Here is a 57,550-nt window from a genome sequence, read left to right as displayed (position 1 = left end):
GGAGACCGATTCGCGCTGCTCGAAAGTGTCGGCCGGGCCGAGCATCGGGTCGCCGTCGAGGAGCGGTTCGGGCAGCCAGGCGCCGACGCTGCGTTCGCGGCGGGCGTGCGCCGAGCGGAGCCGGTCGAGGCACAGGTTGGTGACGACCTTGGTCAGCCACGCCTCCGGCACCGTGATCCGCCGCCGGTCGGCGGCCTGCCGGCGCAGGAACGCGTCCTGCACGGCGTCCTCGGCGTCGGTGGCGGAGCCCGGCAGCCGGTACGCCAGCGAGGCCAGCCGGTCCCGGCTCGCCTCGAAGCGATCAGTGGCGGTGCCGTCCACGCGGATCGCCCTGCGAGACGGCTACGCGGCCGCCTTGTCGGCGTGCGCGGCCGTCTGCCCGGCGGACGCATCCGGCGCGGGGACCAGGCGAAGCTTGCGCCTCGGCAGTCCGAAGGTCGGGTGCGCGCCGGCCCACAGCGACATCCGGAGGATGCCCGCCTTGATCCGCGCGGCCTTCCGTCCACCCGTGTACTTCGGCTTCGCCTGCCCTTGGTCGTCGACCCTCTGCAGGATCCCGTCCCGCCGCCCGAGGCTGATGTGGTTGCCCGGGTAGTCCAGCTTGGTGTTCGCGATCGCGCGGCCGGTCAGGCGTCCCACGATCGCGGCCACGGCCTGCATGCCGGTGTAGCCGGCCGAGGCGCAGGACATGGGCAGCGGCCGGCCGTTGTCGCCGATGGCGTAGGCGCTGTCACCGACGGCGTAGACGTTCGGGTACGACGTCGACCGCATGGTGCGATCGACGACGATCCGGCCGTTCCCGGTGACCTCCAGCCCGCCGGCGGCGGCGATGGGGTCGACCGCGAACCCGGCCGTCCACACGGTCGCGTCGGACGCCAGGGCGGTGCCGTCGGCGCACACCACCCGCGTCGCTTCGACGGCTTCGACGACGGTGTGCTCCAGGACGGTGACGCCCAGCCGGTCGCAGGCCCGGCGCAGGTGGCCGCGAGCCCCGGCGGACAGCCGGGCGCCCAGCTCGCCGCGGGCGACCAGCGCCACCGACACGCCGGGCCGGGACTCGGCGATCTCGGTGGCGGCCTCGATACCGGTCAGCCCGTCGCCGACGACCACCACGTTCGGGCTTTCACCCCGCCCGCCCAGGCCGTCCAGGCTGTCCAGGCGCTCGCGCAGGCGCAGCGCCGACGGCCGGGCGGCGACATCGAAGGCGTACTCGGCCGCACCGGGGACGCCGTGGTCGTCGCCGTGGCTGCCCAGCGCGTACAGGAGCGTGTCGTAGCCGAGCTCGCCGCCGCCGTCGGCATCGGCCACGGCGACGACCCGGCGCTCGGGGTCGACCGCGGTGACCCGGGCCACGCGCAGCCGTATCCCCGTGCCCGCGAACACGTCGGCGAGCGGTGGAGCCTCGATCGCCTGCCCGGCCGCGAGCTGGTGCAGCCGCAGCCGCTGGACGAAGTCCGGCACGGCGTTCACCACGGTGATCTCGGCGTCCGCCGGGGACAGTCGGCGGGCCAGGACCCCGGCCGTGTAACACCCGGCGTAGCCGGCGCCGAGGACGACGATGCGGTGCTTCATGTGATGCTCCCGTCGGTTCGCTTGCCTTCCGGTGACGTGAGCGGAACAGCGCGCCGATTCCTGACAGGAACCGAATGTGATGTGGACCACAGTGCTTCATCGTCAGGCCATGGCGAGGCCGGCGCGGGGGCCGGGTGTCCGGCGAGGATGGCGGAGGCCCCTCGCGTGGTCCAGGATGTTCGGATGGTCACGCTGGAGACTCCCCGTTTGATCCTGCGTCGCTGGCGCGAGGAAGACGTCGCGCCCATGGCTGCCATCAACGCCGACCCCGAGGTCATGCGGTGGATCCGGGACGGCAGCGTCCGCGACGAACAGCAGACTCGCGGCGGGATCCGGGCATGGGAGAGCGAGTGGGAGTCGCGGGGCTTCGGCCTGTTCGCCGTGGAGATCCGGTCCACTGGCGAGCTGGCCGGGTTCACCGGCCTCTCGGTGCCCGACTTCTTGCCGGAGGTACTGCCGGCGGTCGAGGTCGGCTGGCGGCTGGGGCGTTCCCACTGGGGGCAGGGCCTGGCCACCGAGGCCGCCGCGGCCGCTGTGCGGTTCGGGTTCGAAGAGCGGGGGCTGGAGCGGATCGTCAGCATCGCTCAGGTGGGCAACGACGCCTCCGAACGGATCATGACCAAGCTGGGGATGCGTCCGGTCCGTGAGACCGTCAATCCCACCGGCGGTCGGCGTGTACGGGTGTTCGAGTTGTCGTCGGACCAGTACGCCACAAGCACTCGTTGACGGACGACGGGGAGGGGCGCCGGCCCAAGGCCGGCGCCCCTCACTTCAGTCTGCCGCTCGGGGAGCGTCAGCTGCAGCCGCTCGTCGAGCCGCAGCCCTCGCAGATGTAGCAGGAACCGGCGCGCTGCATCTTGGTGCCGCAGGAGAAGCAGAGCGGGGCGTCGGCCTGGATGCCCAGCTGCATCTCCACCAGTTCGGCGCTGGTGTGGGCCTGCTTAGGGGCGGGCTCGGCGGACTCGGCCTCGACCTTCGGGGCCGCGACGGCCTTCAGCTCCTGGGCGCGCGGCGCCGACTGGGCCAGGCCCTCGACATCGACCTCGTCGTCGTCGAGGGACTGCTCGTAGGAACCGGTCTCCAGGTGCCGCTGGCGCTCCTCGGCGGAGTGGATGCCGAGCGCGGAGCGGGTCTCGAAGGGCAGGAAGTCCAGCGCCAGGCGGCGGAAGATGTAGTCCACGATGGACTGCGCCATCCGCACGTCCGGGTCGTCCGTCATGCCGGCCGGCTCGAAGCGCATGTTGGTGAACTTCGAGACGTACGTCTCCAGCGGCACGCCGTACTGGAGGCCGACCGAGACCGCGATGGAGAAGGCGTCCATCATGCCCGCGAGGGTCGAACCCTGCTTGGACATCTTCAGGAAGACCTCGCCCAGGCCGTCGTCCGGGTAGGAGTTGGCGGTCATGTAGCCCTCGGCGCCGCCGACGGTGAACGACGTGGTGATGCCGGGACGACCCTTCGGGAGGCGCTTGCGGACCGGGCGGTACTCGACGACCTTCTCGACCGCGGTACGGATCGTGCCCTCGGTCTTCTCCGCGATCTCGGCCTTCTCGTCCTCCTTCTTCTTGGCGGAGAGCGGCTGGCCGACCTTGCAGTTGTCGCGGTAGATCGCGAGCGCCTTGACGCCGAGCTTCCAGGCCTCGTAGTAGATCTCCTCGACCTCCTCGACGGTCGCCGTCTCCGGCATGTTGACCGTCTTGGAGATGGCGCCGGAGATCCACGGCTGGATCGCGGCCATCATGCGGACGTGGCCCATCGGGGAGATGGCCCGCTCGCCCATGGCGCAGTCGAACACCTCGTAGTGCTCCTGCTTGAGACCGGGCGCGTCGATCACGTTGCCGTTCTCGGCGATGTGGGCGACGACCGCCTCGATCTGCTCCTCCTGGTAGCCCAGGCGGCGCAGGGCCTGCGGCACGGTGCCGTTGACGATCTGCATCGAGCCGCCGCCGACGAGCTTCTTGAACTTCACGAGCGCGAGGTCGGGCTCGACGCCGGTGGTGTCGCAGGACATCGCCAGACCGATGGTGCCGGTCGGGGCGAGCACGGACGCCTGGGAGTTGCGGAAGCCGTTCTTCTCGCCGAGGCGGATCACGTCCTGCCAGGCCTCCGTGGCGGCGGCCCACACCGAGGTGTCCAGGTCGTCCATGCGGACGGCCTTGCCGTTGGCGTCGGCGTGCTGCCGCATGACGCGCTTGTGGGCGTCGGCGTTGCGGGCGTAGCCGTCGTAGGTGCCGACGACGGCGGCCAGTTCGGCGGAGCGGCGGTAGGCGGTGCCCGTCATCAGGGAGGTGATGGCGCCGGCCAGGGCGCGGCCGCCCTCGGAGTCGTACGCGTGGCCGGTGGCCATCAGCAGGGCGCCGAGGTTGGCGTAGCCGATGCCCAGCTGGCGGAAGGCGCGGGTGTTCTCGCCGATCTTCTGGGTCGGGAAGTCCGCGAAGCAGATCGAGATGTCCATCGCGGTGATGACCAGCTCGACGACCTGCTGGAAGCGCTCGGTCTCGAAGGACTGGTGGCCCTGGCCGTCGTCCTTCAGGAACTTCATCAGGTTCAGCGAGGCCAGGTTGCAGGACGTGTTGTCCAGGTGCATGTACTCGCTGCACGGGTTCGACGCGGTGATCCGGCCGGACTCGGGGCAGGTGTGCCAGTTGTTGATCGTGTCGTCGTACTGGATGCCCGGGTCGGCGCAGGCCCACGCGGCCTCGGCGATCTTGCGGAAGAGCGCCTTGGCGTCGACCTGCTCGATGACCTCGCCGGTCATCCGGGCGCGCAGCCCGAACTCGCCGCCCGCCTCGACGGCCTTCATGAACTCGTCGTTCACGCGGACCGAGTTGTTGGCGTTCTGGTACTGGACGGAGGTGATGTCGTCCCCGCCCAGGTCCATGTCGAAGCCCGCGTCGCGCAGGACGCGGATCTTCTCCTCCTCCTTGACCTTGGTCTCGATGAAGTCCTCGATGTCGGGGTGGTCGACGTCGAGCACGACCATCTTCGCCGCGCGGCGGGTGGCACCACCGGACTTGATGGTGCCGGCGGAGGCGTCGGCGCCGCGCATGAAGGAGACCGGACCGGAGGCGTTGCCGCCGGAGGAGAGCAGCTCCTTGGAGGAGCGGATGCGGGAGAGGTTCAGGCCGGCGCCGGAACCGCCCTTGAAGATCATGCCCTCTTCCTTGTACCAGTCGAGGATCGACTCCATGGAGTCGTCGACGGACAGGATGAAGCAGGCCGAGACCTGCTGGGGCTGCGAGGTGCCGACGTTGAACCAGACCGGGCTGTTGAAGCTGAAGATCTGGTGCAGCAGCGCGTAGGCCAGCTCGTGCTCGAAGATCTCCGCGTCCGCGGGCGAGGCGAAGTACTTGTGGTCCTCACCGGCCTTCCGGTACGTCTTCACGATGCGGTCGATCAGCTGCTTGAGGCCGGTCTCGCGCTGCGGGGTGCCGACGGCACCGCGGAAGTACTTGCTGGTGACGATGTTGACCGCGTTCACCGACCAGAAGTCGGGGAACTCGACGCCACGCTGCTCGAAGTTGACCGAGCCGTCGCGCCAGTTGGTCATGACGACGTCACGGCTCACCCACGCGACCTCGTCGTACGGGTGTACGCCGGGGGTGGTGTGGATGCGCTCGATGTGCAGTCCCTTGTTTCCCGCCTTGCCGCCCTTGGCTCGGGAACCTCGTGCCGGACCGCTCGCCGTCTCTGTCATGCCGCCTCCCTGTACGGGCAAAAACGCCCTGAAGTGCCCCGATTGTTCCCGTGGCACGGTGTTCTGTCTGGTGTTGCGGGCACCCTCAGCTGCCACCCGCAACAGGTCTTCGGTCGCCGCCTCGCGGCCGGAGCCGGGGCCCTCTCCCCGTCTCCGCGCGCCGGTCAGTCGGCGGCGTGCGCGGGCCGGGGGACCTGGGTGGTCCCGCCGGTCCCGTCTTCGTCTTCCTGGCCCCCCGCGGCCGCCTCGCCTGCGGCGGGGCCGTGCGTCGTCTGCCTCAGTTCCGCGATCGCGGCCTCGAAGTCCTCAAGCGAGTCGAACGCCCGGTAGACCGAGGCGAACCGCAGATAGGCGACGAGGTCGAGCTCCTGGAGCGGACCGAGTATGGCCAGGCCCACGTCATGGGTGGTCAGCTCGGCGCTCCCGGTGGCCCGCACCGCCTCCTCGACCCGCTGGCCGAGCTGGGCGAGCGCGTCCTCGGTGACAGGCCGCCCCTGGCATGCCTTGCGCACGCCGTTGATGACCTTGGTACGGCTGAACGGCTCGGTGACCCCGGACCGCTTCACCACCATGAGCGAGCACGTCTCCACGGTCGTGAAACGACGGGAGCAGTCGGGGCACTGGCGGCGCCTGCGGATCGACGTGCCGTCGTCGGTCGTACGACTGTCGACCACACGGCTGTCGGGGTGCCTGCAGAAGGGGCAGTGCATGATCTCCAACCCTCCTCACAGCAGACTCAACAGCCTCGCCGAGCCCCAGGGGCCCCGCGAAGCAGCCCTAAGCATAGGCGATCGTGGAGCCGCCCCCGACCGAGGTCACCACAACTTGTGGGCTGCTGTAGCCATCCAACCACTAGATGTGGGGATCGACTCATTCGCCGAGGCCGGGTCGCGTGTCGCGGGAGAACGGCGCCCGAAGCGCCCTCACGGCCGTCCCGACCGCCCCGGAGCCAGACCCTCGGCACTCGCCCGCCGGCCCGACGCGGACACCGGGCCGCCGGGACACGCGGGCGCACGACCATGTCGGCATGGCTCTTACGGAGATACCGTGGGCGCCGCACGGAGGATGGGTAGGACTCCGGCGCAGAACGGACCCCTCGTCCCGGCGGACCGGGTCCCGGATGGCAGGATGGGGAAGCGCCCACGAGGTCAGCAACCCCGGCGGGAAAGAGTACAACGTCCCAAGATGAACGCTTTTGCCCGCCAGATGTCGCGTCAGCTATACACCCAAACACGCGATCGCAACAGGTGAAACGCACTTTTTCACTCGAACGTGTGTTTGGCGCAACCTTTCGAAAGCAACTACCGTTGTCCAGCAGGGAGACCATCGAGAGGGGCCGACGTGACCACCACCGCAGACAGTGCCACCATCACCGCCCAGGACCGCTCCCAGGGCCGAGTCGAGCCGGTACACGCGATGAACGAAGCCACGAATCCCGAGGGGCAGCGGCGCTCCCTGCCGGGCCGACCTCCAGGCATCCGGGCGGACAGCTCAGGACTCACCGATCGGCAACGCCGGGTGATCGAGGTCATCAGGGACTCCGTGCAGCGACGCGGATACCCGCCGTCGATGCGGGAGATCGGCCAGGCCGTCGGCCTCTCCAGCACCTCCTCCGTGGCGCACCAGCTGATGGCACTGGAGCGCAAGGGCTTCCTGCGCCGCGACCCGCACCGCCCGCGCGCCTACGAGGTGCGCGGCTCCGACCAGGCCGTGTCGGTGCAGCCCACGGACACCAGCGGCAAGCCCGCCGCGTCGTACGTCCCGCTGGTGGGCCGGATCGCCGCCGGTGGCCCGATCCTCGCGGAGGAGTCCGTCGAGGACGTCTTCCCGCTCCCCCGCCAGCTCGTCGGCGACGGTGAGCTGTTCGTCCTCAAGGTCGTCGGCGACTCCATGATCGAGGCCGCGATCTGCGACGGCGACTGGGTCACCGTCCGCCGCCAGCCGGTCGCGGAGAACGGCGACATCGTGGCCGCCATGCTGGACGGCGAGGCCACGGTGAAGCGCTTCAAGCGCGAGGACGGCCATGTCTGGCTCCTCCCGCACAACGCGGCCTACGAGCCGATCCCCGGCGACGACGCCACCATCCTGGGCAAGGTGGTCGCCGTACTGCGGCGCGTCTGACGCCCGCGGCGAGCGGACCCCGCTCGCTCCCTGACCGGGCCCCGGAACCCCTGCGCCGGTTCCGGGGCCCTGCCCGTTTTCCTCAGGACAGGCTCGGACACCTCCCGCTCACTGGGCCTCCGCCTGCTTCGCCGCCGCGTCGATCGCCGAGAGCGACCTGCGGACCTGGTTGCGGTCCGTGGTGTACCAGAAGTCCGGCAGGGACGCCTTGAGATACCCGCCGTAGCGCGCCGTCGCCAGCCGCTGGTCCAGTACGGCGACCACGCCCCGGTCCCCCGACGCGCGGACGAGACGGCCGGCGCCCTGCGCCATCAGCAGGGCCGCGTGGGTGGCGGCCACCGCCATGAAGCCGTTGCCGCCCGCGTCCTCCACCGCCTTCTGGCGGGCGCTCATCAGCGGGTCGTCGGGGCGCGGGAACGGGATCTTGTCCATGACGACCAGCTGGCAGCTGGGCCCGGGTACGTCCACGCCCTGCCACAGCGACAGCGTGCCGAAGAGACAGGTCTTCGGGTCGGCCGCGAAGTTCTTGATCAGCTCGCCGAGCGTCTCCTCGCCCTGGAGCAGGATGGGGTACTCCGGGATCCGCGAGCGCAGCTCCTCCGCGGCGAGCTGGGCGGCCCGCATGGAGGAGAAGAGCCCGAGGGTACGGCCCCCGGCCGCCTGGATCAGCTCGGTGAGCTCGTCGAGCATGTCGCCGCGCTCGCCGTCCCGCGCGGGGCGGGCCAGATGCTTGGCGACGTACAGGATGCCCTGCTTGCGGTAGTCGAAGGGGGAGCCGACGTCCACGCCCTTCCACTGCGGCAGGTCCTCGCCCTCGACGCCCTCGGGGCCGAGGCCCAGGGAGGCGCCGACGCCGTTGAAGTCGCCGCCCAGCTTGAGGGTCGCCGAGGTGAGGACGACGGCGCGGTCGGCGAACAGCTTCTCCCGGAGCAGTCCCGAGACCGACATGGGGGCGATGCGCAGGGAGGCGCCGAAGCGGTCGTGCCGCTCGTACCAGACCACGTCCCACTCCGAGCCGTTCAGCACCCGCTCCGCCACGTCGTGGACCGCCTCGACGGAGGCCAGGGCCTGCTTGCGGACGGCGTCCTCGTCCTGGACGGACTTGTCGCGGGTGCCACCGATCGCGGAGATGACCGTACGGGAGGCGTCCCGCAGGGTCATCAGGGCGTAGCCGAGGTCCTCCGGGATCTCCTGAAGGCGCCCCGGCAGGGCCAGCTCCATCAGCCGCTCGAAACCCTCGGCGGCGGTCTGGAGCTGGTCGGCCGCCTTCTCGTTGACGAGTTTCGCGGCCCGCCGCACGGCACGGTTGACCTGGCCGGGGGTCAGCTCGCCGGTGGCGACGCCGGTGACCCGGGAGACGAGTTCATGGGCCTCGTCCACGATCAGCACCTCGTGCTGGGGCAGCACCGGGGCGCCCTCGATGGCGTCGATGGCCAGCAGCGCGTGGTTGGTGACGACGACCTCGGCGAGCTTGGCGCGCTCGCGGGCCGCCTCCGCGAAGCACTCGGCGCCGTAAGCGCACTTGGTGGCGCCCAGGCACTCCCGCGAGGACACCGACACCTGCGCCCAGGCGCGGTCCGAGACGCCCGGGGTGAGGTCGTCCCGGTCGCCGGTCTCCGTCTCGTCCGACCAGTCGCGCAGCCGCAGCAGGTCCTGGCCCAGCTTGCTGGTGGGCGCGGCGGCCTCGAACTGGTCGAAGAGGCCGTCCTCCTCGTCCTGCGGCATGCCCTCGTGCAGCCGGTGCAGGCACAGGTAGTTGGAGCGGCCCTTGAGCATGGCGAACTCGGGGCGGCGGCGCAGCAGCGGGTGCAGGGCGTCGACGGTGCGCGGCAGGTCGCGCTCCACCAGCTGGCGCTGGAGGGCGAGGGTGGCCGTCGCGACGACCACCCTCTCCCCGTGCGCGAGCGCGGGCACGAGATAGCCCAGCGACTTTCCGGTGCCGGTGCCGGCCTGGACCAGCAGATGGGATCCGTCGTCGATCGCCTCGGCGACCGACTCGGCCATGGTCACCTGGCCGGGGCGCTCCGTGCCGCCGACCGCGGCGACGGCGGCATGCAGGAGTTCGGGGAGGGAGGGCTTCGTCATAGCCCGACCACCCTACGGCCCGGGACCGACAGACGGAGGCCGTTCACACCCATGGTGAGACTCCGCTCACTCGACGCTACAGCACATCGCGCAGCACCCGGTCCCGGATCATGAGCGCGGCCCGCTTGCCGGGCAGCTCGACCTCGGCCGCGTACCGGAAACCGGCGCCGAGGAACGCGGCGAGGGACGGCGTGTTGCGGTGATCGGGTTCGGCCACGACGCGGGCGCACGCGGGGCGCCGGTCGAGTACGAGGTCGGCCACGGCCCTGAGGAGGGCGGAGCCGAGCCCCCGGCCCCGGTCGCCTGCCGCGCCGAGGAGCAGGTGGATGCCGGTGTCATGGGGCAGCACGGGGTAGTACAGGGCCAGCGGGTCGAGATCGGCCCGGTAGATCTCCCAGTAGCTCATCGGGGTGCCGTCCAGGACGCCGAGGCAGGGCACGCTGCGGCCGTCGCCGTCGAGTTGGGCGCGCAGATGGCCGGCCGTGCGGTGCCGGGGGCCGGCCAGTTCCCAGAACTCGGCGACGGCGGGGTCGTTCATCCAGCGGTGCAGGAGCGGCAGGTCCCGGTCGATGCGGACGGGCGTCAACCGGAAGGTGCCGACGGGGGTTCGCGCCGGGCCCCAGGCGTGGAGGCCGTCGAGGAGGTCGTCACCGGGGCCGTCGGTGAACTCGGCGGCCCTGTCGGTGAAGAGGTCCAGGAACTCGGTGGGGGCGGTGCGCACGTCGGTGGGCGGCACGGCGGGTTCCTCTCCGCGCTGGGAATGGGCCTTACGGGTGAAGGGGGTTGGCGATGGTGACGTACACGGACTGGGTGTCGACCGGGCCGACGAGTTCGTCCAGCCCGTGCAGCCGGGTCAGCAGGTTGGCCTTGCAGCGCAGGACGGGCGAGTCGAGCAGCCGGGCGGGCAGGGGGGTGCGCGGGGCCGCGGGGCCGGTGGCGAGGCCGGTGAGGAAGCGGCGGAACGCGGCGAGGAGCAGCCGCTCGTCGGCGAGGTGCTGGGAGCCGAGGGCGCCGATCAGGCCGAAGACGTTGTTGACGGCGAGGTAGTAGGCGAAGCGTTCGTCGGTGACCTCGTCGGAGACGAAGGTGTCGCTGTGCTCGCCGATGCCGGGCAGCCGGGCGTCGAGTTCGGCGCGGCGGGAGGCGCGGAAGTAGTAGCCCTGGTTGTCGCGGTAACGGCCACCCGCGGGCCAGCCGTCCCGGTCGAGCAGGACGAGGGTGTTCTGCTGGTGGGCTTCGAGGGCGATGCCCGCCTCGGCGTCCAGCCAGAGAACGGGGCGGACGACCTGCTCCAGGTAGCGCAGGAACCATTCCGTGGCGACGGCGGGCAGGGGGCGACCGGTGCGGGTGGCGAGGCGGCCGAGGAGGTGGGAGAGCCGGGACCGCGTGGGCGGGACGGGACCGGCGGGGTGGGTGCCGGGGGTGGGCCCGGGACCGGGGACGGGGGCGACTTCGGCGAGTGGCCGGGGCGAGACCAGTCCGGCGAGGCAGGCGGCGGCGTCGGCCGGGGTGAAGGGGTTGTGCCGGATCACGACGTCGAGTCCGGGCAGCGGCAGACCGTCGGGGTCGTCCACGGCGAGCCATGCCGGGTCGCGCACGAGGTCGAAGCCGGGGTGGGCGGCCTGCCACTGCCTGAACAGTCCCGCGCGCAGCAGCCGGTGCACCTCGACCCCGCGCCGCAGTTCCTTGCGCAGGTTCTCCCGGCGGGAGTTGGTGATCCGCAGGCCGAGCGACAGCTTGAGCATGGCGGGGGCGCCGGAGCGGTACACGGTGCGCACGGAGGAGGTGGGGTGCCAGGCGGGGCCGTGCGGGCCGAGGTCCCGGAGGAGTCCCGCGTCGAGCAGCGCGGCGACGGGGGCGCGGTGGCGTACCTCGCGGGCCTGCCAGGGGTGCAGCGGGAGCGCGGTGTATCCGTCGGGCAGGGGCAGGGAGGTGCCGGCGAGATGCCGGGCGAGGCGGTCGGCGGGGACGAGGCGGCCGCGCTCGGTCCAGGCCGAGTCGGTGGCGATCAGGGCGGGGGCCACGGCCATCCAGTGCAGCGGGAAGGAGCCGCGCGACTCCGGTGAGTAGCGGGGGGTTTCCGCCTCGGTCAGGCCCTCGCGGCTCTTGGGGGTGGGGTGCAGGGGGTGGCCGAGGAGAAGGGCCTGTTCGGTGCCGAGGAAGAGGTCGGGGTGGTCGGCGGGGTGTGCGCGCCGGTCGCGGATGAAGGTGGCGGTGCGCCGGAGGGAGTCGGCCACCCTCGCCACGAGGTCCCCCTCGTCGCCCGCGCTCTCCCTGGTGAGCAGCGCGGCGAGGGTGGCGGCGTCCACGGCCGGTGCGGAGTCGGGCGCGTCGGCGAACCGGGGAGGCCCGAAGCGGTGCCAGCCGGTCGGGGACCAGTACCGGACCGGCGCGAGCAGGCACGTGCCGCTGGCGGGCAGCGCGATGCGCAGGGTGCCGGTCGTCGGAGCACGCAGCCCGGTCTCCCGTACCCAGCAGCGCAACAGGTTCTCCACGGCGGCGGCCTGCGCCGCGACCCCGGCGTCGGGGTCGTCCAGCGGCTCGGCCCCGGGCTCGGTCCGCCGGGTCGGGTCCGCGACCCGCCTGCGCTGCTGCGGTACCGCCTCGACGAACGGGGCCCCGGCCCCGTGTTCGTCGGGACCGCCGGAACGGCCGTCGGGGGTGGGGGTGGTGTTCAAGACGGCTCCTCGGGGGGTGCGGGGCGGGTCAGCGGGGGCCTGAGGCCGGCGGTGTCGAGGGAACGGGCGGTCGCTTGTGCGTGGGAGAGGTCTTCGTGCCGGCCGCTCGCCCGTCCCGGCGGCCCCGGCGGTGGGGCCGGGCGGGTGCGGCGGCCGTGCCGGTCAGAGCGGGTCCTGATCGTGTCCACGTGCCGCGTGCGGCCCCCGCGTCCCGTCCTCCCGGGCCACCGCCCCCACCGCGTCGGTCAGCCGGTCCACCACGGCCGCCGCCTGCTCGTCGCTGATCGTCAGCGGCGGCAGCAGCCGGACCACCGAGGAGTGCCGACCGCCGAGTTCCACGATGAGCCCCCGCCGCAGGCACTCGCGCTGGACGGCCCGCGCGAGTTCGGGGGCGGCGGGGCGGGGAGCGGGTACGGGGTACGGGCCGGACGGCACCCGGCGCGCGTCGTCCGCGGCGGAACCCCCGGCGGTACGAGCCGCACCGGGGCCAGGGCCGGCAGGCACCCCGCCGAGCAGTGACGCCACGTCCGGGCGATCGCCGGCGGGCTCTTCACCGGGCCGCCCCACACCCGCGCCGCGGCCCGCGGGCCGCCCGTCGGCCGCCGCCTCGGGGACCCGGGCGCCCGGTCTCCCGCCCACCGGCCCGGCCCTCTCCGGCCGCACCATCTCCACCCCGATCATCAACCCCCGCCCCCGCACCTCCCCGACACACGCCAATCCCCCCAGGTCAGCCCGTAGTTGCCCCGTCATCCGCGCACCGAGCCGGCCCGCCCGTTCCGCCAGCCCGTTCTCCCGGACGAACGCCAGCGTCGCCGTGCCCGCCGCCATCGCCAGCTGGTTGCCGCGGAACGTGCCCGCGTGCGCGCCCGGTTGCCACAGGTCGAGGTCGTCGCGGTAGACGATGACGGCCAGGGGCAGGCTGCCGCCGATGGCCTTGGAGAGGACCATGACGTCGGGGGTGATGCCGCTGTGGTCGACGGCCCAGAAGGCGCCGGTGCGACCGACCCCGGTCTGGATCTCGTCGGCGATCAGCGGGATGGAGCGGTCCGCGGTGAGACGGCGCATCCGGCGCAGCCAGTCGTCCGGGGCCGGGAGCACCCCGCCCTCGCCCTGGACCGGTTCGAGGATCATCCCGGCGGGCAGCGGGACGCCCGACTTGGGGTCGTCGAGGAGGGATTCGGTCCAGCGCGCGGCGAGTTCGGCGCCGTGGGGACCGCCGACGCCGAAGGGGCAGCGGTAGTCCTGCGGATAGGGCAGCCGGGCCACCTGGACCTCGGGCGCGCCGCCGGAGACGGCCAGCGCGCCCGCGGTCATGCCGTGGTAGGCCCCGGTGAAGGCGAGGAATCCGGGGCGCCCCGTCGCGGCCCGGACCAGCTTGAGCGCGGCCTCGACCGCGTCCGTCCCGGCCGGCCCGCAGAACTGCACCCGTGCCCGCCCGGCGAGCCCCGGCGGGAGGGTCTGGAACAACTCGGTGATGAACGCGTCCTTGACCGGCGTCGCGAGGTCCAGGACCGACAACGGCGCGCCCGAGTCGAGGACTTGGCGGACCGCCTCCAGCACCACCGGATGGTTGTGGCCGAGCGCGAGCGTGCCCGCGCCGGAGAGGCAGTCCAGGTAGCGGCGGCCGTCCGCGCCCTCGATGGTCAGCCCGCGCGCCCGCACGGGCACGATGGGCAGGGCCCGTGCGTAGGTGCGCGCCGAGGACTCGCGCGCCGACTGGCGCCGCAGGATCCCCTCGTGCGCGGCACCCGCCGGCCCGTGCGCTTCTTCCGCCAACGACTCGGTCACGGCCACGGCTGGCTGTCCTCCCGCTGTAGACAGGCGAGTTGATCCACGGGGACCAGGGCAGGCAGCGGGCCCCCCGCCCCCTACAACCGCTCACCACACGGCGGGGTCACGGCCTGGCCCCGGATCGATGTGGCGGACCGGACACCGCTCGTAGCGAAACCGTTGCCGTTCAGGCGGAAGTCCCGCTCGCCGACCGCATAGGGTGTGATGCCGTTCCCAAAGGTCATGGGACCGGCCCGAACTCTCCGTGGGAGGGCGGCCGATGCCATGGCCGCGCGCCGAAGTTCCGTCACCACACGGGGAGTCAAGAACATGCGATCCATACGGCCGTCGTCCACCAGCCGGCGGGAAAGGGGCGCCCGCACCCGCCGCGCCTCGACCTCGCTGGCGGCGGTCGCCCTCGCCTCGGCGCTGGCGCTGACCGCCACCGCCTGCGGCGGCGACGACCAAGCCGACGGCAACCCGTCCGCCTCCGCCGCCGCGGCCGGCACCGGCGACGGAAAGATCAAGATCCCGGACGACCTGCGGCAGAAGCTGAAGGAACACGGGATCGACATCGACAAGTGGAAGAACGGCGCCTGGAAGGACTGGAACCGCAAGGACTGGCTGCGCGAGGCCAACGACTTCATCAACCCGATCATCAAGGGCCTGTGGGACCCGAACCGGATGCGGCACGCGGGCGACCCCGACAAGGGCGTCGACGACAACGACATCTCCGGTGACCAGGGCGTGACCGACCCGACGCCGCAGCCGGTGAAGGCGCGGCAGGTCGCGGCGCCGTACCACGCCAACGCGGCCACCTCGGGCAAGGTGTTCTTCGACTCCCCCGAGGGCCACATGGTCTGCTCGGGCACGGTCGTGGAGGACCCCGCGCACCCCGGCAAGTCCAACCTCGTGTGGACGGCGGGCCACTGTGTGCACGCGGGCAAGAGCGGCGGCTGGTACCGCAACCTCGCCTTCGTGCCGTCGTACAACAACGCGGCCAAGTCGGTCGACCAGCTGCAGAACGCCACCCGGGAGCAGATCGCGCCGTACGGCGTCTGGTGGGCGGACGCGGCGCAGACCTCCCAGCAGTGGATCGACAAGGGCGGCGAGACCGGCGGCGACGGCGCCCCGTACGACTTCGCGGTCATCCATGTGACGCCGGAGCAGGGCAACGGCGGCAAGTCGCTGGAGGAGACCGTCGGCGGAGCGCTGCCGGTGGACTTCGACGCGCCGGCCGTGCCGAAGGTGCAGCACATGACGGCCTCGGGCTACCCGGCGGCGCCGCCGTACGACGGCCAGCTGCTGTACCAGTGCCAGGACAAGCCGGGCCGGCTCTCGCTCAACCAGGACGACCCGACGATGTACCGGATCGGCTGCACCATGACCGGTGGCGCGTCCGGCGGCGGCTGGGTGGAGACCGGCTCGGACGGCAAGCCCGCGCTGGTGTCCAACACCTCGATCGGCCCGGTGACGTCCGGCTGGCTGGCGGGTCCCCGCTTCGGTGACGTGGCCAAGGGCGTGTACAAGTCCGTGAGCGACAAGTTCGCCGGGCAGTGACCGGCTGAGCCGCGCACGGCGTCACGGCGAAGGCCCGCCGCCCCTCGGGGCGGCGGGCCTTCGTGCGTGCTGCCGTGGGTCAGGCCGCGGAGACCGGCGTGTACGGCGCGAGGTCCGCCGCCAGCTCCTCGTGCACCCGGGCCTTGAGCAGGGTGCCCTCCGCGGTGTGCTCCTCGGAGATCACCTCGCCCTCGGTGTGGGCGCGGGCCACGAGCTTGCCGTGGGTGTACGGCACCAGCGCCTCGACCTCGACCGAGGGGCGGGGCAGCTCCTCGTCGATGAGCGCGAGCAGCTCGGCGATGCCCTGGCCGGTGCGGGCCGAGACCGCGATGGAGCGCTTCTCGACGCGCAGCAGCCGCTGGAGGACCAGCGGGTCGGCCGCGTCCGCCTTGTTGATCACGACGATCTCGGGCACGTCGGTGGCGCCGACGTCCCGGATGACCTCGCGCACGGCGGCGAGCTGCTCCTCGGGGACCGGGTGCGAGCCGTCCACCACGTGCAGGATCAGGTCGGAGTCGCCGACCTCCTCCATGGTGGAGCGGAACGCCTCGACCAGGTGGTGGGGCAGGTGCCGGACGAAGCCGACGGTGTCCGCGAGCGTGTACAGGCGGCCGCTCGGGGTCTCCGCGCGGCGCACGGTCGGGTCCAGGGTCGCGAACAGCGCGTTCTCGACCAGGACGCCCGCGCCGGTGAGCCGGTTGAGCAGGGAGGACTTGCCGGCGTTGGTGTAGCCCGCGATGGCGACCGAGGGCACCTTGTTGCGTCGGCGCTCCTGGCGCTTGATCTCGCGGCCGGTCTTCATCTCCGCGATCTCCCGGCGCATCTTCGCCATCTTCTCGCGGATCCGCCGCCGGTCCGTCTCGATCTTGGTCTCACCGGGGCCACGGGTGGCGAGGCCGCCGCGGCCACCACCCATCTGCCGGGACAGCGACTGGCCCCAGCCGCGCAGCCTCGGCAGCATGTACTGCATCTGCGCGAGCGCGACCTGCGCCTTGCCCTCCCGGGACTTGGCGTGCTGGGCGAAGATGTCCAGGATCAGGGCGGTGCGGTCGATGACCTTGACCTTGACGACGTCCTCCAGCTGGATCAGCTGGCCGGGGCTCAGTTCACCGTCGCAGATGACGGTGTCCGCGCCCGTTTCGAGGACGATGTCGCGCAGCTCCAGGGCCTTGCCGGAGCCGATGTAGGTGGCCGCGTCGGGCTTGTCGCGGCGCTGGATGACGCCGTCGAGCACGAGCGCGCCCGCCGTCTCCGCGAGGGCGGCCAGCTCCGCGAGGGAGTTGTCGGCGTCCTGCGCGGTGCCGGTGGTCCATACGCCGACGAGCACGACCCGCTCCAGGCGGAGCTGTCGGTACTCGACCTCGGTGACGTCCTCCAGCTCGGTGGACAGACCCGCCACGCGGCGCAGGGCCGCGCGCTCGGAGCGGTCGAACTGGTCGCCGTCCCGCTCTCCGTCGATCTCGTGGCTCCAGGCGACGTCCTCTTCCATCAGGGCATCGGCCCGAAGACCCTCGGGGTAGGCGTGCGCCATGCGCTTGGCGTCCTGGGAAGGGGAAGAAGAGGAGGTCATTGGATCCTTACGTCGATGGGTGTGCCGTGGCGGCGTCGGTACGGCGGCCCGGCAGGCCGCTCGTGATGGTCAACGCTCGGGTACCCCGGGAGATTCCCGTGTCCCGCGCGGCGCCGACCCGACGATGGTCGCACGAGGCGGCGCGTCCCGTCACCGTGTTATCACGGGGCCCGAGACGGCGGTCACCGAGGGCCGGGGCGGCGCCGGGACCGCGGAGTCCCGGCGCCCGGCGCCGCCCGCCGCCTCATCTGCGGGCCGGCCGCTTGGCCGCCTTCCCCTCCTTCTGGGGCGGGACCGCCGGCTTCCAGTCCGGGTGTCCCGGCATCGGCGGGGTCTTCGCGTCGTACAGCCAGGCGTGCAGGAAGCCGGCGAGGTCACGGCCGGCGACCTGCGAGGCCAGGTTGATGAAGTCGCTGGTGGAGGCGTTGGCGTCGCGGTGGTCGCGGACCCAGATCCGCTCCAGGCGCTCGAAGGCCGGGCGGCCGACCTCCTGCCGCAGGGCGTAGAGGGCGAGGGCCGCGCCGTCGTAGACACTGGGCCGGAAGATGCTGATCTTCTGGCCGGGCTCGGGCTCCTTGGGCCGGGCGGGCGGACCGCCGGAGGCGCGCCAGCCGTCGGAGGCGCGGTAGGCGGCCTTCATCCGGTCGATCATGGGCTGGTGGCCCTTCTCCTCCGCGTACAGGGCCTCGTACCAGGTCGCGTGCCCCTCGTTCAGCCATACGTCGGACCAGGAAGCGGGGCTGACGCTGTCGCCGAACCACTGGTGGGCCAGCTCGTGCACCATGATCGACTCGACGTACCACTTGGGGTAGGCGGACTCGGTGAACAGGTTCTTCTCGAAGAGGGAGAGGGTCTGTGTCTCCAGTTCGAAACCGGTGGTGGCGTTCGCCATGAGCACGCCGTACGTCTCGAACGGGTACGGACCGACCTTGCCCTCCATCCAGGTGATCTGGTCGGGCGTCCTGGCGAGCCAGGGTTCGAGGGTCTTGCGGTCGGCGCTGGGCACGACGTCGCGCAGGGGCAGTCCGTGGGGGCCCTGGCGGCGCGGCACGGCGGAGCGGCCGATGGACACCTGGGCCAGTTCGGTGGCCATGGGGTGCTGGGTGCGGTAGGTCCAGGTGGTGTTGCCGCCGACCCGCTCGGAGCCGGTGGGCAGGCCGTTGGCGACCACGGTGTAGGCGTTCGGGGCGGTGACCCGGAAGGTGAACATCGCCTTGTCGGACGGGTGGTCGTTGCACGGGAAGACCAGGTGGGCGGCGTCGGCCTGGTTCGCCATGACGAGGCCGTCGGTGGTGGGCACCCAGCCGCCGTCGCCCTTGTGGTCCTCGCCGGGCCTCGGGTCACTGGTGTGCCGCACGGTGATCCGGATCCAGTCGCCCCGGCGCAGCGGCTGCACGGGGGTGACCACCAGGTCCTCCCCGGCGCCGGCGAAGTCCGCGGGCACGCCGTCGACCTTGACGGAGCGGACGGTTCCGTGCGCGAAGTCCAGGTTGAGGCGGTCCAGGTCGGCGGTGGCCCAGGCGTCGATGGTGGTGACGGCCTCCAGCGGCTTGTCGTTGGCGCCCGGATAGGTGAGGTCCAGGTCGTACGACGCGACGTCGTAGCCGGGGTTGCCGAGCGTCGGGTAGAGCCGGTCGCCGACGCCGAGCGGCACGGGCGGGGCGGCGGCGCCGAGCAGGCACAGGGAGCAGAGGGAGGCGGCGGAGGCGAGGAGGACGGCCTTGCGGCGGTTGCGGGCCGCCCGGCGCCGGGGGGCAGGGCCCGAGGTGGCCCGGTAACGGGGGTTGAGCAGCATGGACCACCGCTACCAGCGCCCGCACGCCCCGCGGCGGCGACGCGCACCCGACCCACCCGAACGGGTCGCCCGCTGCGGGGTTCGGAGGGCGCCGCCCGCTCAAGGGCGCGACTCACGTCGTACACACGCTCCATACCGCGCCGGCGCCGCCCAGGCCCCCCGCGGCTCCGGGGTTCAGGGGGACGGGGCCTGGTGTCGGGCGCGGCTCACGTCGTAGACGCCCGGTACGTCCCGCATGGCGCGCATGAGGGCCGGCAGGTCCGCGGCGTCGGGGAGTTGGAGGGTGTAGGTGTGGCGCACCCGCTGCTCGCTCGGCGGCTCCACCGTGGCGGAGACGATGTCGCCGCCCGCGAGGGCGATCGCCTCGGTGAGATCGGCGAGCAGACCGCGGCGGCCGAACGATTCGGCGACCAGGGTGACCCGGCACGCGGTGGTGTCCCCCCAGTGCACCCCGATCTCCGCACGCCCCCTGCTCTTCATGTGCGCCACCGCCGCGCACTCCAGGCGGTGCACGGTCACCACTCCCCCGCGCACCGGGAAGCCGGTGATCTCGTCGGGCGGCACGGGCGTACAGCATCCGGCGAGGCGCACGGCGGCACCGGGGCGGTCGGTGCGGACGTCGGCGCCCTGGGTGCGCCCCCCGGGGCCGGCCGCGGCGGCGCGCCGTTCGGGGAAGTCGGCGTCGGCGCGATAGCCGGCCGGTTGCTCGGCCGGGGCGCCCCCGCCGGGGTGCGTGGCCAGCCAGCGCTGGATGGCGATGCGGGCGGCGGGGGTGTGGGCGTGCTCCAGCCACTCGCGGGAGGGCTCGGAGGCGGGGTCCTGGCCCATGAGGAGTTCGACGGTGTCGCCGTCCTTCAGGACCGTGCTCAGCGTGGCCAGGCGGCCGTTGACGCGGGCCCCGAGGCAGGCGTGCGCGTCCTCGCCGTACTGCCCGTACGCGGCGTCCACGCAGGTGGCGCCCTCGGGCAGGCCCAGGGTGCCGCCGTCGGGGCGGAAGACGGTGATCTCACGGTCCTGGGCGAGGTCCTCGCGCAGGGTGGACCAGAAGGTGTCGGGGTCGGGCGCGGCCTGCTGCCACTCCAGGAGCCGGGACAGCCAGCCGGGGCGCGTGGGGTCGGCGCGCTCGCCGTCGGCGGGGTCGTCGGCACCGGAGGCGTCGGCGGCGTACGGATTGCCCAGCGCGATGACGCCGGCCTCGGCGACCTTGTGCATCTGGTGGGTGCGGATGAGGACTTCGACGGTCTGTCCGTCCGCGGGGGTCCCCCCGGGCGAGCCGTTTCGAGTCCGGGGGAGGGCGACGGCGGTGTGCAACGACTGGTACAGGTTGAACTTCGGTACGGCGATGAAGTCCTTGAACTCCGAGACCACCGGCGTCATACAGGTGTGCAGCTCGCCCAGTACGCCGTAACAGTCGGCGTCCTCGGCCACCAGCACCAGGAGCCGGCCGAAGTCGGTGCCGCGCAACCGTCCTCGCTTACGGGCCACTCGGTGCACGGAGACGAAGTGGCGTGGGCGGATGAGGACTTCGGCGGACAGACCGGCCTCGCGCAGCACCGCGCGCATCTCCTCGGCGACCACGGCGAGCGGGTCCTCGGCGCGGGCGGCGTTCTCCGCGATGAGTTCCCTGGTGTGCTCGTACTCCTCGGGGTGGAGGATGGCGAAGACCAGGTCCTCCAGTTCGGTCTTCAGGGCCTGTACACCGAGGCGTTCGGCCAGCGGGATCAGGACGTCACGCGTGACACCCGCGATCCGCGCCTGTTTCTCCGGGCGCATCACACCGAGGGTGCGCATGTTGTGCAGCCGGTCGGCGAGTTTGATCGACATCACCCGCACGTCGCTGCCGGTGGCGACCAGCATCTTGCGGAAGGTCTCGGGCTCGGCGGCGGCCCCGTAGTCGACCTTCTCCAGCTTGGTGACGCCGTCGACCAGGTAGCGGACCTCCTCGCCGAACTGCTCGCGCACCTGGTCCAGCGTCACCTCGGTGTCCTCGACGGTGTCGTGCAGCAGCGAGGCCGTCAGCGTCGTGGTCTCGGCGCCGAGTTCGGCGAGGATGAGGGTCACGGCGAGCGGGTGGGTGATGTACGGCTCGCCGCTCTTGCGTGTCTGGCCGCGGTGCGAGGACTCGGCCAGGACGTAGGCGCGGCGCAGGGGTTCGAGGTCGGCGTCGGGATGGTGGGCGCGGTGCGCCTCCACCACGTGGCCGATCGCGTCGGGCAGTCTGTCCCGGGCGGCGGAACCGAGCAGCGCGGCCCGGCCGAGCCGGCGCAGATCGATCCTGGGCCGGGACTTCCGGCGCACCGTCGCGGGTGCCGCGGCGGCCGTCGCCGCCGCGGGCACTACCGGGACCGGGGTCGGGGGGTTCGTGGCCTCCGCACTCATGGGCACCTCCGGCTCGTGGACCGGCGGACGGATCCCCAGGGCATGCGCGGCTCAGGGATGCCGACGCTCCCCCGTCCGTGCCGGTGCTTGATGCTATCGAGCCCACCACGTGCGACCGACCGCCTCTCGCCGAGCGTGAAACGGATCACCCATTCGAGCGACGAAAAGGAGGTTTAAGTTTTGCGCCACCTGCCCTGGGGTCGCCCGTGGATTCGATCGGACCCGGCGCCCGGGAACCACTGCTCCGGGCGCCCGAGGCCGCCCTGAGGGCGGTTTCGGCAGGTCAGCGAAGCGCGTTTTCCAGCCACTCGCCGTCGATCTCGCCCTCGGCGACGATCACCGCGGGGCCGGTCATCTCGATCTGGCCGTCCGGCCGTTCGGTGATGACCAGGCGCCCGCCGGGCACGTCCACGGTGTACGTCGCGAGGGTGCCGGTGACGGCCGGGTCCGCGCCGTCGCGACGCGCGGTGGCCACGGCGACGGCACAGGCACCGGTGCCGCAGGAGCGGGTCTCGCCGGAGCCGCGCTCGTGCACGCGCATCGCGACATGGCGGGGGCCGCGGTCCACGACGAACTCGACGTTGACCCCCTCCGGGTAGGCGCTCTCGGGGCTGACCGGCGGCGGGGTGTACAGGTCGCCGGCGTGCGCGAGGTCGGTCACGAAGGCGATCGCGTGCGGGTTGCCCATGTTGACGTTCCGCGCGGGCCAGCTGCGCTCGCCGACGCGCACCGTGACGTCCCCCTCGGGGAGGCGGGCGCTGCCCATACCGACGGTCACGTCCCCGTCCTTGGCGATGTGGACGCTCTTCACGCCGCCGCGGGTGGCGATCGCGAGGTCGCCCTCGGCGGCATGGCCGGCGTGCTGGAGGTAGCGGGCGAAGACCCGGACGCCGTTGCCGCACATCTCCGCGATCGAGCCGTCGCTGTTGCGGTAGTCCATGAACCACTCGGCCTCGTCGGCCATCCGCCGCGCCTCGGGGTGCGCGGCCGAACGCACCACGTGCAGCACGCCGTCGCCGCCGATGCCGGCCCGGCGGTCGCACAGGGCGGCCACGGCGGCCGGGGACAGCTCGATGGCGTTGTCGGGGTCCGGGACGATCACGAAGTCGTTCTCGGTGCCGTGACCCTTGAGGAAGGCGATCCGCGTGCTCATTCCTCGATCGTACGGGGTGGGTGCGGCGGAGGTTCCACGACGGCTTCCGCGGGCCCAGGGGGCAGTCCCGCGACGGCTTCGGCGCCCGGCCGGAGCCCGCGGTCGGGCGTCGGCCGTCAGCCGTCAGCCGTCAGCCGTCAGCCGTCAGCCGTCAGCCGTCAGCGCAGCCTGGCCACGCGCCAGACGGCGAGTACGGCCACCACGGCGACCAGCAGCGCGTAGCCGAGGACGACGCGCCAGTCGGGACGGCGGCCGGAGCCGCGCGGGGGCAGGCCCGGCCAGGTGTAGCCCACCCGGCGGGCGGCCATCATGCCCCAGCCGGCGGCGCAGCAGCAGATCAGCAGGCCGAGCATGGCGATGACCGCGCCGCTGTCGCCGTCGAAGGCGAGCGGGAAGGCGAACATCAGGGAGCCGAGGGCGGACAGGCCCACGATGGGCGCGAGCTGCCAGATGCGCAGCCGGCGCTGTGGCCGCAGCTCGACCTCGACCTCGGGGCCGCCGGAGTACATCTCCTCCGGCGTCGGGCCGTCGGCGGTCACGCCGTCCGTGGTCTCGTCGGGCCCGTCGTCGGTGAGACGGTCCTCGGCCTCGGCCTCGATGTCGGCCAGGGACTGCCCGACATCGGCGAGCGGATAATCGCTTCCGGCCGAGCGGCGTTCCTCCTCGCCCAGCCGGTCCTCGCCCTCGCTCCGTAGGTCCTCGTCCCGGTCCGGTCGGTCACCCTCGGTGGTGACGTGCTCGGCACCCGGTGCGGTGTCGCGAGGGCCGGCCTCCATCGCCACGCGCCCTCCCAACTAGGACTCCACTTGGTCGATCGAAGCTCGATGATGGCACGGCGCCGGAGGCGGCGATGACCGGCGGCGCATCCCGATGCCATCACGTGATCAGGCTGTAACCGGTCGTTCGACCAACGTCAGGGCCTGCTGCGGAAGTTCCCCGCGGTCGGCCTCGGCACCGCTCAGCCAGTGCACACGGGGGTCGCGGCGGAACCAGGAATCCTGTCGGCGCGCGAAGCGCTTGGTGGCGCGCACGGTCTCGGCGCGCGCCTCCGCTTCGGTGCATTCACCGGCGAGCACCGCGAGCACCTGCTGGTATCCCAGCGCGCGCGACGCCGTGCGCCCCTCGCGCAACCCCCGCGCCTCCAGCGCGCGCACCTCGTCCACGAGGCCGGCCTCCCACATCCGGTCGACGCGCCGAGTGATCCGGTCGTCCAGCTCCGGCCGGGCCACGTCGACGCCGATCTGGACGGTGTCGTAGACCGAGTCGTGGCCGGGGAGGTTGGCGGTGAAGGGCTGGCCGGTGATCTCGATCACCTCCAGGGCGCGCACGATGCGGCGGCCGTTGCTGGGCAGGATCGCGCGGCCGGCCTCCGGGTCGGCGGCGGCCAGGCGGGCGTGCAGGGCGCCGGAGCCGCGCAGCGCCAGCTCCTCCTCCAGGCGGGCGCGGACCTCGGGGTCGGTGCCGGGGAACTCCAGGTTGTCGACGGCGCCGCGGACGTAGAGCCCGGAGCCGCCGACGAGGACCGGCCAGCGGCCCTCGGCGAGCAGCGCGTCGATGCGGGCGCGGGCCAGCTTCTGGTACTCGGCGACCGAGGCGGTGACCGTGACGTCCCAGACGTCCAGCAGATGGTGCGGCACGCCGCCGCGCTCCTCGGGCGTCAGCTTGGCGGTGCCGATGTCCATCCCGCGGTAGAGCTGCATCGAGTCGGCGTTGACGACCTCGCCGCCGAGCTGCTGGGCCAGGAAGACGCCGAGATCGGACTTTCCGGCCGCGGTGGGGCCGACGACGGCGATGACGCGGGGGGCGAGGGGTGCGCTGCTCACCGCACCAGTCTCGCAAACCCCGTGGCGAGGTCTCGAACGAGTTGCGCGACGAGGGGTTCGAGACGGTTCGTCGCCCGAGGTGAGGTGCCGTGCGCGGGCCGTGCGGGACGGTGACCCGGGCGGCGCGACCGTACGCACTCGGTGACGCGGGAAGGCCCCCGCGCGAGTACCGTATGGAGTGGATATGGGCGTGTTCGCGCGACTTCTGGACCACGGTCCCCGTCGGCAGCCCGCCGAGGGCGTCCGCGGGTGATCGCTCCGCGAGGGAAGGTGGATCATGGGTCTGTTGGACAACATGAAGGCCAGGCTCGGCCCGGCCAGGGACAAGGTGTCCGACCTCGCGCGCCGGCACGGCGACAAGGTGCACCACGGCCTCGACAAGGCCGCCAAGGCAGTCGACGACCGCACCAAGCACAAGTACACCGACAAGATCCAGGCCGGCACGGGCAAGGCGAAGGGCGCCATGGACCGTCTGGCCCACAGGGACGAGCACCCGCACGGCGCGCCGGACGCGCGGCCCCATCCCCCCACGCCGCCGCAGGGACCGCCGCCGACGTCCTGAGGCGAGCGGCCGACGCGGGCACGCCAGGACCGGTTCGCCCGGCCCCCTACGACCGGCTCGGTCCCGCTAGGACCACGTCGCGACCACGTACCCCACCCCGTACGGCGCGTCCTCGTACAGCAGGGAGCCGTCGAGGTCCGCCCCCTCGGCGGCGCCCGCCAGGATCTGCCAGGGGGCGCGGCCGGATGCCTTCAGGGTCCGGGCGAGGCCGGGGTCGAGGGCGAGGACGGCCGGGAGGTCCGCGGCGGCGAGGGCCCGGGCGACCGCCGCGTCGAAGGGGGCCGCTCGCTCGTCCAGGTAGCCCGGGGCCTTGACCGTGCGGCAGGCGCTGGCGTCGCCCATGACCAGGAGGGCGACACGAGCGGCGCGGGCGCCGATTCCGCGCCCGGTCTCGGCGCACTGTTCCGGCGTGAGCGTCTCCTCCGCGCCGAGGCCCTCGACCGGGGCGTCCGCCCAGCCGGTGCGTTCCAGCAGCCAGGCGCCGACGGCCAGGGAGGACGGCAGCTCGCGCCCCGCGACCGCGTCCTCGGCGGGTCCGAGCCGCACGTCCCGGGCGACGCCGAAGCCCCGGAACGAGCCCCGGGCGCCCTGCGGGAACGTTCCCCCTGCGCCCGGCCCGGCGGGGCCGACGACCACCAGCAGGTCGGGGCGGGCGGCCGCGAGCACGCCGAGCGCGTCCGTGCAGGCCGCGCGCGCGGTGTCCATCTCGGATGCGGCACCCGCGGCGACCTCGGACACGAGCAGCGGCGGGCAGGGACAGACGGCGGCGGCGACAAGCATGATCGGCAGGGTAACCCGGCACCGGGGTGCGCGGGCAGCCCGGCCGGGGCCCACGCCCCGGCCGGGCTCAGTGCCGCTTCACGGCCCGGCTCGCCCCGCCGGGCGGCGGGCCGTACGCACCCGTCAGTCGCAGCCGCACCCGCTCGCCGCCGGCAGCGGCTCGGGGGCGCCGATCTTCGGCAGGCCCAGCATCACGCCGGCCGGCTTCGCGGCCTCCTCGGCGGTGCGCTTCTCCCACGCGTCGCCGGCGCGCGTGCGGCGCACGGCGAGGACCGGGCCCTCGGCGAGGAGGTGGTGCGGGGCGGCGTACGTCACCTCGACGGTGACCACGTCACCGGGCCGCACCTCCTGCTCCGGCTTGGTGAAGTGGACCAGCCGGTTGTCGGGGGCGCGCCCGGACAGCCGGTGCGTGGCGCCGTCCTTGCGGCCCTCGCCCTCCGCGACCATCAGCTCCAGCGTGCGGCCGACCTGCTTCTTGTTCTCCTCCCAGGAGATCTCCTCCTGGAGGGCGACGAGCCGCTCGTACCGCGCCTGGACGACCTCCTTGGGGATCTGGTCCTCCATGGTCGCGGCCGGGGTCCCGGGGCGCTTGGAGTACTGGAAGGTGAAGGCCTGCGCGAACCGCGCCTCGCGCACCACGTGCAGCGTCTGCTCGAAGTCCTCCTCGGTCTCGCCGGGGAAGCCCACGATGATGTCGGTGGTGATCGCCGCGTGCGGGATAGCGGCACGGACCTTCTCGATGATCCCGAGGTACCGCTCCTGCCGGTACGAACGGCGCATCGCCTTCAGGACCGTGTCCGAGCCGGACTGGAGCGGCATGTGCAGCTGCGGCATCACGTTCGGCGTCTCGGCCATCGCGGCGATGACGTCGTCGGTGAAGTCGCGCGGGTGCGGCGAGGTGAAGCGGACCCGCTCCAGGCCCTCGATGTTCCCGCAGGCGCGCAGCAGCTTGCTGAAGGCCTCGCGGTCGCCGATGTCGGAGCCGTACGCGTTGACGTTCTGCCCGAGCAGCGTGATCTCGGAGACGCCCTCGGCCACCAGCGCCTCGACCTCGGCGAGGATGTCGCCGGGCCTGCGGTCCTTCTCCTTGCCGCGCAGCGCCGGGACGATGCAGAAGGTGCAGGTGTTGTTGCAGCCGACGGAGATCGACACCCAGGCCGCGTACGCGCTCTCGCGCCGCGTCGGCAGTGTGGAGGGGAACGCCTCCAGCGACTCGGCGATCTCGACCTGCGCCTCCTCCTGGACGCGGGCGCGCTCCAGCAGGACCGGCAGCTTGCCGATGTTGTGCGTGCCGAAGACGACGTCCACCCAGGGCGCCTTCTTCACGATGGTGTCGCGGTCCTTCTGCGCGAGGCAGCCGCCGACCGCGATCTGCATGCCGGGGCGGGACGCCTTCCTCGGCGCGAGCCGGCCGAGGTTGCCGTACAGCCGGTTGTCGGCGTTCTCCCGCACCGCGCACGTGTTGAAGACGACGACGTCCGCGTCGCCGTCGGCGTCCTCCGGCGCCCGCACGTACCCGGCCTCTTCCAGCAGCCCGGCCAATCGCTCGGAATCGTGGACGTTCATCTGGCACCCATAGGTGCGGATCTCGTAGCTCTTGGGTGCGGGCACGTCCACTGCGGGGCTCCGGTCGCTGCTGCTGGTCATGGGTCAAGGGTAGGCGGTCCCGGGAACCGGTTCACCGCCCCGCTTCCGGGGGTCCTCTTCCGGCCAACGCGCGTGCAAAGAACACTTCAGGAGACACGGCGGCCTCTCCGGTTCCGTCCGAAAAACGGAATGCCTTCCCGCCGGGATGCGCGCACCGGGACCCGATTTCCGGAATCGGGAGCGGCGCGGTAATGCCCGGTTTGCGGCGGCCACGGGTTCTCGCCAATGACATATTCGACCGCTTGACCGCCTTCGGCGGGCGCTGCTTGACTTCACCGGGGTTTACCTGGCCAGACCCGTTATCCAGGGGGTTTTGTGAGTACCCGGGGAAATTCACGAACCTCTTCCGGCCCACGCCACCAGGAGTCTTACCGCTCTCCGGGCCGTGCCACGGAAGAATATGCCGCCCCACGTATGGATGATAATTCGTCGACGGTCTGAGTGACGTATCCGGCCCGTGTTCGGTATTCCGTCGCCTTCGCCGCACTCGCCTTCCGCCTTCTTCCGGCCCGGAGTGCACGCGCACCCCCACCCGCACCTTCGCGCACCGTCCCACCGGCACAACTCGTCTGTGACCTCTAGGGAGAGGGAGCTCCATGAAGGTCCGCAATTCCTCGAACACCCCCGGGCGGGAACGGTTCGAGCCGTTCCCGCTGACCGAGATCCAGTACGCGTACTGGGTCGGCCGGGGCCCCAACTTCGTCCTGGGGAACGTGGCCCCGCACGCGTACTTCGAACTGGAGGGCCGCCGCCTCGACCCCGAGGTGCTGTCCGCGGCCTGGCGCCGGCTGGTGGAACGGCACGACATGCTGCGCGCGGTCGTCGGCCCCGACGGACGCCAGCAGGTGCTCAGGACCGTGCCCCGCTTCGAGGTCCGATGTACCGACCTGCGCTCCGCCTCGGACGAGGACAGGGAGCGCGCGCTGCTCGACGCCCGGGAGGAGATGTCGCACCGGGTGTACACGGCGTCCGACTGGCCGCTGTTCGACCTGCGGCTGAGCCGGCTGCCCGACCACGACCGCCTGCACGTCAGCGTCGACCTGCTGATGGTCGACCTGGCCAGCCTCACCCTGCTGTTCAGCGAGTGGAGCGCGCTGTGCCAGGACCCCGGCCTCCAACTGCCGCCGGTGGACGTCACCTTCCGCGACTACGCCCTGGAACTCCAGCGGGGCTCCCGGGCGCCCCGCTACCAGAAGGCGCTCGCCTACTGGACGTCCCGGGCCGCCACCCTCGCCCCGCCGCCCGAACTCCCCCTGGCCAAGTCGCCGGTGAGCGTGCACCGGCCGCGTTTCACCCACCGCGAGTTCCATCTGCCCGAGGACAAGTGGCGTTCGCTGCAAGGGCGTTGCGAGGACCGGGGGCTGACGCCGACCGCCGTGCTGGCGGCCCTGTTCTCGGAGGTCCTCGCCGTGTGGGGCGGGTCCCGCCGCTTCACCCTCAATCTCACCCTGTTCAACCGGCTGCCGCTGCTGCTCGCCGAGACGGAGAACGGCGGGCGCACGGTCCATCCCCACCTGCGGCGCATGGTCGGCGACTTCACCTCCATCTGCCTGCTGGAGACGGACGCCTCGACGGGCCGTACGCTCGCCGAGCGGGTCGGGGCCACCCAGGCGCAGTTGCAGCACGATCTGCGGTACCGGCAGGTCAGCGCGCTGGAGGCGCTGCGCGAACGCCGTCGCCTCGGCCTGCAGAGCGGGTTCGAGACGATGCCCGTGGTCTTCACCAGCGGCCTCGGCACCGCCGCGGACGTCTCCGGGCCGCTGAGCTACTTCGGCGACATCACCTACCGGGTGAGTCAGACCCCGCAGGTCTGGCTGGACCACCAGGTGGTGGACCTCACCGGCTCGCTCGACCTGACCTGGGACTGCGTGGAGGAGCTGTTCCCCGAGGGCCTGCTGGACGACATGTTCGCCGCCTACACCTCGCTGGTCGCCCGGCTCGCCGACGACGACGCGATGTGGGCCGAGGAGATCACCGTCGAGCTGCCCGGACACCAGCTCGCCGGCCGCGAACGCGCCAACGACACCAGCGGCGAGCGCCCCTCGGGCCTGCTGCACGAGCCGTTCCTCGACCGGGCGGCCGAGCATCCGGAGCGGCCCGCCGTCCTGACCGGGACCGGCGCCCTGACCTACGGCGAACTCGCCGCGCGGGCGCGGGCGGTGGCCGGCGAGGTGGCCGCACTGGGCACGGACGGGTTGCGCGACCGCCTGGTGGGCATCGGCCTGCCCAAGGGCGCCGACCAGATCGCCGCCGCGTACGGCGTGCTGCTGGCCGGCGGCGCCTACCTGCCCGTGAGCCCGGCGCTGCCCGAGCGGCGCCGGGCCGGGCTGCTGCACGACGGCCGGGCGCTCGCGGTCCTCACCGACGCCGCGACGGACGCCCTGGGCTGGCCCGAGGGCCTTCCGCGCCCGCGCGTCGACGAGGTGCGGCCCGAGGCGGCGGAGGGACGCCGGGTGCCGGTACCCGCCGAGCCCGGCGATCTGGCGTACGTCCTGTACACCTCCGGCTCCACCGGCACCCCCAAGGGCGTGATGATCGAGCACCACGCCGCCCTCAACACCGTCGCGGACATCAACGAGCGGTTCGCCGTCGGCCCCGAGGACCGCGTCTTCGGCCTCGCGGACCTCGGCTTCGACCTGTCGGTGTACGACACCTTCGGCGCGCTCGCGACCGGGGCGGCCCTGGTCCTGCCCGACCCGGAGCTGCGCTCGGAGCCGGCCCACTGGTCCAAGCTGATGAGCGAGCACGGTGTGACGGTGTGGAACTCCGTCCCGGCGCAGATGCAGATGCTCGTGGAGCACCTGGAGGTGGGCGGCGAACTCCCGGAGCGGCTGCGGCTGATCCTGCTCAGCGGCGACTGGATACCCGTCGACCTGCCCGACCGGATCCACGGCCTGTGGCCCGAGGCGCGGGTCGTCTCGCTGGGCGGCGCGACCGAGACGTCGATCTGGTCGATCCACCATGTCGTCGACGAGGTGGAGCCGGGCGCGAAGACCATCCCGTACGGCGTTCCGCTGCGCAACCAGACCTTCCATGTGCTGGACGCCCGTATGGACCCGTGCCCGGTGTGGACACCGGGCGAGCTGTACATCGGCGGCGTGGGCCTGGCCCGTGGCTACTGGGCCGACGAGGAGCGCACCGCGGCGTCCTTCGTGACGCACCCGCGCACCGGGGAACGCCTGTACCGCACGGGCGACTTCGGGCGCTACCGCGCCGACGGCGCGATCGAGTTCCTGGGCCGCCGGGACGGCCAGGTGAAGATCAACGGGCACCGGGTGGAGCTCGGGGAGATCGAGGCGACGCTCACCGCGCATCCGGGGGTGGACAGCGCGGTCGTGGTGAAGTCCTCGGACCAGGACGGCGCGGCCCGCCTGCTGGGATATGTCGTACCCACCCACGACGACACGCTGTTCGTGACCGAGCGGGCGGACGAGGCGCTGCGCGCGGCGCAGTGGGAGGCCCTCGCCGGCACGGCCGGGCGGCCCGCCGAGGGCCCGTCTCCCGGGGAGCTGCGCACCGTCTGGGACGCGCTGAACGAGGTGTACGTCACCGCCACCGCGAGTGCCTTCCGCGCCTTCGGCCTGCCCCGTCTGCCGGGCGAGCCGTTCGACCCGGCGGCCCTGCGCGGTGTCGGGGTGGCCCCCCGTTACGAACGCTGGCTGGCCCGTGCCGTGGCCGCCCTCAAGGAGGCGGGGTATCTGCGGCGCGCCGGCGGCGGCCTGGTCGTGGACCGTGAACTGCCCGACGGCCTGCCGGAGTCGCTTCGTGCGCGGGCCCGCGACGCCCTCGGCGGGACGCTGGGGGTTCCCGAGGACGTCACCGACTGGATGCTCGGCCTCGCCGGGAACCTGTCGGGCGTGCTGACCCAGAGCGTCCACTCCGCCGAGCTGTACGCCTCCGACCGCACCCCCGGTGTCTACGCCCGCCTCTTCGGGCCGACGTACACCGCCGCGACCGCCGCCGTACGGGCGATGGCCGAGCGCTGGCCCGCCGACCGGTCGTTGAACGTGCTGGAGGTCGGCGCGGGTTACGGCTCGCTCACCCGGCACCTGCTGCCGCTGCTGCCCGCCGACCGCACCGACTACGTCTTCACGGACGTCTCCCGCTACTTCCTCGACCGCGCGGAGACCGAGTTCGCCGCATACCCCTTCCTCCGCTGCGACGTGTTCGATCTGGACCGGCCGCCGGCCGCGCAGGGCTTCGGCGGCCAGTCGGCGGACCTCGTCATCGCCGCCAGCGTGCTGCACGACATGCGGCAGGTGCGCCGCACCCTTTCCGCCCTGCGCTCGGTGCTCGCCCCCGGCGGGGTGCTGCTGCTCGTCGAACAGACCACCTTCCACCCGTGGTTCGACCTGGTCATGGGCTTGCAGCAGGGCTACGACAACTTCGAGGACACCGAGCTGCGCCAGGCGCACTGCCTGCTCGACCGCGCCCAGTGGCAGCAGGAGCTGACCGCGGCCGGTTTCCCGCGGTCGGCGCCGCTGACCACCACGGGCGGGCCCGCGTCGGTCGGCTTCGACGTGCTCGTCGCCCAAGGACCTTCCGTGCAGCGCCGGTTCGCCCCCGAGGAGCTGCGCGCCTTCGCCGCCGAACGGCTCGCGCGGCACATGGTGCCGGCCCAGCTGTTCGCGCTGGACGAGCTGCCGCTGAGCCCCACGGGCAAGGTGGACCGCGCCGCGCTCGCCCAGGCCGGCCGGCGCGGCAGCGTGCGCGGCAGGGCCACCCGGCCGCCCCGCACGGACCGGCAGCGCAAGCTCGTCGACATCTGGAAGGAGGTGCTCGGCCTGAACCAGATCGACCTGGCCGACGACTTCCTGGAACTGGGCGGCGACTCCCTGCTCGCCGCGCGCCTGGCGTCACAGCTCCAGTCGGCGTTCGGGGTGCCCGTCCCGGTCCGCACCGTCCTGGAGTACACCACGGTCGAAGCGCTCGACGGACATCTGGAGCAGCTTCTCGGCCCGTCCGAGCCCATCACCGAGAAGAGGTGAGCACGGTGACCACCACGGCTTCCCCGCGCACCCCCGAGTCCGCCGCCGACTGGCTGGTCGGCTTCATCGCCGAACTGCTCGACGTGACACCGGACCGGATCGACCCCGCGACCGAACTGGGCCTGCTCGGCGTCGATTCGGCCACCACCCTGGTCATCTGCGCCGAGGCTCGCGACGAACTCGGCGTGCCGCTCCGGCCCAAGGAGGTCTTCGACCACTTCACGGTCGACGCCCTCGCCGCGCATCTGGCCGCACGACGCCCGGCGGGAGAGTGAGTTCCGTGCCCGACTGGTTGCTCAGCGGGGCGCCGCGCGCCGCCGCCTGCGACCTGTACTGCTTTCCGCACGGGGGTGGTACGGCCGCCGAGTACCTGCGCTGGGCCCGTGATCTGCGCACGGCGCGGGTGCACGCGGTCCAGCTGCCGGGGCGCGTGCCGCGGCTGAACGAGGCCGTGCCCGGGTCGATGCGGGAGCTGGTCAAGGCGTTCGTCGCCGAAGTGCCCCTTCCGGCGGGCCGGTTCGTCTTCTTCGGCCACAGCCTGGGCGCGTTGTTCGCGTACGAGGTGACGCGCGCCCTGGCCGCCGCCGGCCGTCCGCTGCCGGCCCGGCTGGTCGTCTCGGGCTTCCGGGCACCCCATCTTCCCTACCCCGGCGGGCGGTTGCACCGGCTCCCCGACGACGAACTGCTCGATGCCGTCGCCCGGCTGCACGGCGGGCTGCCGGACGAGGTGCTGACCTCGGCCGAACTGCGCGAGTTGGCCGCGGCCGCGCTGCGCGCGGACTACCGGGTCCTGGAGACGTACGCCTGGCAGGCGGGGGAACCGCTGCCGGTGCCGCTCACCGTGTTCGGCGGCGAGGACGACCGGATCACGGCGGACGAACTCGCGGCCTGGGACGAGCACACCTCGGCCGGGACGGCCGTCCGCCGCTTTCCCGGCGGGCACTTCTATCTGCGAGAACGGCCGGTTCCCGTCCAGCGGGCGCTGGCCGCGGTCCTCGCCGCGGTCCGCGCGGAACGGAACACACCGTGCTGACCTTCGCCGCGGCCTGTCTGGTCCTCATCGTGATCCCGGGACCGGACCAGGCCCTGATGACCCGCAACGCGCTGGCCGGGGGGCGTAGAGCCGGGTTGCTGACCATGCTCGGCGGGGTGCTCGGCCTCAGCGTCCATGTCTCCGCGGCCTCGCTCGGCATCTCGGCCCTGTTGCTCGCCTCCGCCACCGCCTTCACCGTGCTGAAGGTGGTGGGGGCCACCTACCTGGTGTGGATGGGCATCGCGACCCTGCGCGGCGCCCGCCGGACCCTGCGGGAGGGCGCGCCGGACGACGAGGCCGCGGGCGGTACGACACCCCGGACGGGCCGGGGCCGCCGGATGCTGCGCCAGGGGTTCCTGTCCAACGCGCTCAACCCGAAGGTGGCCCTGTTCTTCGTCACCTTCCTCCCGCAGTTCCTGCCCGCCCGGGGCAGCGTGCTGCCCCGGGCGCTGCTGTTGTCCCTGGTGTTCGCGATCCTGTACCTGCTCTGGTTCACGCTGTACGTGACCAGCGTGGACCGGCTCGGCCGGATACTGCGCCGGCCGCGGGTGCGGGCCCGCGTCGAACAGGTCACGGGGCTGCTGCTGATAGGTTTCGCGGCCCGGCTGGCCTTCCAGTAGCCACGGTCCGGCGGGAGCGACGCGTGCACCGTGCCCGGTGCGGGCGCCGCTCCCGCCGGACCGCCGCGAAAAGCCGGTGGTGCACCGCGCCCCGACGCGCCTATGGTCGCCGGATGAGCATCCGAACCTTCCGCGTCAGCGTGCGCGGTGTCTTCGACGGCCTCACCGACGACCAGCGGGCCGCGCTGCTGGCCGACGCCGCCGCCCATGACGTGCTGCGCGCCGCCTTCACCCCCGAGGGCAGCCTGACCTACGACATCGCCGCCCGGCCGGCCTTCGTCTTCCGCTTCTCGGACACCGGGGAGGAAGAGGAGGACATTCTGGCGGCGACCGAGCGCGCCGAGGCGGCGGCCCGGACATGGCTGACCGAGCGCGGCTACGGCTTCAAGAACCTCCGCTCCTCCGCCGAGGACCTGTCCCAGGCCCCCCTGAGCAAGCGCCAGCGCCGAGCGGCACGGGCGGCCGACGCGTAGCGCCTTCGCGCGCATCCGGCCCATGAACTTGACTACTCAAGGAACTCGCAAGGAGATGCCCGATGGATGTGCGCCATGAGTGACGCCCTGGACGCGGCCCTGCGCCTCGTGCGGGCCCAGGCGGCTCTCGTACGACGGTTCGACGCCCGGCTCGGCGGGCTGCACGGGGTGAGCCTCGCCGACTTCACCCTGCTGCTCCGGCTGGGACAGGCGCCCGGCGGCCGGATGCGCCGGGTCGACCTCGCCGAGGCGCTGGGCCTGACGGCCTCCGGGGTCACCCGGGCGTTGGTCCCCCTGGAGCGGATCGGCCTGGTGACCCGGGAACCGGACGCCCGGGACGCGCGCGTGGCCTACGCCTCGCTGACCGGGACGGGGCGGGACCGCCTGAAGGAGATGCTGGCCACGGCCGAGGAGACGGCGGACGAACTCTTCGCCGCCCCGGCCTGGGGCGAGCGGGAAGTCCCCCTGCTCGCGGACCTGTTGACCCGGCTGGGCGGCACGGGTCCCCGCACCTGACGCGACACCGTCGCACGGCGAGGTGGGCCCGCCCTCTTGCATGTCCTATGCCATACACCTTAAGTTACCGACGAGTAGAACGCCGGGGCCGCCTCGCGCCCCCTCGTCGGAGAGGTGGTGGGGGGTGAGCCCGCGCCGGAGCGACAGCCGTGACCGGATGGTCCTCAGCGCCGCCGCCCTGCTGCGCGAGTACGGTGCGAGCGGCACAAGCGTCGACAAGGTGCTCGCGCACAGCGGCGCCCCGCGTGGCTCGGTGTACCACCACTTCCCCGGCGGGCGGGCGCAGCTCATCGACGAGGCGGTGGCGCTCGCCGGGGACTTCGTCGCGGGGCTGATCGACGCCGCCGCGCGGGCGGACGATCCGGTCGCGGCCGTCGACGCGTTCTTCGCCCTGTGGCGCGACCAGGTGGTGGGCAGCGACTTCAGGGCGGGCTGCCCGATCGTGGCGGTGGCCGTGGAGACCAACGACGACGCGCCCCAGCTGGCCCGGTCCGCGGCCGCCGTCTTCGGGCGCTGGCAGGAGGCTCTCGCCGCCCTGCTCGTCCGGCACGGCCTGACCGAGGAGCGCGGCCACAGGCTGGGCTCCTTCGTCATCGCCGCGGTCGAAGGCGCGGTGATCATGTGCCGGGCCGAGCGGAGCACCGCCCCGCTGGATGCGGCCGCCGCCGAGATCCACGAGCTGCTCGTCCACGCCCTGCGCCCCGGGACGTGACCGCGGAGCCGGCCGCCGTACGACCCCGGCACCACCACCCGTCAGCAGTACACCCGTTCAACCCGAAGGAGTCGTCATGCCCTCGCTCGACCGTCAGGACAACGTCTTCGTCCTCGACCTCGGAGACGGAGAGAACCGCTTCCACCCCGACTGGCTCACCGCCGTCGACGCCGCGCTGACGGAGGTGGAGAAGGCGGAGGGGCCGCGCGCCCTGGTCACCGCCGCCACGGGCAAGTTCTGGTCCAACGGGCTCGACCTGGACTGGCTGTTCGCCCACGCCGACGAGCACCTGGAGTACGTCGTCTCCGTGCACGGACTGTTCGCACGGACGCTGTCGCTGCCCCTCGTCACCGTGGCCGCGCTCCAGGGACACACCTTCGCCGCCGGCGCGATGTTCTCCCTCGCCCACGACCTGCGGGTCATGCGCGCCGACCGCGGTTTCTGGTGCCTGCCCGAGGCGGACATCGACATCCCCTTCACCCCCGGGATGTCCGCCCTCGTCCAGTCCCGGCTCGCGCCGCGGACCGCCCACGAGGCCATGGTCACCGCCCGCCGCTACGGCGGACTGGACGCCGCGGCCGCCGGCATCGTCGACCAGGCGGTCGCCGAGGAGGACGTACTCGCCACCGCCGTCGAGACCGCCCGTGCGCAGACGGCCAAGGCGGGCGACACCCTCGGCACCATCAAGGCCCGCATGTACGCCCCGGTCCTCGCCGCCCTGCGCGACACCGTCGCCCCCCTGGGCTGACCACCGCCCCGCCGAGCGCTTCCCCGCGCGCCCGGTCGCCTCGTCCGGGGCGCCCGCGACGACCCCAGCCAAGGAGACACCCGTGTCCACCGTCGACTTCACCGCCATGACCGGCCTGGAACTGATGCGCTGGGTGCAGAGCGAACGCCCCGCCGACATCCCCTCCATCGGCCGCCTGCTCGGCATGCGCTTCGAGGAGGTCGAGCACGGCCGTGTCGTCGTCTCGCTCGACACCCGCCCCGACTTCGCCAATCCGCTCGGCGCCGTCCACGGCGGCATCGCCGCGACCCTCCTGGACTCCGCCATGGGCTGCGCCGTCCACACCACGCTCGCCGCCGGCGTGGGCTACACGACCCTCGAACTCAAGGTCAACTACATCCGCGCGGCCCGCACGGACGGACAGACCCTGACCGCGGAGGGCACGGTCATCCACGCCGGCCGCCGCACCGCGACCGCCGAGGGGAAGGTGCTGGACGAGCAGGGCAGGCTGATCGCCCACGCCACCACGACGTGCATCATCCTCTAGAGCCCCCGGAGGGGACCTCCTGGGCGCCCGCGCCCGCTTCCGCGGCCGTGTCCTGCGCCGCCGGTATCCAGCCCTGGCGGCGCAGGACCGACGACACGTCCGGTGCCCGGTAGTGCTCGCCCTTGAGGACCTTGCCGTCGGCGCGGCGGCTGACCTGTCCGTCGGGGCCGAGCTTGCTCATGTTGGCGCGGTGGATCTCGGCGATCACCTCGTCCAGGTCGATGCCGTGGACCAGGGCGGTGCCGTACGCCACATACACCACGTCCGCCAGTTCGTGCGCCAGCTTGTCCAGCGGGCCCTCGACCGCGACCTCGCCGACCTCGGCGGCCTCCTCGGCGAGCATGTCCCAGCGGTGGGCGGCCAGTTCGGGCGACACCTCGGTGGGCGTGCTGCGGGCGTCCAGGCCGAAGGCGCGGTGGAACTCACGGACGAGTTCGACGGGCGAAGTGCTCATGCGACGACTGTAACCGCCACCACCGACAACACCCGCGGACCGACCGCGCACCGCCTCCGCACCACCGCGCCGTCCCGGCCCGGCCCCGGCCGCGTCCCAGCTCACAGCCCCGGCCCTGGTCAGCGCCGTACGTCGCCTGGCAGGATCACGGCATGTCCAAGCTGTTCCCCCGCGTCGGCGGGCGCCGGGCGCTGCCGGCCGCGGCCGCCGGCGTCCTCGTCCTCGGTCTGCTGCTGTGGTGGCTGCTGCCGCTGGGCGAGAAGCCGCCGAGCGGGACGATCGTCTTCAGCACCGGCACGCCCAAGGGCGTCTACCAGGAGTACGGCGAGCGGCTGCGCACCGAGCTGGCCGAGGACATGCCCGGCCTGAAGGTGAAGCTCCTCAACAGCGCGGGCTCGCAGGAGAACGTCCAGCGGGTGGCGACCGGCAAGGCCGACTTCACCATCGCGGCGGCGGACGCCGTGCAGACGTACGAGCTGGAACACGGCAGCGGCGCCGGGCGACTGCGCGGGGTGGCCCGGCTCTACGACGACTACGTGCACCTCGTCGTGCGCAGGGACTCGGGCATCCGCGACATCGAGGACCTGCGGCACAAGCGGGTCGCGACCGGCCTGCCCGACTCGGGGGTGAAGCTGATCGCCGACCGGGTGCTGCGGGCCGCGGGCATCGATCCGCACCGGGACATCATCCCGGCCGCCGACGGCATAGACACCGGTCCCGACCGGCTGGAACAGGGCGGGATCGACGCGTTCTTCTGGTCGGGCGGCCTGCCCACCAAGGGCCTGGTCACGCTGGCCGATAAGGGCGCCTTCCGGTTCCTCCCGATCGACGCCGGCCTGGTCGGCAAGCTGCACGCGCAGGGCGAGGAGACGCGCTACTACCGGGCCGCCAACATGCCCGAGTCGGCGTACCCGGGCGTCCAGCAGGGCGAGGAGGTGCCGACGATCGCGGTGTCCAACCTGCTGATGACCCGCGCCGACATGGACCCCCGGCTCACCGAGTGGGTGACCCGCACGGTGATCAAGAGCCGGGACGGCATCGGCGCGCACGTCCACTCCGCCCAGCTGGTCGACCTGCGCACCGCGATCTACACCGACCCCCTCCCGCTCCAGGAGGGCGCCCGCCGCTACTACCGCTCGGTCAAGCCCTGAACCTCGGCACCGAGACCGTCACCCGCAGCCCCCGCGGCTCGTGGTGGCCGTAGGCGATCGAGCCCCCGCCCGCCTCCAGGAGCGCGCGGGTGATGGACAGGCCGAGCCCGGAGCCCTTGACGTTCTGGTGGCGGCCGCTGCGCCAGAAGCGGTCGCCCACGCGCGCGATCTCCTCGTCGGTCAGGCCGGGTCCGGTGTCGGTGACGACGACCCTCGATGTCTCGCCCTCGAAGGAGACGGCGACCTCGACGCTGCCTCCCTCGGGAGTGAACTTCACCGCGTTGTCGATCACCGCGTCCAGTGCGCTGGAGAAGGTGATCGGGTCGGCCCAGCCGGTGGTGGCCGGGCAGTCGCCGGTCAGCCGTACCCCCTTGGCCTCCGCGGCCGGCGTCCAGGCGGCCAGCCGTTCCTCGGCCAGCGCGCCGATGTCGGTCAGGCTGAGATCGGCCTCGGCGTGCTCGGCGAGCGCCAGGTCGAGCAGGTCGTCCAGGACCTGCGCGAGGCGCTTGCCCTCCGTGCGCACCGAGGCGATCTCCTCGTTGTCCTCGGGGAGTTCGAGCGCGAGCAGTTCGATGCGCAGCAGCAGCGCCGAGAGCGGGTTGCGCAACTGGTGCGAGGCATCCGCGACGAAGGCGCGCTGCTGCTCCAGCACGTCCTCGACATGGTCCGCCATCTCGTTGAACGACCGGGCCAGGCGTCTGAGTTCCGGTGGCCCGCCGGCGGCCGCCACCCGGGACTTCAGGCGCCCGGTGGCGATGTCGTGAGTGGTGGCGTCCAGGACCCGTACCGGCCGGAGCACCCAGCCGGTCAGCCGCAGGGCCGCGCCGACGGCGAGCAGCATGGCCGCGATCTCACCGGCCCCGACGAGCAGCCAGTCGTGCAGGATCCGCCACCGCAGCGGCCCGGTGGGCGAGTCGGTGACGACGACCGCGACGACGTCGCCGTCCCGGATCACCGGCGAGGCGACCACCAGCCGACTGTGCTGCCAGGGCCACGCCTGCCGCGGGTCGTGGCTGCGGCGGCTGAGCAGCGCCTCGCCGAACGCCTCCCGCACCTCCCCCGTACGCGGTACGAACCAGTCACCGGGCGCGTTGGCCATGGCGGAGCCGTTGCGGTAGAAGACACCGGCACGGATGCCGTAGACGCCGTAGTAGTTATCCAGTTCGCTGCGCAGGGCCTGCCGGCGCTCGTCCGTGCTGGTGCGGCGGGAGCCGCCGGGGACCTCGGTGACGAACTGGGCGAGCGCGGCGAAGCGTGCCGTGTCGTCGATCCGGTCGACCACGACCCGCTGCTGCTCGGCGGCGGCCATGCTGACGGCGAGCGGCACGCCGAGGGCGAGGAGGACGGCCGCCATCAGGACGATGAGCAGCGGCAGCAGCCGTGTGCGCACCCGGCCCCGCTAGGCGGCCGGGGCGACGAGCCGGTAGCCGACGCCTCGGACGGTCTCGATGAGCGCGGGCAGGCGCAGCTTGGCCCGCAGGGAGGCGACGTGCACCTCCAGGGTGCGCCCGGTGCCCTCCCAGCTGGTCTGCCAGACCTCGCTGATGATCTGCTCCCGCCGGAAGACCACGCCGGGGCGCTGGGCGAGCAGGGCCAGCAGATCGAACTCCTTGCGGGTGAGCTGGACGACCGAGCCCTCCACGCTGACCTGGCGGGTGGGCAGTTCGATGCGCACCGGGCCCAGGTGCAGCAGGCCCTCGCCGCCCTGGGCGGTCTCCTCGTGGACGGTGCGCCGGCTCACGGCGTGGATGCGGGCGAGCAGTTCCCCGGTGTCGTAGGGCTTGACCACGTAGTCGTCGGCGCCCAGGTTGAGCCCGTGGATGCGGGAGCGGACGTCGGCGCGGGCGGTGACCATGATCACCGGGGTGCTGGTGCGCTTGCGTATCTTGCCGCAGACCTCGTAGCCGTCCTGGTCGGGCAGGCCCAGGTCGAGCAGGACCACGCCGAAACCGTCGCTCTCGGGGACGAGCGCCCGCAGGGCCTCCTCGCCGCTGCGCGCGTGGGTCACGTCGAATCCGTGCCGGGTGAGCACGGCGGACAGGGCCGCGGCGACGTGGTTGTCGTCCTCGACGAGCAGCAGTCTCATTTCGGCCCCCTCCGGTTCAGTGGTCGTACGGACATCGTTCGTCCGGCTTGCGGATCATGTGCGCGCACGGGTGCACCATGGCAGTGACGCCGATGGAGCAGGACGCCGTCAAGAGGGTTCCGGTTGCCCGCCGCTTCCGTTATGCGGCCGATACGCATCCTGGCGGATCCCGCTACGACATGTGTACGACAGCTACCGGATCGTGATCCTCAGATCTCCCTCAGATGTGATGACGCAGGTCACAAGCCCTCATTACTGTCCTCCGAAACCGAGGAGGACGGAGCCGTGAAGCGATGACCGAAGTATCGGTGGCCAAGGAGGACAGGGCCGCTTCCGACGAACTGGTCGTCCTGAAGAGCGTCAACAAGCACTTCGGCGCGTTGCACGTGCTCCAGGACATCGACCTGACGATCGACCGCGGCGAGGTCGTGGTCGTGATCGGGCCCTCCGGGTCCGGCAAGTCGACCCTGTGCCGCACCATCAACCGCCTGGAGACGATCGACTCGGGCACCATCACGATCGACGGCAGTCCCCTGCCGCACGAGGGGCGGGAGCTGGCGCGCCTGCGCGCCGACGTCGGGATGGTCTTCCAGTCCTTCAACCTCTTCGCGCACAAGACCGTGCTCGAAAACGTGATGCTGGGCCAGATCAAGGTCCGCAAGACGGACAGGAAGCAGGCCGAGGAGAAGGCGCGGGCCCTGCTCGACCGGGTCGGCGTGGGCACCCAGGCCGACAAGTACCCCGCCCAGCTGTCCGGCGGCCAGCAGCAGCGTGTAGCGATCGCGCGGGCGCTGGCGATGAACCCGAAGGTCATGCTCTTCGACGAGCCGACCTCGGCCCTCGACCCCGAGATGATCAACGAGGTCCTGGACGTCATGCGGCAGCTGGCGCGTGAGGGCATGACGATGATCGTCGTCACCCACGAGATGGGATTCGCCCGGTCGGCCGCCAACCGGGTGGTCTTCATGGCGGACGGCCGGATCGTCGAGCAGGCCGCGCCCGACCAGTTCTTCAGCAATCCGCGCAGCGACCGGGCCAAGGACTTCCTGTCCAAGATCCTGCACCACTGAGGGTGCGGGCGGCCGTCCCGGGCGCCCGGATCGTTTTCTCCCACGGACCTCGTCCCTCACCACTTCGAAGGATGTTCAGCATGAAGCTCCGCAAGGTCACCGCCGCCTCGGCCGCCGTCCTCGCCCTCGCCCTCGCCGCCACCGCGTGCGGCGGCGACAAGAAGGACGACAACGGTTCCTCCGGTGGCAAGAAGATCACCATCGGCATCAAGTTCGACCAGCCCGGCCTCGGCCAGAAGACGCCCCAGGGCTACTCGGGTTTCGATGTCGACGTGGCCACCTATGTCGCCAAGAAGCTCGGCTACAGCTCCGACCAGATCGAGTGGAAGGAGTCGAAGAGCGCCGACCGCGAGACCATGCTGCAGCGCGGTGACGTGGACTTCATCGCCGCCACGTACTCGATCACCCCGGAGCGCGAGCAGAAGGTCGACTTCGCCGGCCCGTACCTGCTGGCCCACCAGGACGTGCTGCTGCGCGCCGACGAGACCGCCATCAAGGCGCCGGCGGACCTGAACAACAAGAAGCTGTGTTCCGTGGCCGGTTCGACCTCGGCGCAGAACGTCAAGGCCAAGCTGGCCCCGAAGGCCGACCTCCAGACGTACCCGACGTACTCGGCCTGCCTGTCGGGTCTGCAGAGCGGCGCCATCGACGCCCTCACCACGGACGACTCCATCCTCGCCGGTTACGCCGCCCAGGCCCAGTTCAAGGGCAAGTTCAAGCTCGGCGGCTTCAAGATGACCAACGAGAACTACGGGATCGGCGTCAAGAAGGGCAGCGACCTCAAGGCGAAGATCAACAAGGCGCTTGAGTCCATGGTGTCCGACGGCTCCTGGGACGCGGCCGTGAAGAAGAACTTCGGTCCGGCCGACTACAAGAACGAGCCCGCGCCGAAGATCGGCGACATCAAGAGCTGAGGCAACGCCCTGCCGGTGCGCCGCCGTTCACGACGGCGGCGCACCGTGGGCATCCCTACACGCGGAAGCGCGGGAGATCGTGTTCGACTTTCTTGGACATTACGACGTACTGGGCGCCTTCTGGACGACGGTGCAGCTCACCCTGCTGTCGGCCGTGGGCTCCCTGGTCTGGGGCACCCTGCTGGCCGCCATGCGGGTGGGCCCGGTACCGCTGATGCGCGGTTTCGGCACCGCCTACGTGAACATCGTGCGGAACATCCCGCTCACGGTGATCATCCTGTTCTCCTCGCTCGGTCTGAACCAGACGCTGGGTATCAGCCTGGGCGCCAAGGGCTTCGACGCGATCAACTTCCGGCTGGCCGTGCTCGGCCTGATCGTCTACACCTCGGCCTTCGTGTGCGAGGCGATCCGGGCCGGCATCAACACGGTGCCGGTCGGCCAGGCGGAGGCGGCACGGGCCATCGGCCTCAGCTTCTCCCAGGTGCTCGGTCTGGTCGTGCTCCCGCAGGCCTTCCGCGCGACCGTCGGGCCGCTGACCAACGTGCTGATCGCGTTGACGAAGAACACGACGGTGGCCGCCGCGATCAACGTGGCGGAGGCAGCCCTGCTGATGAAGAAGATGATCGAGAACGAGGCGCAGCTGATGGCGATCTCGGCGGTCATCGCCTTCGGCTTCGTCTGCCTGACCCTGCCGACCGGCCTGATCCTCGGCTGGGTGGGCAAGAAGGTGGCGGTGAAGCGATGACTTCGGTCCTGTTCGACACTCCGGGGCCCCGCGCCAAGCGGCGCAACGTTCTGTACACGGCGGCCTTCCTGGTCGTCCTCGCGGCCCTCGTCTGGTGGGTCTACGCCGCCATGAACGACAAGGGCCAGCTGGACTGGGCCCTGTGGAAGCCCTTCTTCACCGGGTCCGAGGCGTACACGACGTACATCTGGCCCGGCCTGCAGAAGACCCTGGAGGCGGCGGCGCTGGCGATGGTCATCGCGCTTCCGCTCGGTGCCGTGCTCGGCATCGCCCGGCTCTCGGACCACGCCTGGGTGCGCGTGAACGCCTCGGTCCTGGTCGAGTTCTTCCGCGCGATCCCCGTACTGGTCCTGATGATCTTCGGGCTGGCGCTCTTCGCCCAGTACACCGGCGTCAGTTCGGACGACCGGCCGTTCTACGCGGTCGTCACCGGCCTGGTGCTGTACAACGCGTCGGTCCTCGCGGAGATCGTCCGCGCGGGCATCCTCTCGCTGCCGAGGGGCCAGTCCGAGGCGGCCCTGGCGATCGGCCTGCGCAAGGGGCAGATGATGCGGCTCGTGCTGCTGCCGCAGTCGGTCACCGTGATGCTGCCGGCCATCGTCAGCCAGCTGGTGGTCATCGTGAAGGACACCGCCCTCGGCGGCGCGGTCCTCACCTTCCCCGAGCTGCTGGCCTCGGCCAACACCATGAGCGGCTACTACGGCAACTTCATCGCCTCGCTCACCGTCGTGGCCGTGATCTACGTGGCCATCAACTTCTCGCTCACCTCCTTCGCGCACTGGCTGGAGGGCCGGCTGCGGCGGGGCAAGAAGTCGACCGGCGCGGTGCTGGGCGCGCGGGACGTGGCGGACGTCGCCGGTTCGGCGGCCACCGGGGCGGACCCGGCCGGTTCTCTCTCCGATATCGGTGACATCACCGGCCCCAAGAAGTGACGATCACTCAAGTCGCATGATTCGGCCGGGGGCAGTGGCATGATCGCCGCTGCCCCCGAGGGTCACTTGACGCATACTCTGCCAATGGGTTGCATACGTTCTGTGATCGTGCACCCGGCCTCACCTTGCTGTTCACCCACTGCCGTCGAGACATCGCCGCGGACAGGGGGCGCCGCGCCGTGGACCCGGTGATCATCGTCGGAGCGGGGCCCGTCGGGCTCACGCTCGCCCTGGCACTGGCCCGCCAGGAGGTGCCGACCCTCGTCCTGGACGAGGGCCCCGGCAGGACGGAGCCCCGCCCGGCGCGCACCGTCGTGCTGCGCGAGGACACCGCCGCGCTGCTGGAGCGGCTGACCGGCGCGGCGCTCGACCACCACGGCGTGCGCTGGACCGGCTGGCGGTCGATGCGGCGCCGGCAGGTGGTGAGCGAGATCGCCCTCGGTCCGGACGAGCCCGCCCCGCTGCACATCGCCCAGCACGTGATCACGGGCCTGCTGCGGGCGGCCGCCGCCGATCAGCCCCTGGTGGAGATCGCCGCGGACAGCCGCCTGGACGCGATCGAGCAGGAGCCCTCCGGCGTCACCGCGCACACCCGAGGCCCCAAGGGCACATGGTGGCGCGGCGGTTACCTGGTCGGCTGCGACGGTACCCGCTCGACCGTGCGCAAACTTCAGGACATTCGCTTCCCCGGCCGTACGGCGGTGGAGCGGCACGCGGTCGCCGCGCTGCGCGCGGAACTCCCTTGGGAGGGCCAGGCGTTGCTGCACCGGATGCCACCGTGGCGGTCGTCCGGGCCCTTCGCCGGGGAGGTGACCGCCCGCCCCCTGCCGGACGGCGTCTGGCGGCTGGACTGGCTGCTGACGCCGGGCAAGGACCTGATCACGCCCGAACTGCTGGTGGCCGGCATCCGTGAGACCCTCGCGGGCTGGACCGACGGCTCGGCACCGGCGTACGACCTGCTCGACACCGGCGTCCACACGGTGCACCACCGGCTGGCCCGGCGCTGGCGCGACGGCCGCGTCTTCCTCGCCGGCGACGCGGCGCACCTGCTCGGCGCGCTGGGCACGCAGGGGCTGGACGAGGGGCTGCGGGACGCCGACAACCTCTCCTGGAAACTGGCCGCCGCCTGGCACCACGGGCCGCACGAGGCGCTGCTGGACAGCTACCAGGCCGAGCGGCGCGCGGTGGTCTCCGCCCGGCTGCGGGCCACCGACCAGGCACTGCCGGGGCTGCGCGGCGGGGGCGGGCTGCGGTACATCGTCCCCGGCACGGCCCGCGGCCACGACGCCCTGCTGACCGACGGCCACCTGGGCCGCGGGGCGCTCGGCGCGCCGGGCGCGTACACCGCCTCCCCCCTCACGCCCCGGCACCTCCAGGGCGAGATCCCCGTCGACACCTCCCCCGGCGGCCCGGTGACCGACGTCCGCGTCACGGCGGAGGACGGCTCCTTCGTCCGCCTCCGCGACCGCCTCGGCCGCGGCACCCTCCTCGTCGTCCTGGTCGCTCCCGGCACGGGCGTGTGGGACCGCAAGCACTGGGTCTCCGCGGGCGTGATGCCCCGCCTGGCCGCCGCGGTGACGGCTCTGCCCCACCCGGCCGAACTGCTGGTCGCCGAGTCCTATCCGGGCGCCCCGGCCCACAGCGTCCTGCTGGTGCGCCCCGACGGCCACCTGGTCACCGCGCTGAACGGCGTCCGGCCCGCCGACCTGTACGCGGCGGCGGAGGCGACCGTGGGGGGAGCCGTGGCGGAAGGGGTCGAGGCGGAGGCGGGGGTGGGGTGAGGGCGGCGACGGCACGCTCCCGCCAGGAACGTGGGTCGGTGACCGGACAAGGGGTTGTGAGTTCCGGTCGGCGCGCGAGATCGTTTGCGGTGATACTGCTGGTGTCGTCCGCTGGAGGACCTCCGTGACCGACGTCGGGCCCGCGTCGCTGCCCACACCGCCCTACTACGCCGTGGTGTTCACCGCCGTGCGGACCGCCGTCGACCACGGCTACGCGGAGACGGACGAGCGGTTGCTGGAACTGGCCGCCGAGCAGCCGGGATTCCTCGGCGTCGACTCCGCTCGCCGTCCGGACGGCCTGGGGATCACGGTGTCGTACTGGAAGGACGAGGACTCGATCGCCGCCTGGCGGGAGCACGCGGAGCACGCCCTGGCCCGTGCGCACGGACGCGAGCACTGGTATGCCTCGTACTCCCTCCATGTGGCCAGGGTGGAGCGCGCCTACGGGTTCACCCGCCCGACGGATCTGTAGGTGCCGCGCACGCTCCCGGGCACGGCGAGCGTGCGCTTCGGGGCAGGGAACCCGGGGCGCGCAGGTCGTGAACCCGGGGCCTGCGCGCATGGACCCCGCGCCGTACCACCCCCGTGCGCCGTCACCCTCTGTCCGCATGGTGACGGTCGGTTGACCGGGTTCCGACGGCGTGCTGTACTCCGCTCGTGACCGACACCTGTGTGCGCCTGTGGCGGAGGGTCCATATGGACCTCGTCCGCTATGCGGGTTGTGTGTGTCGTCCGTCCTGCTGAATTCGCATCCCCTTTTTCTTCCGGGTGCCGCCGTGCGCCCGTTCCGCGAACCCTCTTCAGGACGGTCCACGTGTCTGTCTCGTCTCCTTCGACGTCCTCCCCGGCGTCTCCTTCCGCGTCCCCCGCCACCGGCTCGGTACCGACCCAGGCGGAACTCCTCGACTTCGTACGGCGCACGGCGGCCGACGCCGAACTGCTCGCCTCTCTCCCGCTGGACCCGCAGGACCGCACCTGGGTACGGCTGGACGGCCCCGGCGGCAGCGAGGCCTGGCTGATCGGCTGGCCGCCGGGCACCGGCACCGGCTGGCACGACCACGCCGAGTCGGTCGGCGCCTTCCTCACCGCCGCGGGCGAGCTCAAGGAGAACGCGCTCGCCGTCCGGCTGCCCACCGACGGCTGGCAGACCCTGGAACTCACCGAGGGCGTGGACCGCGAGCGCCGGCTGCCCGCCGGCCAGGGGCGCGCCTTCGGCCACCACCATGTGCACGAGGTCCTCAACGACTCCCCCGACCGACACGCGATCTCCGTCCACGCCTACTACCCGCCGCTCCCCCGCATCCGCCGCTACAGTCGCTCGGGCCAGGTGCTGCGCCTGGAGCAGGTCGAACGCCCGGAGGACTGGCAGTGAGCAGCGCCCCCCACCAAGGCCCGGTCAGCATCGACGAGTTGCTGGAGCGGGTGCGCACCGGCTACCGGCGCGTCGAGGCGCGGGAGGCGTACGACACGGCCCGGGCCGGTGACGCCCTGCTGGTCGACATCCGGTACGCGGCCCTGCGCGAGCGGGACGGGCTGATCCCCGGCGCCGTCGTCGTCGAGCGCAACGAACTGGAGTGGCGCCTCGACCCCCGGGGCAGCCACCGCATCCCCGAGGCCACGAGCCACGACCTGCGTATCGTGCTCATCTGCAACGAGGGCTACGCCTCCACCCTCGCCGCCGCCTCCCTCCACCAGCTCGGCCTGAACCGGGCCACCGACCTGGTCGGCGGCTTCCAGTCCTGGCGCTCGGCCGGTCTCCCGGTGGCGCCGGCGGGGGTCTGACCGCCGCTCCCTCGCCGCGCCGTGGCTCACTCCCTCGCCGTGGCCGCCGTCACCGCCGGCACCCGCAGTGCCGCACGTCCCGGCAGGGCGCAGGCCACCAGGGCAAGAAGACCGGCGGCCGCGACGACGGCGGCATGGAGGAGCGGTGTGACCGCGGGCGCCACCCGGCCGGTCATCCCGACGCTGAACGCGGTGAGCACGGCGAGGGCGATGCCGCTGCCGAGCGCGGTGGCCAGGAGCAGCAGGGACAGCGACTCGGTGCGCAGCATGCGCAGCACCTGGCGCCGGGTCGCGCCCGCGAGCCGCAGCAGCGCGAACTCACGTACCCGCTCCGCCACCGACATGGCCAGCGTGTTGATCACCGCGATGGCGGTGAAGGCGAGCACAAGGCCCATGGCGAGGTAGTTGACCTCGGCGTTCGTCCGCTCGTGCCCGGCCTCCAGTGCCTCGGCTCCGGCCGGGGAGGTTATGCGCAGTCCCGGGAACCCGCGCAGGGTGGCGGCGACGTGGCGCCGTGTCCGGGACGTGCGGACGAGGAGGGAGGAGGCGAGCGGGTTGTCGACGTGCGGGGCGACGAGGTCGTGGGCGAGGGTGAGATCCCCGAAACCGAGGCCCCGGGCGTAGACCGCGGCGACGGTGACCGTGACGGGTGTGCCGTCGCCGAGCGTGACTCTCATACCGCTTCCGGGCTTCACATGCTGCTGCTCGGCGGCGAGTCGGCTGACCGCGACGGTGCCGGGGCCGAGCGCGTCCAGGGAACCGGCGGTGACCTCCGGGTCCCAGGTGCGGGTCAGGCCCTCGGGGGTGACGCCCTGCGCCGGGTACTTGTCGAGGCCCACCCGGACCGTCGTCCGCACGACCTCGGTGACCGTGTCCTGCCGCGCCCGCAACCGCTGCGCGGCCGCCCCCGGCACACCGGGGCCCCGCGCGGCCACGATCCAGTCGGCCCTGACACCCTCACGGACCTGGGCACGGGCCGCGTCGCCGAGCGTGGTCTGCACGAACAGCACCGTGCAGGTCATGCCGATGAACAGGGTGAGCGGGGTGACCACGGACGCCATCCGGGCGGCGTTGCCCCGCAGGTTGGCGGTGGCGAGGCGGCCGCCCGGACCGATGAGCCGCAGCGGCCCGGCGAGCAGCGACGCGGCCCCCTTGACCAGGAGCGGCCCGAGCAGGGAGACGGCGATGGACAGCACCACGACGGCCAGCAGGGTCACGGGGGTCGAGGCGGCCTCGGTGCGCAGTGCGGTGAGGAGCACGACCAGGACGACCCCGCCCGCGAGACACAGCAGCCCGGCGAGGAGCCGGCCCCAGGCCGGACGGGTGCGCTCGGACCTGGCCTCCGCCAGGGCCTCGGCCGGTCGTATCCGCGCGACCCTGCGGGAGGCGATCCGGGCCGCCGCCCAGGCACCGAGCAGGGTCGCGGCGAAGGCGACGAGCGGCGGGAAGACGCCGACGGTCCGCTCCAGCGTGGCGGGTACGGCTCCCAGGGCGACGAACCTGGAGTACAGCCACCCGCCCAGCAAGAGCCCGAGCAGCGCGCCCGCCGCACCCGCGACCGCCCCCACGATCAGCGCCTCCCGGCCGAGCAGCCTGCGGATCTGTCCCGGAGTGGCGGCGACGGCGCGCAGCAGGGCGAGTTCGCGGTGGCGCTGCCGCACGGTGAGCGCGAAGGTGCCGACGACCACGAGCACGGCCACCAGCAGCGAGGTGCCGCCCATGGCCGCGCCCATGCTGACCAGCCGGATACGGGCGGCGGCCGCGTCCAGGAACTCCACGGGACCACGGGCGTCACCGGAACTGACCCGGGCCGTGGTGCCGCGCAGCGCCTCGGCGACGGCCTGCCGCAGCCGCTCGGGATCCGTCCCCGCGGCCGGCAGCACGCCGAAGGCGGTGACCTGCCCGGGGTGCGCGGCCAGGCGGCGGGCCTCCGCGGCGGAGAAGAACAGGGACGTCTGGTGGCGTACGGCGGTGGCCGGGGTGGCGATGCCCGTGATCCGGTAGCTCCGCGGCGCGCGCGTGGACTGCACGGTGAGCCGGTCGCCGGGTCGCAGCCGAGCGCGTGCGGCGAGGTCGCCGTCCACGACCAGCTCGTCGGCGGTCTGGGGCGCGCGGCCCGCGCTGAGCCGGTACGGCGTCAGCGCCGCGGAGTCCCACGCGTGCCCGTAGGCGGTACGGCCACCCGTGCCCGTCTGAGTCAACGGCTGGGCGAGGAAGGTGAGTTCGGGTACGACCCGGGCCACCCCGGGGGCGCGGGCGATCCGGTCCCGCAGCCGCTCGGACAGCCAGACGCGCTCGGCGAGGGGCTTCGCCTTGTCCTTGACCTTGGTCCTGCCGTGCCGGTGCTTGACGGTGATCTGGTGGACGTCCTGGTCGGCGGAGACCAGGACCGGCGCGGCCGCGTAGCGCTCGGTGCGGATGGTGCCGCGCAGTCCGGTGTCGAGGAGGCTCCCGCAGGCGCTGATCAGGGCGGCCGCACACATCAGGGCGACGAAGGCGCCGAGGAATCCCGCCTTGCGGGCCCGGACTGTCCGAAGGGCGTAACGCAGCATCATCGGGGCGGTCTCTTTTCCGGTGGCGGCCGGCAGGGCCGTGCTGACCGCCCCGATCGGTCTGCGCGGTGCTCCCGGGGCGTGCCTCCAGCCTCGCCGCTCCGGGGGCATCGACGCACTGCGGTGACCCGGCGTCCTGAACCGGGGGTAATCCCCCGTCAGACCACCCCGCCGGCACGCCCCTTGGGGCGATCCGTCGACCCGCCCCGTCGGCACGCCCCCTCGACGCCCGCCATCGGCACGCCGCCGTTCACGCGCCCAGTCGCCCCGTCGTCAGAAGTCGGCCTCGCCGAGGAATCCGGTGTCCTCGCCCTCTTCCTCCAGCGCCCGGCGGACGACGCGCAGGGACATCCCCTCGGGATACCCCTTGCGTGCGAGCATCCCGGCGAGGCGGCGGATGCGCTTGTCGCGGTCCAGGCCCCGGGTGGCGCGCAGCTTGCGGGCGACGAGCTCGCGGGCGGTCTCCTCCTCCTGGTCGGAGTCGAGCTGCGCGACGGCCTCCTCGATCAGCGTCGAGTCGACCCCCTTGGTGCGCAGCTCCCGGGCGAGGGCCCGGCGGGCGAGCCCCCGGCCGTGGTGCCGGGACTCCACCCAGGCGTCCGCGAACGCGCCGTCGTCGATCAGCCCGACCTCCTCGAACCGCGACAGCACCTCCTCGGCCACGTCCTCGGGGATCTCCCGCTTGCGCAGGGCGTCCGCGAGCTGCTTGCGGGTCCGCGGGGTGCCGGTGAGCAGGCGCAGGCAGATCGACCGTGCCCGCTCAGCCGGGTCCCCCGAAGACTCCCCCCGCTCGGCTCTCGACGAGGAGGGCGCGCCTTCGTCCGTGCCGCGCGGCTCCCCGGAACCGCGCCGCCGCCCGCCACGTCGCCCGCCGCCCCGGGGGCCGCTCGCACCCAGGGGGCCGGGCCCGGTCGAGCCACCCCCGTGCGACTCACCGCCCTCGTCGTCCGGCCCGTCGTCCGGCCAGGCGCCGTCCCCGTATCCTTCGTCTCCGCCGGTCGCGTACGCGTCGTCACCGCCCGGGGCATGGGCCTGGCGGCCCCCGGTGCCCCTCCCCCGTGAGGCACCGGGGGTGGCGTACTCGTACTCGGACCAGTCGGTTCGTCGTGTCACGGTCAGCTCTTGGCAGCGGCGGCCTTGGGCTTGGTCGCCTTGGCGGCCGGAGCGGCCGTCTTGGCGGTGTCCTCGGCCGGTGTGGCGCCCGCGGCGTCCGCACCGGGCTCGGCCGTCGGCTCTTCCGGCCGGACGCCCACGCCCAGCTTCTCCTTGATCTTCTTCTCGATCTCGTTGGCCAGGTCGGGGTTGTCCTTGAGGAAGTTGCGCGCGTTCTCCTTGCCCTGGCCGAGCTGGTCGCCCTCGTACGTGTACCAGGCACCGGCCTTGCGGACGAAGCCGTGCTCCACGCCCATGTCGATCAGGCCGCCCTCGCGGCTGATGCCATGGCCGTAGAGGATGTCGAACTCGGCCTGCTTGAAGGGCGGCGCGACCTTGTTCTTGACGACCTTGCAGCGGGTGCGGTTGCCGACCGCCTCGGTGCCGTCCTTCAGGGTCTCGATGCGGCGGATGTCGATGCGCACCGAGGCGTAGAACTTCAGTGCCCGGCCACCGGTCGTGGTCTCCGGGGAGCCGAACATCACGCCGATCTTCTCGCGGAGCTGGTTGATGAAGATGGCGGTGGTCTTGGACTGGTTGAGCGCGCTGGTGATCTTCCGCAGCGCCTGGCTCATCAGACGGGCCTGCAGACCGACGTGGCTGTCGCCCATCTCGCCCTCGATCTCCGCGCGCGGGACGAGCGCCGCGACGGAGTCGATGACGATCAGGTCGAGCGCGCCGGAGCGGACCAGCATGTCCACGATCTCCAGCGCCTGCTCGCCGTTGTCCGGCTGGGACAGGATCAGGTTGTCGATGTCGACGCCCAGCTTGCGCGCGTACTCGGGGTCGAGGGCGTGCTCGGCGTCCACGAACGCGACCTGGCCGCCGGCCTTCTGCGCGTTCGCCACGGCGTGCAGCGTCAGGGTCGTCTTACCGGAGGACTCCGGTCCGTAGATCTCCACGACACGGCCGCGCGGCAGGCCGCCGACGCCGAGGGCCACGTCGAGCGCGGTCGAGCCGGTCGAGATGACCTCGATGGGCTCCTTCGACCGGTCGCCCATGCGCATGACCGCGCCCTTGCCGAATTGTCGTTCAATCTGTGCGAGTGCGGCGTCGAGCGCCTTCTCGCGGTCGGTTCCTGCCATGGGTTCCACCCGGTTTGCTTGAGTCGATCGCTTCACGTCAAAGACGCTAACGCCTGCCACTGACAATGCGTCCCGACGTCGGCCCGGCCAGTGGATAACCCGGGTGCATTTCTACCCAAACCATGACCGAATCCCCGGTCCACAGCCTCGCCGGAGCCTTCATAAGAATGGATGTTCGATTTTCGTGTCAAGCGACACCCCGGCGGGACGGGGTGTCCTCGATGGGGCCGCGGTGCGGGCGGGCCGCTACCGCCTGGCGCGCGCGGCCCTGATGCGCGTGAGCATCCCGGGACCGCCCGGGGCCCGCACGCGATGCCCGTTCACCCGGGGGTCGTCGGTGACGGCGTACCGCTTCACGTAGGCGCCCAGGAACGCCTGGAGGGTGGCCACCGCGGGGATGGCGATCAGCGCGCCGACGGCGCCCAGCAGGGCCGTGCCCACGATGACCGAGCCGAAGGCGACGGCGGGGTGGATGTCGACGCTCCTGGCGGTCAGCTTGGGCTGGAGCATGTAGTTCTCGAACTGCTGGTAGATCACGACGAAGATCAGCACCCACACCGCGTACCAGGGGGCGACGGTGAACGCGATCAGCATCGGCAGCGCGCCCGCGAGATAGGTGCCGATGGTCGGGATGAACTGCGAGACCAGGCCCACCCAGACGCCGAGCACGGGCGCGTACGGCACACCCAGGGCCTGGAGCAGGATGTAGTGCGCGATCCCGGAGACGAGCGCCATGAGGCCGCGCGAGTAGAGGTAGCCGCCCGTCTTGTCGACGGCTATCTCCCAGGCGCGCAGCACCTCGGCCTGGCGCGCGGGCGGCAGCACGGAGCACAGCGCGCGGCGCAGCCGGGGGCCGTCGGCGGCGAAGTAGAACGAGAACAGCGCGACGGTCAGCATCTGGAAGAGGCCGCCGAGCACCTGCTGGGACACGTCGAGGACGCCGGTCGCGCTGTTCTGCGCGTACTTGCGCAGCCAGTCGGAGTGGAGCAGCCCCTCCTGGACGTCGACCCGCCTGAGATTGGTGTGGAAGGTCTGGTTGGTCCAGTGGATGAGCGAGTCCAGGTAGTCCGGGAAGCCCTCGATCATCTTGATGATCTGGCCGGCCAGCATCGAGCCGAGCAGGGTGACGAACCCCGCGGCGACGACCGTCAGGAGGAAGAAGACCAGGAAGGTGGCGAGCCCCCTGCGCATGCCGCGGGCGGCCATCCGGCTCACCGCGGGCTCGACCGCCAGGGCCAGGAAGAACGCGATCAGGATGTTGATCAGCAGCCCGGTGAGCTGGTGGAAGGCCCAGTTGCCCAGCTGGAAGGCGGCGACCAGCGCGAGCGCGAGGACCATGGCGCGCGGCAGCCAGCGCGGCATGCGGCCGTCCGGCGTCACGGCGCCGGTGACCGGTGGCCGGTCGGTGGCCTCCGTCGTGTCGGCCGCTTCCGCGGTCCGGATCAGCTGCTCGGTGTCCTCGTCAGTGCGTGCCACGCGCCAAGTCTCGCCCACGTCACCGGCAAACGGCGCCCACCTGCGGCTTTCGTGACCGATCGGTGCCGTAGCGTCGACTTCACCACGGACTTACGAGGCATTTCCCCCAGGGGCGCCGAGGGGCTGGTGGCACTCTCAGCGCCGCTCCCGCGGCACGTCCATGACCGTGCACACCACGCGCCACACGTCCCTGGCCGCCCAGCCGGCGTCCAGCGCCTCGTTCACCGTGCGCCCACCCAACTCCGACATCACGTGATCGCGCGCGAAGGTGTCGGCGTACTCCGGACCGAAGTGTTCCGCCATCCGTTGCCAGAAGACCGTCAACCGCATGAATTTCGCCCCATACCCGCTATGACCTGCACGTTCCCTGTCTCTCACACCCTCGCACGACCCTCGGAGGGTTTCCAGGGAGTTCGCCTCCCCGCGAGGGAAAGCCAAGGTCGGCGCGCCCAGGCCGGCGAGCAGGGGCACGAGGTCCGGGCGCGTCATCGGCCTCGCGCGCCGCCGGGCGCCGCCGCATGACGTGCGTCTCATCGGAAGTCTCCGGCGGCGACGCGCACACGCGGGGCCGAGACCGCCGCCGACACCGCACGCCCCTGGGCGCTGAGGACCAAACCGGCAAGGCCGAGGCGAAGAGGGCCGACGGCCGCGGTTTCAAGGGGTGACGGCGTATTCGGTGAACCGGCCGCATGAGCGGAAGCCCAGGCGGCGGTAGACGGGCTCGCCGTCCCCCGATGCCTGGAGGACCGCGACGCGGTAGCCCTCGCGGCGAGCGGTGTGGAGAGCGGCCAGGGTCATGGCGCCGCCGTACCCGCGTCGACGGTGGGTGGTGAGGGTGGAGATGTTGTAGATCCCGGCGACTCGCCCGTGCAGGAGGACCTCGGCCGAGCAGACCGGCTGGCCCTCGGCGTAGCCGACCAGGTAACGGGCCGGGCAGCCGACAGCCAGCGCCTGCGGGGCGGCCAGGTCGAAGAAGCGGCGCACGGTCTCGGCGGGCGGGTCCCAGTTGGCGGCGAGGACCGCGGCGTAGTCGGAGAGCTGCGCGGGTGTGGTCACCGGGCGGATGTCCATCCCGTCCGCGTGCGGCTGCGGCAGGGTGTCTTTCAGCTCGGCCCACATGGCCGTCTCGTGCTCGGCGGCCGGCAGACCGGCAGCCGACAGGCGGGATCCCAGATCTCCCGGTGTGGAAGCGGGACCCACCCACCAGGAGAAGGAGCGGCCGGTGGCCGTCAGCGTCCGGACCATCTCGGTGATCCGCGACCGAGCGGTGTCGGGGGTGAAGCGGGCTGCGGCGACGATGTTGAAGGTGCCGTCGTCGAGGCCGCTGTCGGCGACCACGAGGTCGTCGCTCTCCATGACGGTCGCGCCTTCGACCTTCCGGTGGAGGTGGCAGGCGTGTTCGGCCAGGTTCACCTCCATCCTGGCCAGGAGATCGCCCTCATCACGGAATGCGGTCTTCATCGGGTTCTCTTCACCGGGTTCTCTTCACCGGGTTCTCTTCATCGGGTTCACGAGGGTCGATCCCATCACGGCTTCACGCGGCTCCGCTCGGTTTTCGGATGCCGTCGGCCACGCCCTGACGAGCGGACATCCGGCTCGATCCGGCAATCCGGCGTGCGGGCAGAACGATCAGGCGGGGCGGTCAGGCGGGCGGTCAGGAAATCGAGCAGAATCCGGCACCATCACCCTCGGCAACCGGCGGGCCGCCGAGTTCGTGCCGGTGCGCGGGACGACGGAGGCCGAGGTCGCGGACGCGGCCCAGCTGTCCTCACTGGCCGACGAGACCCCCGAGGGCCGCTCCGTCGTCGTCCTCGCCAAGGAGAAGTACGGGCTGCGCGAACGCCACCAGGGCGAGCTGGCCGGCGCCGAGTGGATCGGGTTCACCGCCCAGACCCGCATGTCGGGTGTGGACGTGGACGACCGCAAGGTCCGCAAGGGCGCCACCGCCTCCGTCCTCGCCTGGGTGGCCGAGCGCGGCGGTGAAGTCGCGGGGGACGCCCAGGCATTGACCGACCGGATCGCCGAGGCCGGCGGCACACCGCTGCTGGTCGCCGTCGAGGACGCCGACGGTGCCCGCGTCCTCGGTGTCATCCACCTCAAGGACGTCGTCAAGGACGGTATGCGGGAGCGGTTCGAGGAACTGCGCCGCATGGGCATCAAGACCGTGATGATCACGGGTGACAACCCGCTGACCGCGAAGGCGATCGCCGAGGAGGCGGGTGTCGACGACTTCCTCGCCGAGGCCACCCCCGAGGACAAGATGGCCCTCATCAAGCGGGAGCAGGCCGGCGGCAAGCTGGTCGCGATGACCGGTGACGGCACCAACGACGCGCCGGCGCTCGCGCAGGCCGACGTCGGTGTCGCGATGAACACCGGTACGTCGGCCGCCAAGGAGGCCGGCAACATGGTCGACCTCGACTCCAACCCGACCAAGCTGATCGAGATCGTCGAGATCGGCAAGCAACTCCTCATCACCCGCGGCGCGTTGACGACGTTCTCCATCGCCAACGACGTCGCGAAGTACTTCGCGATCATCCCGGCGCTGTTCGCCGCCGTCTACCCGGGCCTGGACAAGCTGAACATCATGCACCTGTCCTCGCCCGACTCCGCGATCCTGTCGGCCGTCGTCTTCAACGCGCTCGTCATCATCGCCCTGGTGCCGCTGTCCCTGAAGGGCGTGCGGTACAAGCCGGTCGGCGCCGACAAGATGCTCCGCAGGAACCTCGGGATCTACGGCATCGGCGGCCTGGTCGCGCCCTTCATCGGCATCAAGCTCATCGACCTGCTCATCTCTCTGATCCCCGGGATCGGGTGAAGGACATGAACAACTCCTTTGTGAACCTCGGCCGTACGACGTGGGCCGCGCTGCGCATGCTGCTCGTCCTCACCGTCGTCACCGGGATCGCCTACCCCCTCCTCGTCACGGGGATCGGCCAGGCCGCCTTCCACGACAAGGCCAACGGCTCGATCACCGAGGTCGACGGCAAAGCGGTCGGGTCCAGGCTGATCGGCCAGAGCTGGGACATCAAGGGCACCGACAAGCCGGACCCCCGGTGGTTCCAGCCCCGCCCGTCCCACAGCGACTACGACCCGCTGGCCACCGGCTCCAGCCAACTGGGCGCCGACGACGCCCGGTTGGTGAAGGCGATCAGGGCGGCGAGGCAGCGGGTCGCCGAGTTCAACGGCGTCCCCGAGTCGAAAATGCCCACCGACGCGGTCACCGGCTCGTCCTCGGCCATCGACCCGGACATCTCCCCGGCCTACGCGCGGATCCAGATCGACCGCGCGGCCAGGGCGAACGGACTGCCCCGCACCCGGGTGCAGGAGCTGGTGAAGGACCACACCGACGGTCGTACCGCAGGATTCCTGGGCGAGCCGCACGTCAACGTCCTGGACCTCAACATCGCGCTCAAGGAACTGGCCCGGAGGTAGTGGGCTTGTCGACAGGGATGGCGGGGAGTCGGCGGCTGGGCGAGCGCGAGGCTCCACGACAGGGTGAGCAGGGAGCCGCCGATCAGCCAGGCGTCCAGGCCCAGGCAGATCCAGCCCGCCCTGGTCACCG

At 72.3% G+C, this 57,550-nt stretch carries 49 protein-coding genes and 1 pseudogene (1 of these 50 cut by a window edge); 25 read left to right on the top strand and 25 right to left on the bottom strand.

All coding sequences use genetic code 11. From position 1 onward, the window contains the following. Positions 1-321: the 5' end (the start) of a sigma-70 family RNA polymerase sigma factor gene (locus tag ACWDD7_RS32300; RefSeq protein WP_450459993.1), read on the bottom strand. The gene continues 612 nt to the left of window position 1, outside the view; 321 of the gene's 933 nt are visible here — the first part of the coding sequence; its start codon is at positions 319-321; its stop codon lies off the left edge, out of view. A gap of 21 nt (positions 322-342) precedes the next feature. Further along, positions 343-1,572, bottom strand: a complete 1,230-nt coding sequence (locus ACWDD7_RS32295; RefSeq protein ID WP_450459992.1) for an NAD(P)/FAD-dependent oxidoreductase — start codon at positions 1,570-1,572, stop codon at positions 343-345. Positions 1,573-1,755: 183 nt separating this feature from the next. Between ACWDD7_RS32295 and ACWDD7_RS32290 the strand changes: the two genes are divergently transcribed. Continuing rightward, positions 1,756-2,298, top strand: coding sequence for a GNAT family N-acetyltransferase (locus tag ACWDD7_RS32290; RefSeq protein WP_450459991.1), 543 nt, complete (start codon positions 1,756-1,758; stop codon positions 2,296-2,298). Positions 2,299-2,365: 67 nt separating this feature from the next. Here ACWDD7_RS32290 and ACWDD7_RS32285 read toward each other — a convergent pair whose 3' ends face one another. Then, complete coding sequence (locus tag ACWDD7_RS32285; protein WP_450459990.1) at positions 2,366-5,269, bottom strand: vitamin B12-dependent ribonucleotide reductase; 2,904 nt, start codon at positions 5,267-5,269, stop codon at positions 2,366-2,368. 164 nt (positions 5,270-5,433) lie between these two features. After that, positions 5,434-5,979 (bottom strand): transcriptional regulator NrdR, encoded by a 546-nt coding sequence (gene nrdR / locus ACWDD7_RS32280; RefSeq protein WP_450459989.1) that lies wholly within the window; start codon positions 5,977-5,979, stop codon positions 5,434-5,436. Between the two features lie 631 nt (positions 5,980-6,610). Between nrdR and lexA the strand changes: the two genes are divergently transcribed. After that, on the top strand, positions 6,611-7,390 hold the full coding sequence (gene lexA, locus ACWDD7_RS32275) for a transcriptional repressor LexA (protein WP_285562953.1): 780 nt from the start codon (positions 6,611-6,613) through the stop codon (positions 7,388-7,390). Positions 7,391-7,498: 108 nt separating this feature from the next. Here the strand turns inward: lexA and ACWDD7_RS32270 are convergent, their stop codons facing one another. From ACWDD7_RS32270 to ACWDD7_RS32255, 4 genes are all read right to left on the bottom strand, one after another. Continuing rightward, complete coding sequence (locus ACWDD7_RS32270) at positions 7,499-9,475, bottom strand: ATP-dependent DNA helicase (protein ID WP_450459988.1); 1,977 nt, start codon at positions 9,473-9,475, stop codon at positions 7,499-7,501. 76 nt (positions 9,476-9,551) lie between these two features. After that, positions 9,552-10,172: a GNAT family N-acetyltransferase gene (locus tag ACWDD7_RS32265; RefSeq protein ID WP_450460000.1), complete on the bottom strand. Its 621-nt coding sequence runs from the start codon at positions 10,170-10,172 to the stop codon at positions 9,552-9,554. Between the two features lie 70 nt (positions 10,173-10,242). Beyond that, positions 10,243-12,153 (bottom strand): IucA/IucC family protein, encoded by a 1,911-nt coding sequence (locus ACWDD7_RS32260; RefSeq protein WP_450459987.1) that lies wholly within the window; start codon positions 12,151-12,153, stop codon positions 10,243-10,245. A gap of 162 nt (positions 12,154-12,315) precedes the next feature. Next, positions 12,316-13,947: a diaminobutyrate--2-oxoglutarate transaminase family protein gene (locus ACWDD7_RS32255; RefSeq protein ID WP_450459986.1), complete on the bottom strand. Its 1,632-nt coding sequence runs from the start codon at positions 13,945-13,947 to the stop codon at positions 12,316-12,318. 306 nt (positions 13,948-14,253) lie between these two features. On the opposite strand from ACWDD7_RS32255, the gene ACWDD7_RS32250 reads away from it, so the two are divergent. Then, positions 14,254-15,483, top strand: a complete 1,230-nt coding sequence (locus tag ACWDD7_RS32250; RefSeq protein ID WP_392216798.1) for a trypsin-like serine peptidase — start codon at positions 14,254-14,256, stop codon at positions 15,481-15,483. Positions 15,484-15,562: 79 nt separating this feature from the next. Here ACWDD7_RS32250 and hflX read toward each other — a convergent pair whose 3' ends face one another. The 6 genes from hflX to miaA all read right to left on the bottom strand — a co-directional run bounded on the left by hflX (position 15,563) and on the right by miaA (position 24,203). Further along, on the bottom strand, positions 15,563-17,053 hold the full coding sequence (hflX, locus tag ACWDD7_RS32245) for a GTPase HflX (protein WP_450459985.1): 1,491 nt from the start codon (positions 17,051-17,053) through the stop codon (positions 15,563-15,565). Positions 17,054-17,297: 244 nt separating this feature from the next. After that, complete coding sequence (locus ACWDD7_RS32240; RefSeq protein ID WP_450459984.1) at positions 17,298-18,848, bottom strand: M1 family metallopeptidase; 1,551 nt, start codon at positions 18,846-18,848, stop codon at positions 17,298-17,300. Positions 18,849-19,022: 174 nt separating this feature from the next. After that, positions 19,023-21,227 (bottom strand): RelA/SpoT family protein, encoded by a 2,205-nt coding sequence (locus ACWDD7_RS32235; protein ID WP_450459983.1) that lies wholly within the window; start codon positions 21,225-21,227, stop codon positions 19,023-19,025. A 283-nt stretch (positions 21,228-21,510) separates the two neighbouring features. Beyond that, on the bottom strand, positions 21,511-22,380 hold the full coding sequence (gene dapF, locus ACWDD7_RS32230; RefSeq protein ID WP_450459982.1) for a diaminopimelate epimerase: 870 nt from the start codon (positions 22,378-22,380) through the stop codon (positions 21,511-21,513). A gap of 158 nt (positions 22,381-22,538) precedes the next feature. Further along, the gene (locus tag ACWDD7_RS32225) at positions 22,539-23,156 is read right to left on the bottom strand and encodes a hypothetical protein (RefSeq protein ID WP_450459999.1); all 618 of its coding nucleotides are present in this window, start codon (positions 23,154-23,156) and stop codon (positions 22,539-22,541) included. A 108-nt stretch (positions 23,157-23,264) separates the two neighbouring features. Continuing rightward, the gene (miaA, locus tag ACWDD7_RS32220) at positions 23,265-24,203 is read right to left on the bottom strand and encodes a tRNA (adenosine(37)-N6)-dimethylallyltransferase MiaA (protein ID WP_392216791.1); all 939 of its coding nucleotides are present in this window, start codon (positions 24,201-24,203) and stop codon (positions 23,265-23,267) included. Positions 24,204-24,480: 277 nt separating this feature from the next. On the opposite strand from miaA, the gene ACWDD7_RS32215 reads away from it, so the two are divergent. Beyond that, positions 24,481-24,765, top strand: coding sequence for an antitoxin (locus ACWDD7_RS32215; RefSeq protein ID WP_450459981.1), 285 nt, complete (start codon positions 24,481-24,483; stop codon positions 24,763-24,765). 66 nt (positions 24,766-24,831) lie between these two features. Here the strand turns inward: ACWDD7_RS32215 and ACWDD7_RS32210 are convergent, their stop codons facing one another. Both ACWDD7_RS32210 and miaB read right to left on the bottom strand, forming a co-directional pair. After that, positions 24,832-25,545: a class III extradiol dioxygenase subunit B-like domain-containing protein gene (locus tag ACWDD7_RS32210; RefSeq protein WP_351876946.1), complete on the bottom strand. Its 714-nt coding sequence runs from the start codon at positions 25,543-25,545 to the stop codon at positions 24,832-24,834. A 123-nt stretch (positions 25,546-25,668) separates the two neighbouring features. Continuing rightward, entirely contained in the window at positions 25,669-27,192 is a 1,524-nt protein-coding gene (gene miaB, locus ACWDD7_RS32205; protein WP_392216787.1) for a tRNA (N6-isopentenyl adenosine(37)-C2)-methylthiotransferase MiaB, read from the bottom strand. Positions 27,193-27,788: 596 nt separating this feature from the next. Between miaB and ACWDD7_RS32200 the strand changes: the two genes are divergently transcribed. From ACWDD7_RS32200 to ACWDD7_RS32160, 9 genes are all read left to right on the top strand, one after another. Beyond that, the gene (locus ACWDD7_RS32200; protein ID WP_450459980.1) at positions 27,789-32,180 is read left to right on the top strand and encodes an amino acid adenylation domain-containing protein; all 4,392 of its coding nucleotides are present in this window, start codon (positions 27,789-27,791) and stop codon (positions 32,178-32,180) included. 5 nt (positions 32,181-32,185) lie between these two features. Next, a complete protein-coding gene (locus ACWDD7_RS32195; RefSeq protein WP_351881300.1) occupies positions 32,186-32,455 on the top strand; it encodes an acyl carrier protein in 270 nt (89 codons plus the stop codon). Positions 32,456-32,460: 5 nt separating this feature from the next. Then, complete coding sequence (locus ACWDD7_RS32190; protein WP_450459979.1) at positions 32,461-33,213, top strand: thioesterase II family protein; 753 nt, start codon at positions 32,461-32,463, stop codon at positions 33,211-33,213. Beyond that, a complete protein-coding gene (locus ACWDD7_RS32185; RefSeq protein WP_450459978.1) occupies positions 33,207-33,833 on the top strand; it encodes a LysE family translocator in 627 nt (208 codons plus the stop codon). The genes ACWDD7_RS32190 and ACWDD7_RS32185 overlap by 7 nt, the downstream gene beginning before the upstream one ends. A gap of 113 nt (positions 33,834-33,946) precedes the next feature. After that, the gene (locus ACWDD7_RS32180) at positions 33,947-34,306 is read left to right on the top strand and encodes a DUF6204 family protein (RefSeq protein WP_450459977.1); all 360 of its coding nucleotides are present in this window, start codon (positions 33,947-33,949) and stop codon (positions 34,304-34,306) included. A 75-nt stretch (positions 34,307-34,381) separates the two neighbouring features. Then, on the top strand, positions 34,382-34,822 hold the full coding sequence (locus tag ACWDD7_RS32175; RefSeq protein WP_450459976.1) for a MarR family winged helix-turn-helix transcriptional regulator: 441 nt from the start codon (positions 34,382-34,384) through the stop codon (positions 34,820-34,822). A 124-nt stretch (positions 34,823-34,946) separates the two neighbouring features. Further along, positions 34,947-35,534: a TetR/AcrR family transcriptional regulator gene (locus tag ACWDD7_RS32170; protein ID WP_450459975.1), complete on the top strand. Its 588-nt coding sequence runs from the start codon at positions 34,947-34,949 to the stop codon at positions 35,532-35,534. Between the two features lie 76 nt (positions 35,535-35,610). Then, on the top strand, positions 35,611-36,282 hold the full coding sequence (locus tag ACWDD7_RS32165) for an enoyl-CoA hydratase-related protein (RefSeq protein ID WP_392216778.1): 672 nt from the start codon (positions 35,611-35,613) through the stop codon (positions 36,280-36,282). A 106-nt stretch (positions 36,283-36,388) separates the two neighbouring features. Next, positions 36,389-36,808, top strand: a complete 420-nt coding sequence (locus ACWDD7_RS32160) for a PaaI family thioesterase (protein ID WP_450459998.1) — start codon at positions 36,389-36,391, stop codon at positions 36,806-36,808. Here the strand turns inward: ACWDD7_RS32160 and ACWDD7_RS32155 are convergent. Then, complete coding sequence (locus ACWDD7_RS32155; protein WP_450459974.1) at positions 36,798-37,262, bottom strand: pyrophosphohydrolase domain-containing protein; 465 nt, start codon at positions 37,260-37,262, stop codon at positions 36,798-36,800. The genes ACWDD7_RS32160 and ACWDD7_RS32155 overlap by 11 nt on opposite strands. Before the next feature lie 152 nt (positions 37,263-37,414). Here ACWDD7_RS32155 and ACWDD7_RS32150 point away from each other — a divergent pair, with 152 nt between their 5' ends. Continuing rightward, a complete protein-coding gene (locus tag ACWDD7_RS32150) occupies positions 37,415-38,413 on the top strand; it encodes a TAXI family TRAP transporter solute-binding subunit (RefSeq protein WP_450459973.1) in 999 nt (332 codons plus the stop codon). Here the strand turns inward: ACWDD7_RS32150 and ACWDD7_RS32145 are convergent. Both ACWDD7_RS32145 and ACWDD7_RS32140 read right to left on the bottom strand, forming a co-directional pair. Further along, entirely contained in the window at positions 38,403-39,803 is a 1,401-nt protein-coding gene (locus tag ACWDD7_RS32145; RefSeq protein WP_450459972.1) for an ATP-binding protein, read from the bottom strand. The genes ACWDD7_RS32150 and ACWDD7_RS32145 overlap by 11 nt on opposite strands. Positions 39,804-39,812: 9 nt before the next feature. Next, complete coding sequence (locus ACWDD7_RS32140; protein WP_351869811.1) at positions 39,813-40,499, bottom strand: response regulator transcription factor; 687 nt, start codon at positions 40,497-40,499, stop codon at positions 39,813-39,815. 293 nt (positions 40,500-40,792) lie between these two features. Here ACWDD7_RS32140 and ACWDD7_RS32135 point away from each other — a divergent pair, with 293 nt between their 5' ends. The 9 genes from ACWDD7_RS32135 (at position 40,793) to ACWDD7_RS32095 (ending at position 47,723) form a co-directional block, all read left to right on the top strand. Further along, a complete protein-coding gene (locus ACWDD7_RS32135; protein ID WP_450459971.1) occupies positions 40,793-41,569 on the top strand; it encodes an amino acid ABC transporter ATP-binding protein in 777 nt (258 codons plus the stop codon). 80 nt (positions 41,570-41,649) lie between these two features. Continuing rightward, the gene (locus ACWDD7_RS32130; RefSeq protein WP_351869805.1) at positions 41,650-42,483 is read left to right on the top strand and encodes a glutamate ABC transporter substrate-binding protein; all 834 of its coding nucleotides are present in this window, start codon (positions 41,650-41,652) and stop codon (positions 42,481-42,483) included. A gap of 79 nt (positions 42,484-42,562) precedes the next feature. Beyond that, positions 42,563-43,228, top strand: a complete 666-nt coding sequence (locus ACWDD7_RS32125) for an amino acid ABC transporter permease (protein ID WP_285562917.1) — start codon at positions 42,563-42,565, stop codon at positions 43,226-43,228. Beyond that, positions 43,225-44,160, top strand: coding sequence for an amino acid ABC transporter permease (locus tag ACWDD7_RS32120; RefSeq protein WP_450459970.1), 936 nt, complete (start codon positions 43,225-43,227; stop codon positions 44,158-44,160). The genes ACWDD7_RS32125 and ACWDD7_RS32120 overlap by 4 nt, the downstream gene beginning before the upstream one ends. A gap of 179 nt (positions 44,161-44,339) precedes the next feature. Next, positions 44,340-45,941 (top strand): FAD-dependent monooxygenase, encoded by a 1,602-nt coding sequence (locus ACWDD7_RS32115; RefSeq protein ID WP_450459969.1) that lies wholly within the window; start codon positions 44,340-44,342, stop codon positions 45,939-45,941. Positions 45,942-46,065: 124 nt separating this feature from the next. Continuing rightward, the gene (locus ACWDD7_RS32110) at positions 46,066-46,413 is read left to right on the top strand and encodes an antibiotic biosynthesis monooxygenase family protein (protein WP_351869795.1); all 348 of its coding nucleotides are present in this window, start codon (positions 46,066-46,068) and stop codon (positions 46,411-46,413) included. A 224-nt stretch (positions 46,414-46,637) separates the two neighbouring features. After that, a complete protein-coding gene (locus tag ACWDD7_RS32105; protein ID WP_309506048.1) occupies positions 46,638-46,685 on the top strand; it encodes a hypothetical protein in 48 nt (15 codons plus the stop codon). A 70-nt stretch (positions 46,686-46,755) separates the two neighbouring features. After that, positions 46,756-47,313, top strand: coding sequence for a cysteine dioxygenase (locus tag ACWDD7_RS32100; protein WP_450459968.1), 558 nt, complete (start codon positions 46,756-46,758; stop codon positions 47,311-47,313). Beyond that, the gene (locus ACWDD7_RS32095) at positions 47,310-47,723 is read left to right on the top strand and encodes a rhodanese-like domain-containing protein (protein WP_450459967.1); all 414 of its coding nucleotides are present in this window, start codon (positions 47,310-47,312) and stop codon (positions 47,721-47,723) included. Before ACWDD7_RS32100 ends, ACWDD7_RS32095 begins: the two co-directional genes overlap by 4 nt. A gap of 26 nt (positions 47,724-47,749) precedes the next feature. Here ACWDD7_RS32095 and ACWDD7_RS32090 read toward each other — a convergent pair whose 3' ends face one another. From ACWDD7_RS32090 to ACWDD7_RS32065, 6 genes are all read right to left on the bottom strand, one after another. Beyond that, positions 47,750-50,278, bottom strand: coding sequence for an FtsX-like permease family protein (locus tag ACWDD7_RS32090; RefSeq protein WP_450459966.1), 2,529 nt, complete (start codon positions 50,276-50,278; stop codon positions 47,750-47,752). Positions 50,279-50,548: 270 nt separating this feature from the next. Then, the gene (recX, locus tag ACWDD7_RS32085; RefSeq protein ID WP_450459965.1) at positions 50,549-51,388 is read right to left on the bottom strand and encodes a recombination regulator RecX; all 840 of its coding nucleotides are present in this window, start codon (positions 51,386-51,388) and stop codon (positions 50,549-50,551) included. A 2-nt stretch (positions 51,389-51,390) separates the two neighbouring features. Then, positions 51,391-52,512, bottom strand: coding sequence for a recombinase RecA (recA, locus tag ACWDD7_RS32080; RefSeq protein WP_351869780.1), 1,122 nt, complete (start codon positions 52,510-52,512; stop codon positions 51,391-51,393). A gap of 246 nt (positions 52,513-52,758) precedes the next feature. Next, complete coding sequence (locus ACWDD7_RS32075; RefSeq protein WP_450459964.1) at positions 52,759-53,988, bottom strand: AI-2E family transporter; 1,230 nt, start codon at positions 53,986-53,988, stop codon at positions 52,759-52,761. 135 nt (positions 53,989-54,123) lie between these two features. Continuing rightward, positions 54,124-54,318, bottom strand: a complete 195-nt coding sequence (locus tag ACWDD7_RS32070; protein ID WP_285562907.1) for a DUF3046 domain-containing protein — start codon at positions 54,316-54,318, stop codon at positions 54,124-54,126. A 324-nt stretch (positions 54,319-54,642) separates the two neighbouring features. Further along, positions 54,643-55,407: a GNAT family N-acetyltransferase gene (locus ACWDD7_RS32065; protein WP_450459963.1), complete on the bottom strand. Its 765-nt coding sequence runs from the start codon at positions 55,405-55,407 to the stop codon at positions 54,643-54,645. A gap of 250 nt (positions 55,408-55,657) precedes the next feature. Here ACWDD7_RS32065 and kdpB point away from each other — a divergent pair. Then, positions 55,658-56,803, top strand: a pseudogene (gene kdpB, locus ACWDD7_RS32060) (potassium-transporting ATPase subunit KdpB); the annotation flags it as partial. 5 nt (positions 56,804-56,808) lie between these two features. Continuing rightward, positions 56,809-57,420, top strand: coding sequence for a potassium-transporting ATPase subunit KdpC (kdpC, locus tag ACWDD7_RS32055; protein WP_450459962.1), 612 nt, complete (start codon positions 56,809-56,811; stop codon positions 57,418-57,420). Positions 57,421-57,550 lie beyond the last annotated feature (130 nt).

The sequence above is a fragment of the Streptomyces sp. NPDC001056 genome (assembly GCF_053598955.1).
This window is presented reverse-complemented; position numbering and strand designations above follow the sequence as displayed.

Bases quoted from the DNA above. Each gene is read 5' to 3' on its own strand.
- ACWDD7_RS32295 (WP_450459992.1), bottom strand. From the start codon at position 1,572: ATGAAGCACCGCATCGTCGTCCTCGGCGCCGGCTACGCCGGGTGTTAC.
- ACWDD7_RS32290 (WP_450459991.1), top strand. From the start codon at position 1,756: ATGGTCACGCTGGAGACTCCCCGTTTGATCCTGCGTCGCTGGCGCGAG.
- ACWDD7_RS32285 (WP_450459990.1), bottom strand. From the start codon at position 5,269: ATGACAGAGACGGCGAGCGGTCCGGCACGAGGTTCCCGAGCCAAGGGC.
- nrdR (WP_450459989.1), bottom strand. From the start codon at position 5,979: ATGCACTGCCCCTTCTGCAGGCACCCCGACAGCCGTGTGGTCGACAGT.
- ACWDD7_RS32270 (WP_450459988.1), bottom strand. From the start codon at position 9,475: ATGACGAAGCCCTCCCTCCCCGAACTCCTGCATGCCGCCGTCGCCGCG.
- ACWDD7_RS32250 (WP_392216798.1), top strand. From the start codon at position 14,254: ATGCGATCCATACGGCCGTCGTCCACCAGCCGGCGGGAAAGGGGCGCC.
- hflX (WP_450459985.1), bottom strand. From the start codon at position 17,053: ATGACCTCCTCTTCTTCCCCTTCCCAGGACGCCAAGCGCATGGCGCAC.
- ACWDD7_RS32240 (WP_450459984.1), bottom strand. From the start codon at position 18,848: ATGCTGCTCAACCCCCGTTACCGGGCCACCTCGGGCCCTGCCCCCCGG.
- ACWDD7_RS32235 (WP_450459983.1), bottom strand. From the start codon at position 21,227: ATGAGTGCGGAGGCCACGAACCCCCCGACCCCGGTCCCGGTAGTGCCC.
- dapF (WP_450459982.1), bottom strand. From the start codon at position 22,380: ATGAGCACGCGGATCGCCTTCCTCAAGGGTCACGGCACCGAGAACGAC.
- ACWDD7_RS32225 (WP_450459999.1), bottom strand. From the start codon at position 23,156: ATGGAGGCCGGCCCTCGCGACACCGCACCGGGTGCCGAGCACGTCACC.
- ACWDD7_RS32215 (WP_450459981.1), top strand. From the start codon at position 24,481: ATGGGTCTGTTGGACAACATGAAGGCCAGGCTCGGCCCGGCCAGGGAC.
- ACWDD7_RS32210 (WP_351876946.1), bottom strand. From the start codon at position 25,545: ATGCTTGTCGCCGCCGCCGTCTGTCCCTGCCCGCCGCTGCTCGTGTCC.
- miaB (WP_392216787.1), bottom strand. From the start codon at position 27,192: ATGACCAGCAGCAGCGACCGGAGCCCCGCAGTGGACGTGCCCGCACCC.
- ACWDD7_RS32200 (WP_450459980.1), top strand. From the start codon at position 27,789: ATGAAGGTCCGCAATTCCTCGAACACCCCCGGGCGGGAACGGTTCGAG.
- ACWDD7_RS32180 (WP_450459977.1), top strand. From the start codon at position 33,947: ATGAGCATCCGAACCTTCCGCGTCAGCGTGCGCGGTGTCTTCGACGGC.
- ACWDD7_RS32175 (WP_450459976.1), top strand. From the start codon at position 34,382: ATGAGTGACGCCCTGGACGCGGCCCTGCGCCTCGTGCGGGCCCAGGCG.
- ACWDD7_RS32165 (WP_392216778.1), top strand. From the start codon at position 35,611: ATGCCCTCGCTCGACCGTCAGGACAACGTCTTCGTCCTCGACCTCGGA.
- ACWDD7_RS32160 (WP_450459998.1), top strand. From the start codon at position 36,389: ATGACCGGCCTGGAACTGATGCGCTGGGTGCAGAGCGAACGCCCCGCC.
- ACWDD7_RS32155 (WP_450459974.1), bottom strand. From the start codon at position 37,262: ATGAGCACTTCGCCCGTCGAACTCGTCCGTGAGTTCCACCGCGCCTTC.
- ACWDD7_RS32150 (WP_450459973.1), top strand. From the start codon at position 37,415: ATGTCCAAGCTGTTCCCCCGCGTCGGCGGGCGCCGGGCGCTGCCGGCC.
- ACWDD7_RS32140 (WP_351869811.1), bottom strand. From the start codon at position 40,499: ATGAGACTGCTGCTCGTCGAGGACGACAACCACGTCGCCGCGGCCCTG.
- ACWDD7_RS32135 (WP_450459971.1), top strand. From the start codon at position 40,793: ATGACCGAAGTATCGGTGGCCAAGGAGGACAGGGCCGCTTCCGACGAA.
- ACWDD7_RS32130 (WP_351869805.1), top strand. From the start codon at position 41,650: ATGAAGCTCCGCAAGGTCACCGCCGCCTCGGCCGCCGTCCTCGCCCTC.
- ACWDD7_RS32120 (WP_450459970.1), top strand. From the start codon at position 43,225: ATGACTTCGGTCCTGTTCGACACTCCGGGGCCCCGCGCCAAGCGGCGC.
- ACWDD7_RS32090 (WP_450459966.1), bottom strand. From the start codon at position 50,278: ATGATGCTGCGTTACGCCCTTCGGACAGTCCGGGCCCGCAAGGCGGGA.
- recA (WP_351869780.1), bottom strand. From the start codon at position 52,512: ATGGCAGGAACCGACCGCGAGAAGGCGCTCGACGCCGCACTCGCACAG.
- ACWDD7_RS32070 (WP_285562907.1), bottom strand. From the start codon at position 54,318: ATGCGGTTGACGGTCTTCTGGCAACGGATGGCGGAACACTTCGGTCCG.
- ACWDD7_RS32065 (WP_450459963.1), bottom strand. From the start codon at position 55,407: ATGGAGGTGAACCTGGCCGAACACGCCTGCCACCTCCACCGGAAGGTC.
- kdpC (WP_450459962.1), top strand. From the start codon at position 56,809: ATGAACAACTCCTTTGTGAACCTCGGCCGTACGACGTGGGCCGCGCTG.